Raw genomic sequence first — 57,671 nt, 5'->3', positions numbered from 1 at the left:
TGGGAGTCCTCTCCTTTTTTATAAGTTAGCCCAGCTAAAGAGTTTACATCTGCACTCCAATGACAGAATAACCTTTCAATAGGACTATTGTTATTTTCGTTATTATAATTTATAATAACGTTATCATCCTGTAAGTTTACCTGTTCCATGTAAGCACGTCAATTCACAATTAATCAGTTTCCTATTCAATCGGCTACCCATATGACACAAGTCATTTACCTACTGATAAAATCAGGTTTATCCATCTGTACATAAAAGGAGTAATCATATGTCTCGAAAAGTATCGATCCAGACGCTAGCTGACCAGCTGGGGTTGTCCAAATATGCCGTGTCCCGCGCACTCAGCGGTAAAACCGGTGTCAGCGAATCTACGCGTGCACGGGTTCTGGAACTTGCCCGTGCACTCGGGTATCGCCAGAATATACCCGGCTCGGCGAGCCATACTGCCAATACCAATAAGGCTCATGCAATCGAACCTCCATTTGCCCTAATATGTATGAATCAGCTTAACCGGGGTGAGCCGCACTATTGGCAGCGTGTGCTGTCAGGCATCATCTCTGGCTGTAACGAGCAAGGCTGGCATCACGTCATTGTGTCACCTTCACTGGACTTGCCGGGCAAGGAGATTTCACCTGAAAAAGCCATCGCACCTCATCTCGATTGGACACGCTGTGCCGGAATTATCGTTATGGGCGCTTTTCCCCATACCGTGCTGCAAACGCTGGTACAGACAGGCCACCCCATGATTTTGGTCGATCATCAGGAGCCTTTGCTGAACTGTGATACGATCAGTCATGATAATCTGGAAGCTGGCATTACTGCGGCCAGATATCTCCTGTCGAAGCAATGCAGACGCATCGGTCTGATTACCGATGACGGACGTGCCGCAAGTTTTGCACAGCGTAAGATTGGAATCGAGCTGGCTTTGAATCATTTTCATACCGAGGTAAGGGAAGAAGTGGGCTTTCAAGCTTGGAATGTAGCCTATGAAAACGGAGAATGGGTGAACAAGCTCGCTGACACCATCGAGCGACTTCCTGCTGAAGAACGCCCCGATGCGTGGATTGGGGCGAATGACGATATTGCCTTACAGTGGATGCACAAACTTCAGCAAATGGGGTTATCCGCGCCTAAGAATTGCCTGGTCATCGGAATTGACAATGTGTACACCGCTGCCACCTCATCTCCTCCGCTGACTACGGTACATTTGTGCAAAGAGGAACTTGGGCAACGAGCCGTCGAGGCTTTGAAGCGTCGAATCGAACGCCCAGGTACACCGAAAGAGACGGTCATGTTATCCACCACATTGATTCCAAGAGATTCGGCTTAATGGTCTATCTACGTCAAAAAAAGAGCCTCGCATTCTTAATGTGCAAGGCTCTTTTTTTTATAATACATAATTGAAGATGTTTATTGATCCCAAGGCATACTTGAATCACTCGCAAGTTTTACTTTCCAGTCCACATCCCCGAAATCACGATGCACTACGGTTCGTTTTAACGTCAATTTCGTCCCCTTGTCCTTGTTAAAACCTTGAACAATGAACTTCACATCATCGACAACATACTCTTCATTCAGATTGGCTGGTCTTCTACTCCCCATGACTTCAACCGGATATTCTTTTCCGGTCGAGTCCGTTGCAATCCAATGATCGCCATAGAACTCGTTTTTGAACAATGCAGTTCCTTCCAGAACAAGAGAAGCCTGACCCCCAGATCCACCTTGTGTTGGGTCATTCGATGACTGCCCTCTTTGATAATTAAACCGGTAAAATTCCAACTGATCCCCAAGGTGTTTAAATGAGGCAAACGTATAGAACTTAGATTCCTTACTAGCCTTATCCAGATCAACGTCCATCGTCTGTCCCTCTTTCACAGGTATCGTGTAACCGTCCAGGACAAATCGAATATTGTCTGCATTCAGTGTCACCAAAGACGGGTCCCACGTCTCCGATATCTTAAGTGGGCCTCCTGAACTCACTTGACTTAAATCTCGATAACGGAATTTGGCCTGTCGCGCATTGGGTCTGCCCCCGTTGAAAATACGATACTCCCCCGTGTCCTTCACTTCAATATGATACAGAATATCCATGTCCCTTGCCCAACCTTCTCCTGCTTTAGCGCGAAGCTCGTCGTTCAGATTCACTTCCAGATCAAGCCGGGTTCCGTTTGGCGTCTGCACCAATTGCGTCATAGCCAGTTCCAGCCCTTCCGGTGTTGTATAGGACGCATTCATCGGGGTTTCTTTGGACATTACTTTGGCTTGGGTCATATCCAGTTTGAACTCGAAGCTCCAGTCTACGGAGACCTTTTTATCCGTATAGGTTTTGGTATTCACATCATAGCCATAGCCATCTCCTACATCTAAATGCCCGAAATCTCCACGAACCGTGATTTCATCAGGGATGTCTCGATCTAACTGAAACAACAGCTTATTCAAAGAACCATTCCCTTGCCTTGTATCACGCGCAAGCTCAGCAACATTATTCCCCTTTTCATCTGTAATGTGGATATCCTCTACTTTCGAGCCCAGCAGATACATTCCTGTGCCATCAGGTGCCGTTTGCTGCAACATAAGTATAAGTTGGGAACCGTCTACAAGCACATCTTCAATCTTGAGTTTGTACCCCTGATCATCGATATCAATGTTCGGGTTCACGACAAGCCCAAGCGGTTGAAGCCGTTTGTAGTCGTCTGACAAGTTGGCATATCTCAGAACTTTCGGGACGGGAATGTTGGGCAAAGGAGGAATATTTACGGCGTTTACAGGCGGCTGAACTGGCTTTTCCGTTGTTTGATCCCAAGCAGCCCAAGCCCCTCCTGCAATCAGTACCGCAACCGCTGCAGCGATTCCCGTTCGATAAATCCATGTCCTCTTATGCGACTTTTTGGTTTCCCATGGTACCTGCACGTCAGGTTCCTCCATAGACACATGATCCAGCTTCTGCATCACTTGTAATGTAAAATCTGCATCCGGCCCCTCGCGAAACAGCTCCTCTTCCCACTTGCGATCCTGCTTCTTGTCCTGCTCACTTGAAATAGGCTTCATAGGTCGATAAACCTCCTTTACGTTCCATCTGCTTTCTCAGCATTTTCTTCCCTCGATAGAGTGCATTACGCACTTGTGCGTCACTCATATCTGTAATTGTGGCGATCTCTTCATAGGTCAACTCATTGGTGTATTTCAAGAGCAGTACAAGCTTGTACGTTTCCGGCAACTGTTCAAGCTGAAGATGGATTTCCCGCTTCATCTCCTTGTGTAGCAAGCTTTTCTCTGGTGTGTCTTCACTGACGGATTCGATCTCCTGATCGGCGGTCATCATCGGTTTCTTTTTCCGCATATGATCCCTCATGATGTTCACTGCTATGGCATACACCCAAGCCGAGAAACTGCTGCCTTCTCTACGGGTCGGCATATATCGATAGATCCGAATAAATGTGTCCTGTGCGAGATCCTGCGCATCCGGGTGACTTGCGCCCATTCCGCGTATGATGCCGTAGACTTTATTTTTATATCGATCCACGAGCACGCTGAACAGCTGTTTATCCCCATCTATAATGCGCTGAATCAGTTCCTCCTCTGGTATCGGATGTGTCATGTAATCCCCCTTCTCTACAGCGTCCATGCATGGTTCTGTACTATATAGACGGAAGCCCTCCCTGAAACTTCTCACTTTATCGTCAAAAAAAAAAATCCACCCTCTCCGGCCATCGCCGAACGGGGTGAACTCAAATCTACGAATGATATCGTGAAGTACGCCGATTTTTCCTATTCTCCACCGTTCTTCTCAGCCACAAAATCCGCAAGCTGGGCATAGATTGCCACAATGTCATCCATCGACATGCGTACAAGTCCACTGGATGAAGGCGCAACGAACTCCTGAATCTCTTTCACAACCGGGTCATCCTGGAATCCCCATTCAACTTTGGAGCGTTTGCTGTACTGGGTGTATACACCTTTGCCGACAAAACAAGCGATATCCGGCCGGTATGTTTCCAGCTTTTTCCGCAAAATCTCGCGCCCTTCCGCATACTCTTCCTTCGTAATATCCTCAATGCCTTTCGTTGGACGGGCTACGATATTGGTGAAACCATATCCCAGCTTCAATAGTTCACCATCCTCTGTTGCATCATATAAACGCGGGGTTAACCCGGAACGCTCCAGAATGCGCCAGAAACGATTGCCTTTGTACGCATAATGATGGCCAGTCTCTCCCGAGGTAATGCTGGGATTGAATCCAATAAACAAAATCGATAAGCCAGTATCCAGATGATCCGGGATCATAGGGTGGCACCTCCTGAACTTTTTTGACCAAATGCCCTTACAGGTGTGTATAAAATGATATAATGATCGAAGTGTTTTCCGTAAAGAACTGAAATTTTCATGAAAAAGGAAGCTGAACCAATGATTGCAGACATCATGTTAGAAGTCGTCCTGCCCGTCTTTCTCCTGATTGCTGTCGGGTCCTGGATGCAAAAGGTGTTCAAGCTGGACTTGTACACCCTCGCCAAAATCAATTTCTATTGTATTACCCCCGCAGCCGTCTTTATGAGCATGTATCACTCAAATATGTCCGGTGAGCTGCTTGGCACGGTTACGCTTTTTTACGCGATCTATGTACTCATTCTCTATATTATAGGCTCTGTGGTATCCCGCTCGTTCCGTATGAACAAAGGCATGAAAGCCGCCTTCAACAATAGTATCATGCTGGATAACGCAGGCAACTATGGTCTACCGATTAACGCACTGGTATTCCGGGGTGACCCGCTCGCCTCTTCTATTCAGGCACTAGTCATGTCCTTGCAGTCTTTGCTCACCTTCACATACGGTGTTCTCTCCATCCAAGGTGCGAAACTCAAAGGAAACTACCGCGCAGTCATCATTGGATTTCTGAAAATGCCTGTACCGTATGCGCTCTTGCTAGGGATTTTGTTTCAGGCGTGGAAGCTGCCTTTGCCTACATTTCTGTCCATGCCACTCACCTATGCACAGCAAAGCATGGTTGCCGTTGCACTACTGACACTCGGGGCACAAATCGTGAAATACCCGATTCGCTTATATCGTCTTGATGTGTATATTAGCACATTTATACGTCTGCTGATTGGTCCGGCAATCGGCATCAGCATTGTGCTGCTGCTCGGACTGGAAGGCATAGCGGCTCAGGCACTCATTATCGCATCGGGCATGCCTACCGGCGTCAACTCTTCCATTCTTGCCGAGGAATATGACAACGAACCTGATTTTGCAGCCCAGACGGTGCTGATCTCCACTCTACTTAACATTATTACGATTACGGCACTGATTTCATATGCCAAAACATTCTAATAATTAACCTAAGCTCACATCCCTAATTAAACGTATATCACAAAGAAGTCCAAGCGCAGCGATGAGTCGTTGCACTTGGACTTCTTCTATGATACGCCAATTCAGTTATCACCTGATACTATCCCAATGGTCTGTCGGCCTTCTTATGAGAAGACTTACGAAAGACTATGATTCAACCGTGGTTCGGTCTGGAAACTTGCCGCCTTCTCTGAACAAACATCTTACCAGCCACTGAGCTGCCTTATTGAAAAAAAAGCTGGGACTGATTCCATCCACTTGCACAGGCTCTAGTTCCTTCACACTTTCCTTGATCTTGTTCATCTCAATGAGTCCCATCTTCCGCTCATTCGGTCCGAATCGATAAATAACCTTTTCATCGTCCTCCGTCTGTTTCACCAGCAAAATCAATGACGCCATACAGGTTACCCCCTCGTTACGTAGTGAGATTCCAATGCTATTCAATTACTATTCTATCCTCTTATAATTATTACCTAGAATAGAGAGATAAGATATAGGGCTTTGGTTTATCAGAATGATTCAATAATCCCATCTTTCTTACAAAAAAAGAGGCCCTTAGGCCTCCATTTTCATCATACCAAGCAACTAGTTTGATTCCAGACTACTAAAAAATCGCTCAACAAAAACATCACCATATATTTTCTTCATATGTGCCGTGTTAAAAATATATTGTTCCATACCGTCAAGCTTGCGCAGACTGCGTATCAGTACTTTCCGATCATCATCAGATAGATCAAGGTCATCATCAATCTTCATTAAAGCATTTTTCACACGTAGGGATACCTTTTCCATATACAGATGGTTTTTGGACTTCGGCGGAATACATTGCGTCAGGTCACAGCCTACAAAACGAACACCGTCAAGAATGCAGTTTTCTAAATTGACGATTAGCTTCTGTTTACCATTTCCCTCAAACGTAATATCCACTAACTTGCCAGCAAAAGAACAATTGACGATATTTGCAACTTGCAAAACTCGATCATTGAATCTACATTTAACAAAGGTACAGTCGATAAACGTAGCATTCTCCAATGTCATGCCTCTCAGATCACAGGAGGTAAATTCACAATTGGTGAACACGGCTTCGCCCTTGCCAATGCCAACAGAGCGCAAGTCGGACCGAATAAATGTACATTGATCCACTGTGCTACCTTCAAAAAATCTCGCATTCGTAAGATCACAGGTATCAAATACAAGCTGATGCAGAGTGCAATTCCAGAATATAGGCGAACCAACATTCGAGTTTGTTACGGTCGTTCCGCTTATCGTTTCGTTTTCATACCTTAAAATATCAGAAAAACATTCGTTGTCTACCGTCATACCAGACTCAAGTCTTCTCATCCCGATCACCCTATCATTTCATCCAGAGTTTAACCCGTCACTTTTAGAAAAAAAACGTCTTGACCAAAAAATTCCTGTTTTTAACTCGTTATTATACCATAAAGCAATTTATATATTGAGATAAGCACTGTTGTCTGGGAACGAAAAAAAGTCGCTGAAATAGCGACTTTAATGAAAATATACACTAAACACAACAAAAATAATGTCGAATTAATGTTGTTATATGAAGTTATTTGTATTTTTTTATCACATTATGTCTTGGATCAATGAGCCATGTAAACCGTTCCTTATTCATATATACTTCCCGAGCATTCACAATAGATGGGATCACATCCTCCCCCTTATAGAATACTCTTCCCCCGACTTTCTGAATCGGCACATGGTAAGAGATGCGCAAAGCTCTCATCAGCACCGGTTCAAGTAACATGGCATAATAACTAATCTGGTGCTTCTCTGCATAATGAACGATCGCAGATAATAAATCAGTAACATATCGCCCCCGAAAGGTAGATAAAATAGCCAGTTTATCGATCTCTGCAATATGCCCCATCTCTGCCTGAATCAATGGATGCTCCAGAAAGGGACCGATTTCGTTCATGGAACTATCTTCGGCGTAAGGTTTGATTTCAATCGAACCTACATAATGGCCTTCCTCCGTAACCACCACATATCTTTCCAGAAACACCTCTGAGAACTCGAACTCAAATCCTTTTTCATTCCATACCGTTGTCCATATCCCATTGAACATGGCAAACTCCAATTCATTTTCTACCCGTTTAAACATGGTCTTCGCTTCCTTTCTGAGTCCTTTTATTGGAAAACTCACCATTACTATCGGAGCATGTAAAGTTGCTATTTATACAAAAACACCAACACCAGGCTTCACCAAACAAAGAAAGAAAGCGAAGTACAAACGGTACATACCGATAAAACTGTACAACGCAAAAAAGGAATGGAACTGGATGGAAAATCATCCAATTACATTCCTTTTCAAGTTCGTTCATGAACCACGACCTACAAACGAGGATCTACGCGTTCCGATTCCAGCGATAATGTGGCGAGCACACATTCATGAATTCGTTCTACGGACTCTCCTCGCACAAAACGTTCGATCCCTTCCATGCCCAAAGCACTTTCAAGTAGAGCATGTCGCTCCTTTTTGGACGTTTTACGTTTGCCAAGACGGGACACATGCTCAGGAGCCAAATAATCCATGCCGTAGATGAGATGCAAATAGGCACGTCCTCTAACTTTGAGCGCAGGCTGCATCATTTTGTTACCATTCCAGCTGCGGAATGTCTCCGGTTTGATGACGATCCCCTCATGTCCCTCAGCCGTCATTTCCTCCCACCAGCGAATGACCTCTTCCTCATCCGTTTCATCCGCAATAATCCGGTATTCCGTCTCCATCATCAGCGACGACAACTGAGCCAGCTCACGGTTTTGTAGCATATGCCACTCATGTGTACGCTCCCAGAAGGTTCCCGTACTGTGAGCCAGCGTATGAAACGGTGCAATGCGAATGTCAGCAATATCCTGCACATCCCAGCAATAATATTGAAACACATCCCGGAATGTCTGCGCATTCGCCAGTTTAACCTCTGTTTCCTGTAACCAGTTCGCAACTTGGCGGCCCGCGCTCATAGCCTCGCGAATTTTGTCCATCACAACGCTACGATCCATCAGCGCTGCCTCAGCGACATGCGCATATTGAGAGGAAATAAGCTCCCGCGCTTTCAGGTTCCAAGGTAAAATCTCTGCATCCAGCAATACAAATTCGGTGGAATACCGTTCAAAATAACCACTTACGGTCAAGTCTGCATGTAATCTGGTGAGCATCTTCTGTTCTGTCTCGGGATCAAAAAAGGATCGGCCTGTACGTGTCACGATGCTCCCCAACATCGGTCTGTGTACTCGCTGCGATGCAGCCTGTTCGTCGCGGAACAGAAGCAGTATCGCTCGGCTACCCATATGTTTTTTCTCTGCTACCATACGGGTCACGCCCTGAGAACGGTAATAACGAAATGCATCTCGCGGATGCTCCATAAAACCTTCTACCGAACATTCCCCCGGCGGCGGACTCATCGTTGGCGGGATATAGACGAGTTCCTCCAGTGGCACCGTAAAATGGGAAAAGGTATCCAGTGCCGTCTGCGCCACTTCTCCCTGCACAGCGACATTCAGCCGCGAACCCGTCTGAACGGTAAAACCGTCCTTGAACTTGCGGATGTTGGGCGGTGCAAACCGTTGCTGATTCCAGCGTTTCAACGGACTGTCTGGATCTTGGGCATAGTCTTGCTTCGCCGGTACACTAACACTCTCCCGTTCCGGCATTCTCCACGCCGTGAGCATACCGCCAAATACAACACCCTGATCGATATTCACTGTATCATTCACAATCGTAGGGTATGGCCTTGGATCATGTCCCCAGACAATGCATTCACCGGACGTATGATCCACGTACCAGTCTTTACGTACGGGCCGCCCCTTATCATCCGTTCCTTCCACATCGCCATATCGACAGTAATCCTGAATGCGTTTGGACTGTTTGCCGATAAAATGGTCCCGTATCCCGGCATGGGCGACAACCACTTGTCTTACCCCATTCCGCGTAAACACCAAATGAGCAGGTGCATTCAGCAGAAAATGCTTCAACGAATCCCGTACCCTTTTCGCCTCTTCACTGCCTTGCTTCTGTTCAAGCTGGAGCAATTCAGCTTCCACCCGTTCATCCCCATGACTTAAGGTGACATCACGGCCGTCCAGATAACGTGCAATTTTCCATCCATGGTTACTGTCAACCATATAAGCAAGACCAGCGGCACAGTGTTGTTGCCAGAAAAGCAAACATTTTAACGATTCCGGCCCGCGGCTGCTTACATCCCCGACAGAAACGAGCTTCCGCCCTTCGGGATGGCGCATCAGGCCATCTTCCTGTTCAGCGACGTATCCCAGACGTTGAACAACTTCTATCATTTCATCATAACAACCGTGGATATCGCCAATGATATCCATCCCCGTTCCCATGTCTAACATCAACGGATTCGTTGTGCGTACAAAGGTCACAGGATATGGATGCTTCAGCACATAACTGGCATCAAATCCTTCATCACGGATCGCACGTAGTGTACGCTTGAATTGCTGTGCCTGTTGTTTTACGCGTTGACGGCCACGCGGATGTTTACGCTGATCATCACGTTCAAGTAATACATGCTCCGGTACATCTAGTACTACAGCGATAACAGGGACATGGGATTTGCGTGCCAGCTCGATTAACCGTCCGCGATCCTCGGGATACAGATGAGTCGCATCCACCCAGGTCAGCTTGTTCAGACGACAACGTGTGGCGAGTATGGCTTCCATTGCTTCAAATGCTTTGGTGGATACTTGCTGGTAATCTGCATACAGCACATCCGCTTCACTACGAGGCCGTTGCCTCCATTCCACATACTCGTCGTCGCCTACCAACATGCGGAACTGATCGGACGAGACGACCTCGGTAGCGCGGATCACATCCTTTTCCACAAGTTCTGCAAGCAGTGTACTCTTTCCGCTGTTCGATGGACCAATCAGCACTACGATGCCTGCATGCGGCAGTTGGATCTCTCGCTGTCTATCCTGCGTATGGCTTGCGATTTGTCGCTGCATTCCATCTGTTCCGTAGTGCGAACGATTGTGATCACCCGCACCTGTCTGCCTTTCGTTTCTCATACATGCTCCTCCTTTCCCCGTGTGAACATCGCCAGTTGTGTCGGCTGTCCGTAGCCTTCCTTTTCCTCACCAATACCCCTGATCTCGTAAGCATAATTGCCTTTCTCTGCCCACTCCGCACATCGGCCATTGAATTCCTCCCGTGTCCATTCGAAGCGGTGATCATGGTGACGGAACTGTTCTTGCTCCATCGCATACACTTCGTTATATTCCTTATTCGGAGTAGTAACCAGTAGCACTTGCGGCCGATACTCCTTCAGAATCGTTTCCATAATGCCATTCAGACGATATGCCTCAATATGCTCAATCACTTCACACAAGATCATGACATCCTGATGCTGTAATTGCTCGTCAAAATAAAACAGAGAACCAAGCGTCGGTTCCGGCATAGCTTGAACCCCTGCCCGATCCTGCATCTTGGCGAAACGTTCCATCGCCCGCAAACGTGATTGACCCGATGGCTCAACAGCAAGGATTGATTCCACTCCCGGAATATAAGCGAGACGTGCAGACAGCTTCCCCTCACCTGCCCCCATGTCCACAATACGGCGTTTTTCAGGCAAAGAATCCACAATGTCCGTGATCGCGCGGTAACGTAGATCATTTAATCGTACAGGTATTTCGGACGAGTCATCAGCTCGATCTGCACTTGTGGCCTGAACTGTGTCTGCATTCGGATTCTTATCCTCATGCCTGGATATTGCCGACTCCGATTTTAATGTTTTTTTCAGATCACCTTCTGCTTCCTCAGCTTGTTGTTCTAATCGTGAAGGCCCATCATCCAACGCGCCATGCAGACGTTCATACGTCCGAATCAGTTCGGCAAGATGAAGCGTACGCCTAACGATAAGTCCCTTAAGCGGATGGGTATCTAACCAACCCTCACCGTAACGGTTGATTTTATCAATCTCATCCTCACTGATGAAATAATGCTTGTAGTTATCCAGCACCGGAATGAGCAGAAATAGCTGACGTAAAGCCTGTTGTATCGTTTGTTTACCTCGCAGGGTGATGTGACGAACTGTACTTCGATTTTTCAGGTCAAACGAATACGCCGACTCTCCCCGTTCCACAGTAATGTCATATCCCAAACAGGAGAACAACTCCTCCACCACACGGTCAGGCAGATCAGAGGCAACCGGGCCAAACTTCAGCTCCAGTTCAAAGGCATGATCCACCCATCGCACATAGTCTTCCTTCGGTTTGCCATTCAGAGCTGTGCCCAGCGCATTCCGTATGTAAGAGCAGAATAAACTGCTGGTCACAAACTCACGGTCATTGATGTATTGTGTGATATCATATCCATCCGGTGTGCCTCTAACGAGATCGACCGGATCAGGCTCGGCATGAATCAACACCTCCGTCTCTTGCTCACTCGCTTTGGTGTAGACCATCCGAACACGCACACCTTTATCTGTCCGGTCATACACATTATTCGGATTTTTGGCGAGCAGGTGGGATACAACCCCTGCGTTCACTCCACATGCTTTTACAATCAAATGCATACCTTCTCCTCCTTTCGTTGATCTTCAACCCATTTTGTGAGTTCTAATTCCATCCATTCATTTATGCCCAAACTTCTTGTACAGCTGATTGAAATATCCGATTTAAGACCTCAATCTCCACAGTCGCTTGTCCTTGAATCTCGGTAGCCAGTTGCTCTACATGTGCAATTTGAGCCGTAATATACGCTTGAATGGCCGGAAGCTGCGGCTCCATATCCAGTTCGTCTCCGGCTTTTTTCCGGCGTAACAGATCATGAATTTCCGTATACAGAGGTGTGCCCGCTGGAACCAAGGTCTCAACGAGTTTGTCAAAAGCCATCGGCGGCATGGTTTCATAACGTTCAATCCAGCCACAGGCCAGCAAAGGGCGCAACACATAAAAGTATTTTTTGATCTTCACCTGCTCGCCCTGCAAGTAATCACGGAAGTTTCCCTTAGCCATGTTCAGGTAATGGTACAAGCATGATTTCGGTGAAAACGTTAGCGGCGACAGACTCCGAATCTGCCCTGCTACGCTATATTGCTCATCGTATTGAATCGGGGACTGTAACCACTCCAGCAGCGGCGGGTTGGACTTGCGGAACAGCTTCAACGCTTTGCGTATATCCCATCCGTTAATATCCAACTGGTCGCTGATCGGACGTTCAATCACATCCCGTTGCTCTTCAATCGACAGATACCACTCTAACGGTCTGACATAAATAAAACGCACATCGTAGTCACTGTCTTGGGAAGGAAACCCCCACGCCCTGCTGCCTGACTCACAGGCATAAATAATGCGAACTTGCTCCTCCTGCTCAATCTGTGCAAGCTGCTTCGCGATGATGTCTCTCATTGTTTGTTCCACCTCACTCATATCTGTCCCCCTCCTCCTTCTCTTCCTTCATTTAAAATTGACTTTTCCGTACACGCTCGGCAATCGTCTCATACCCTGTTGCTGTCTCTGCAATATATGTCAGTACGGCTTCGCTCCAGCCATAGATGTAAAAAGTCTGACCATCCCGCGGCGGAACCATAGCCTGCCGGTAAGGGGTAATATCTACAATGAATGCCTGCAGCCCCGGATTCATGGCGCGTCGGTATCGTTCTAACTCGGCATACATTGGACTCCCCTCATTCTGTTGCTCATCCGTAATCATAATGATGCGATCCACCGTCTCTTGAGACTCTCTTAGCTCTCGTACAGGTCTTCCTGTATCGGTTCCGCCTTGTGCACGAATTCGATATGCCTGCGCCAGAATACCCTCGTCCAGCTTCGGGCGGGCATCTTCGACCTGTTGATCGAACAACCAGAACAAGGAGTTGCCCTGAGTTTGTTTGTATAGCGCCAGTGCGAGCACGGAACCGATACGTAAGTAGTCTCCCTGCATGGAGCCTGAGCGATCGAGGAAAATAGCCGTTCTTCCCGGCAACCGTGGCAGATTGTGCACGGATAGCTCCACGGCCTGTTGCAACGCTTCCCGGAGTTCTGACCGCTCAACCATCTCATAAGCTTTGACGAAGCGAAAAGGTAATATCCGCGATTGACGCAATGCCTCGGCATCCGTCAGACGACGTGTGACGTAAGCGATATTTTTCTTTTTGGCAAAAACTCCGGCACGATCCATCGTATTTAAATGACGCAGGAGCGCAAACATCGGCATCTGGAGCATCAAAGCTTCCCAAATCGGACGCGTCGGCTGAAGGATCGAGGTCACGACCGAATAAGGTAGTTTCCCTTTTTCAATCTGATGAAGCTGACTGGCAGGGTTACGTGTCGTTTTCAGTTTCTCCAGTGCCTGAAGTTGCGGAAGGTCCACCAGACTGGTCTCATGCCCCCGCAAATAACGGAATAAGGCTTGTTGCTTCTCATCCTTCGGCTTGGGATGTGCAGTGACGATCATATCTCCCAGACTGTACCCACGCCCACGTCCATTGTATTTTATGGCCCAGTATTCGCTGATTTCGTTCAGAAACCGATTGACTTGACGCTTCACTGCACGCCCTCCCTCTCCCCGCCCGCTTCCTCTGAGGATGGTCAGAAAATCGGCCAGATCCGCTGGCGTCTTCACGACATGAGCAAACACTTTTGCGAACTGCTCCGGATTAATCTTGGACAATACGGCGAGCCCATACAAAGGCTGAAGCCGCATGAAACCTTCATTTCGAGCATATACCAAAGCCTTCGCCATGAAGTTTGCATCCAGTTCCGCCATCTCCTGATGGCTGCTCCACGCTTCTTGCATCAGCTGTTGTTCATCCGCATAAAACGTATTGTTAAGCGTATTCGTCGTCAACATCTGTACATATTGTTCCTCGACCAATCGCTCATAAGTTGCATATCCATCATGATTATGTACTACAGATTGAGGTGTATTAAATAATGATTTGGCTCTACTCATCGCACATAACCTCCCTACGCGTAAAATGCTGTGCTTCATCTATGTGGAACATCTAAAGTTGTTGTTTAACGTTTCTTCGTTTCTAATAAAAGGTTTCCGAGGAAAAAGGGGGAAGGTTTTACCTGCTCTACCGCTGAGCTACACCGCCATAACCGGCGGCGATTGGATTCGAACCAACGACCTGGTCGATTAACAGTCGAAGTAACCCTCCCAGGCGCCTCGGAAACAGATCAGCCGAGCTAATTCACTGCCCCGCTTCACATCCTTATTATGCATGGAAACCATCAACCACGAACATGGTGAAAGTATGGCGACTTGGCGTGAATTAGAGTGAGTTGCAGTAACTTGGCGTGAAGTGAATTGCAGTAAGTTGAATTCAAATGACATGAATTTAAGCGAGGTCTAGCAACTTTGCCATGAAAACAGGCGTTTATCTTGATACAATGAAAAATACATAGTCCAATCGGGAGTGAGACACATGGCTAAAGAAAGCTTTGATAAAGAAATTCAGTTCCTGCGTATGCTGTCTCTGACCAGCGGCGCATATAACCGTCAGCAGTATGCCAAACGGCTTGGCATCTCTGTACATACCTTTGATAAAACACAGCGCAAGCTGCGAGATATTCGTCAGAGCTTGACCAATCAACGCACAGACAGTGAGTTGGGCTCAGAGATGACCGACCTTGTTCGTTTCCAGTACGGCGAGTCTGCCGAGCCTCTGCTACTATTTCTTTTCCGTGCCAAATCCATGAAAGAAACCGAAGTGGAGCGCTTGTCCGTCATTTTACATACCCTTCAAGACTCCGCGCTGACCGCGATGGAATTACTGGATGCCTGCTGTGCCGATTTGCCGGAAGAACTGGCCTTGCCGGATGAGAAAACGATCCGTTCGGATCTCAAGTATCTGGAGGAAGTCGGTGTTATTCGTAAAGAGCCGGGCGGACGTCCTTATCGTTATTCGTTACAGCAGGATGTACTGACACGGCTTACCCCGGAAGAACAGCTGGAGTTATACGACTTCGTTGATATGATGGCGAACACACAGGTTCCATCGGTGCAAGGATATCTATTGCGGGATAGTATGAAAAAAGTAATTAAAGCCAGTTATCCGCAAGAAGAAGCGACGGAGCCATATATTTATAAGTATCATTATTACTCACGCATTCTGGACGAAGCCCATCTGTACACCCTGCTTGGAGCGATCCGTCAGCGAAGACGTGTGCAGTTTCAGTATTTTTCACCGAAGAAACCATCCAGCTATAGCTCGCAAAATACGAATCCAAAGTTTGAACGCGAGGCTGGCGGAAGCTCCAATCGGATCATCCCGATTGAAGTCGTTTATGATCACCAGTATGGGCGCTGGTATGTCATCGGTTATCAGAGTCGGCGGAGATTCGTGAAGTTTCGGATGGAGGGCATCACCCAGCTGGAGGAGCTTCAGCCTATTGAAGAAGAGCATATGCTTGCATTGAAAAAAGAATGGGCTGACATCAGACGGTACAGCTGGCTTGTCGATACAGGCCGCACCGTGACGGTGCAAGCACGCTTTTTCCACCCGGGAGATGGTCAGCGTAACTTTATTCTGGATCGCGTCCGGCTGCAAGGACAATGGGGAATCATTACACCCGAAACGGATCATAGCTTTTTGTATGAAATTCAAGTAAACGGTACAACAGAGATTAAACCTTGGCTACGCAGTTTTGGCTCAAGCTGTGAGATTCTGGCTCCGCGTAAGCTGCGTGAGGAAATGATTGAGGAATGGAAGGAGATTGCGGCGTATTATGAACCTGTTCGAGAAGATGTTCAACTACCAGATCATGACGAGACTGAATGAAACCGGACTGTTCACCTGGACTTCGCAGGAGCGAGCCTGGCTCCGTATGATGATGGAGCATCCGGCTGCACAAGAAGCCTTAACCCCCGCAACCTTGACCAAACTAAACAACATGCTGGACGGGGAAAAGCACTTGAATCTGCAAGATTACCTGACGGAAAAAGCCAAAAGTGAAGAAAGCAGTGTCTCTCATCCCCTGCTGAGGCCGTTACGGCAGATGATCCTAAACGGCGAAGGGTTTCAAATGACAGGTCGTATCCGTAGCGGACGCACAAGCCAGGAGCAGTTCGGGTTCCCGTATAAGCTGGAATATTCCATGGTCAAAAAGGAATGGTATGTGCTCTGGTATGCCCCGCACTTTGCCAGATTAATGTCTACCAAGCTGCATAGCATCACCAAGCTTGAGGCCAGATCCATTAAACCGGAGGCCGCATCACGATACAAAGCTAGCATCGCCCTGATCACGGAAAAACGTAAAACGTCGATCACCATCGAGGTATTGCCTGAGTTCAATGCGGAGTTGTCCCGAATACTGTATGCCTTCTCCTGCTTTGAGAGAGAGGTTACATATAACGAAGCGAGTCATATATACCGGATTCTGCTGACGGTTCCGCGAAACGAGGTCGATTACGTGTTGTCCAAGATGCGTTTTCTCGGTAAACGTGTTCGCATCATCGATCATTCGGCTCTGCAGGAGCGTATGTCCGAGACTGCTGCCAAGGTGCTGGCACGATATGCGGAATCCGAGTCCATACAGCCGGGTGGTGAAACGGCTGCGCAAGGGGATTAGCACAAACCAGCGCTTTAAGAGCTATCACTTAGCAAACTCCTCGATCTCATCTTCTCTGTTGGATGCACGATACACAGTAAAAAAGGACAAAATGATGCAGGCGTGCATCTGACCTGACCGCTACTCCATCGGCCTAGAACAGATCAATCGCCTCAACTTCGTCCTTGTAGATGAACGTAATTTTGAGAGATACATCCCTATACATTCCAGGTCTACGAACTACTGCTACTGGCTGCGTTCCGTCTTTTGTTAATCGCGTGCACGCCCATGACCACAGCAACCAATTCATAAGTGTCCAAGTATTCGGATTGATTATCCAGCACAAACGCCCCTGAACTAAACCAACCGCCGGTACGACGGAAGCTTACTACAACACGGCCCGATCCATCAGTCACATCATATTCCTGCGAAAATGCCGGAGCAGATACATCATATATGCCACGTGAGCCCGCATCGTACTCATACTTTTTGCTAAAAAAGCTGAATCTCGCTCTTAGTACCCCCAGATGTGTGCCATCTGCTGCGGTCACGTCCCAGCGATTCGTCAACATGCGGAATTTGCCGCTACAGACCAGGCCATTTTCATCCGATACATCGAGTGATGATCCAAATACACTTTTCAAATCCAGGTGCCCTGCCCGTTCCTGGTCGGCATTCAAAATTTCGGTATATCCGGCGTTGAAAAAGTTATCTCTGAAGTACAATTGCATATCCCTCTCCCCTTCCCGATGTTGTAATGTCTAATGATGCTCATCATGCTATTCCATCTTTAATTACCCTATTCGCGGTTATTATACATATATTTACGTATTCAAACTGGAATAGGGTGCATATATCCGTTCATTTCTGCCAAAAGAAAAAACGAGCAGCTCTGCCACCCGTTGTATCCATTCTGTATTCTTTTGCTAAAGCAGGGATCAGACTTCCACTTTTTTGGTGTTCATATAAATAATACCCCATACGAGAAGCGCGGCAAGTGCCATTTCAAACACCGTGGTCCCCCACCGTCCATCCGCCCATATAACACCGTTGGCTGAAAATGAGATGCCCGTGCTTTCTTCGGTGAACTGAAACAGATCATTCGGACTGAACTTTCCTGAAAAAATAACATTTTCCAACCAGCTAAGCAGGTTAATCAGAACAATGAACGTGACAATCCCGATCCATGGGCCTGTTTTCCAGCGGAACGTTCCCGCTACACTAATGGAGAAAAAGATCATGATCGTCATAAACAGAACAATCCAACCTGCAAAAAACAAAGTACTCCATATCTCAGCTACACTTATGTTGACACCAATATAAGCAGACAGATCAAGCCCCAGTTTCATCGTAATGTAGAGGTAGGCGTGGAGGAAGCCTATCAGCAGCAAGCCCAGTCCGCAAATTGTACCAAAAATGATAGGTGATAACACATGAGACAGACCCGTGACCGGGATCAGACGACGATTGTAGGAGCGGATATTGGCAGCGTAGGTTTTTATCGTCTTCACATAGATGGCTACTCCTGCCCCGACGTATGCCATGATACCAAGCACATTTGCAGTGACACCTGACGACACAAATATCATTAGTCCCAGTTGAACAATAATGAGGATGACTAGCCCTGCCAGCAAGGTGTTCCAGCTTCTTCTAAAATCATACTTCAACAATGTCATCATTCTGCATAGACCTCCTTGAACATCTCATCCACACTTTTTCCATGCTTCAGCCTGATTGTCTCGACTTCCTCATGCAAAACTACCTTGCCTTCCCGAATAAAGACCACTTCATCGAAAATGCGTTCAATATCATTCACCAGATGTGTGGAAATGATCAGGCTGCTGTCTTCATCGTAAAATTTAACGATCGCGTCCAGAATCTTACCTCTGGCTACCGGGTCAACGCCGCCGATCGGCTCATCCAGCAAATAGAGCCGCGCCTTACGAGACAATGCCAGTGTTAACTGTAGTCGTTCATTCATGCCTTTGGACAAATGACTAACACGCTCATCCGCTGAAAGATTCATAAACTCCAACATCTCCCGTGCCTTTTCTTCATCAAAATCGCCATAAAAATCACGGTAGTATGCGATCGCATCACGAACCTTCATCCACTTCTCGGTTAACGGACGATCCGGCATGAATGAAACGAGTGACTTCGTCTCCAGTCCAATCGCCTTACCTGTAACCTGAATGCTACCGCTAGCGGGATGTAGCAAACCTGCGACCAGTTTCATCAGTGTACTCTTTCCACTTCCGTTGCTACCTAGGAGACCTACAATTCGTCCTGGAGCAACATTCAGGGAGACATTGTGTAACGCCTGTTTACGCCCATATGTCTTGTTGACCTGGTTAATTTCAAGAATGTTACTCATGTGTCTTCTCCCCTTTCCCCTGACTACCTTCTGCCAAAGCGTCCGTCACGATGGACACAATATCCTGTTCTTCGATTCCAAGCTCTTGCATTCCGGTCAGGAAACGATCCAGCAATTCGCCGGCCATTTCTTTCTTGATCATCATGATCTTCCTCTCCTCACTTGTCACATATCTGCCCAAACCCCGCTTCGTTTCAACCACTTCTTCACGCTCCAGCTCCTGGAACGTACGCTGTACTGTATTTGGATTAATCTGCAGTTCGGCAGCCAGTTCACGAACCGAAGGAATTTTATCTCCTGCCTTGAGGGCGCCGGTTACAATCTGTCGTTTGATATATTGCATGATCTGCAGATAGATCGGTAAATTGTTATCAAATTCGATAGGCACGATGTTCTCGCTCCTTTCTGTATCGGTGTGTTAGTTACATAGTACACTAGTGGATTGGTATTGTAAAGCCTATTTTCAGTTGTTATTTGAACACACAAAAAAACAGGTCTCAAAGACCTGCCGTTCTAAGCCATATGTATTATTTCCTCCCGTTCAAAACGTAAATCCTGCCGCCTTTACCATGCTGCCAATGATTCATCATCATAAGATACAGTTCGTCGATTGGCAAAGTGATACTGCTTTGCGCAATACTGATGGTTGCATCCACCATATGGCTATTCGCCGCCATCAGCTTGCGCTTCATTCCGTTATGACGCTCCATAAATGCTTTCTCATCCTGCAGTTTAACCCCAATCATTTTTTGTCCCATCAGCTCATACATAAACATATGTTCAATTTCCCTCCAGGCCACTGCCCCGCCTGAGGTATAAGAGGAAGAATCGACAAACCCCTGTTCATTAATGACAAAGGAAGGTTCTTTTCGGATCATCTTTACCAGGCTATAGAAGAAACACGTGCCAAAAAAGAGGACAGACAACAGACCAAGAACACTGGATATGATGGAAGTACCTGCACCTGAAGATCGGTCAAACATCAGAAAGAATCCGGCACTCACAAAAAGCGCTGCCCCTGCCGTAATCAAAGCCATTCGTTTCCTGCTCGGATATTCCACATGCTGTTCATAAGATGTATTCAAGCATAACTTCCTCCTTCTTGTGACTAAATCATGTGCAGTTCAAAACAGGAATTGCATTGTACATTAAACCATTCGGGCTAGGCCTAAACATTTCCTGTGCGTCTATTCCTTCCTTGTAAAAAAACTTAACGTCATTCCATTCGACAAGTTGTTGTCCTGTACTTGTCTTTCCGTTAATATAAATGGAAAGCTTAGGAAATTATTCAATCTGAATACTAGTGGGAGGACAAGCGATGAACGAGCAACGTGGCATGACATCGGAAGATTTGTACCAGCTTACATGGGTTAATGATCCGGTCCCTTCTCCTCAAGGCGGACATCTGGTGTATGTTAGCCGGCAAGTAAATGAAAAACACGATGGTTATCGCTCACACCTGAGACTACTTCATCTGGATAGTCGAAAGGACAGACCTTTCACTTCTGGAGAAAATGATCATTCCCCAGCTTGGTCGCCGGATGGGGCACAGCTTGCTTTTATACGCGAAGTGCAGGGAAAATCCCAGGTATGGCTCATGGCTTCAGATGGCGGAGAAGCACAGCAGATCAGTCACCTGCAGCATGGCGTCAGTTCCTTCTTATGGGCGCCAGATGGCAGGACACTGCTTGTAAAGTCTTCGGTGGAAATGATAGATAAAAAACCGGATTCAACGTCCGCGGAAGGCTACAACACAGATCATAAGGAAAACTCACTGCCTCAAGAAATCATCGTGGACCGAATTCGCATGAAATCGGATAGTGGCGGATTATGGAATGGCAAACGCTCTCATCTCTTTGTTATCGCGCCAATCAGCGCAGAGGCTATTCCTGTTACGACGGGTCACTATGATATCGGGGACTATGCTTGGTCTCCGGATGGAAAACGCATCGCCTGGATTACTGAAATGCCTGAAAAGGGCGCGGATCATAGCGACTTTACGTTGACCAATCATGTGTATACATCCAGACCTGATGGATCAGATCTACAGCAACTAACCCCGGAAGGATATACCTTCTATCGGCTTAGTTATGCACCTGACGCGCAATCTCTGGCCCTTCTCGCCAGTGACCGCTCTTATGGCAATGCTACCTTGGCGAAGTTGTATACACTCCCGATATCGGGTGGAACACCTGAATGCCTAAGTGCAGATTGGGATGTACAGTTGAATCATAGCCTTGTTGGTGATATGCGCTCTCACCTCATCACGACAGGTCCGCTATATTCACGGGATGGCTCTTCCATTCTGTGTCTTGCTACGATACATGGCAGCGTGCGTATCGCTAGATTCGCATTAGATGGAAGTGGTGCCGATTACATTTTGCCAGATGAGTGCGAGATCTATCAGTTTGCAGAACTGGCACAGGGCCAGATCGTCGCGGCTGTTGCGAATACACAACATCCCGGTGACTTGTATCTGTATGAACAACCAGGAGACCCCGGAATCGAACCTGTCCGTCTCACGAACAGTAACCCGCAGTTAGAACAGGACATTTGGCTTAGTACGTCAGAAACCTTCTGGTTTGACTCGTCGGATGGGCTACAGCTTCAAGGGTGGATCATGAAACCTCATGGCATCGTTGAAGGTGTCAAAGTTCCGACCATTCTTGAGATTCATGGCGGCCCGCATATGATGTATGGTTATACTTTTATGCATGAGTTCCAGCTCCTTGTCGCTCAGGGCTACGCTGTGATGTATCTCAATCCGCGTGGAGGATTAGGATATGGTCAACAATTCGTGAATGCCTGTCGTGAAGATTACGGCGGAGGCGATTACCGAGACCTGATGGAGTCTGTGGACTATGCTTTGTCCCATTATGCCTTCATTGACCCATCCAGACTGGGCGTAACCGGCGGTAGCTATGGCGGGTTCATGACGAACTGGATCGTGGGACATACGAACCGCTTCAAAGCCGCTGTTACCCAGCGTTCCATCTGCAACTGGTTGTCATTCTATGGCGTCAGTGATATTGGATATTTCTTTACGGAAGATCAGATTGGCGGTAATGCATGGGAAGACACGGAAAAACTGTGGAAACATTCTCCGCTGGCTTATGTGGGCAATATGCAGACACCACTGCTTATCCTTCATGGCGAACAGGATCTCCGCTGTCCCATTGAGCAAGCCGAGCAATTGTATGTTGCACTGAAACGCCGCAAGCAAACGACCCGACTCGTTCGTTTCCCTGGAGCCAACCATGAACTATCTCGCTCCGGCAATCCACATCTGAGGGTGCGACGTTTAGAGCATATTGTCGGGTGGTTTAACGAATATCTGTAAACCTCCCATGGAAGATGAACGAAAAGATTGACCCAAAGACTATTACATGGATACCCTGCACTTTGAACGCAAAAAGCCGATATGCCTGTAATCACGAATCATTACAGGCATATCGGCTTGCTTTATTTTAAGAATTAGACAACATATGAACTTGCTTATTCTTCTCCCCAGATGACCGTAACTTCATTCAAATCCTTATCGCTTGAAGATGCGTTACCTGTAATCGTTACAGCGTACTTGCCTTCCTCACGACCTAAAATGCTGAATTCGTCAGCTTGAATATCCTCACTGTTTTGAGTCAGGTTTTTATTCTGATAATAGTTTTTGTAAGATGAGGCGAGAGTGCTCAGACTCTCCTTGGATGTATAGATCAGCACTACTTTTTTGTTTCCATCTACAACATTCTCAATCAAGCTGGTCGCTTTTGCATCCTTAGGCAATGGGAAATCTGCTGGCAAGTACTTGGATTTTACGCCTGGAGCTTGTGTGTTCGTACCTGTCGATGGAGATGTGGATTGACCGCCTCCAGTGGATGCAGACCCGCCTGATGAGCTTGAAGCACCGATGCTTACCTTATTATTTTTGGCGTCATATTTCACTTCTGTATTTAAAGCTTCAGCAATGGAGCGAGCCGGAAGGTATGTACTGCCTTGATACGTAATAGGCGCAAGTTTTTTGCCCTGATCACCTGTCGGTGTGAATTTTTGTCCGTTTACTTCAATGGCAAGTCCGTGATTCAGATAGGCTTTGATCGTTTCCAGTTGCGTACCTGCATAGACACCTGCTGATCCCGTTAACACCATCCCAAATACGCCTGCTGCAATCAACCACTTTTTGTTTTTCATATTCCTTCGCCTCCAAAGTTCAGTATAATAAAAGATGAATATTACATATTGAATTGAATCATGAGGTTATGAAAGGTATAGTGCAGATGAATTTAGTTCATATAACAATGAACTGTATCGACAATCCTTCAACTCCCACCTCATGTTAGCCATATCATAAGTACTTGATGGCAGGTTGTAAACGATATCTCGCTAAATCAGGACTTGGGTCATATAAAAATGGTTTAGAAGTTGCGAAAATACAAGATGTATTAGATAATGATGTCTTGTTTGTAGGACGTAACAACGAATCAATGAACCAAGGAGGACTTCTTTGTTATGATAGATCAATATTTGTTTGATACACCGATTGACCGAATATCTACCGCTTCCGAGAAATGGGACGGGCTTGAGGCATTATTCGGTGTAACAGATGCACTTCCTATGTGGGTAGCCGATATGGATTTTGCTGCTCCTCCATCTGTTATTGAAGCTTTACAGGCCCGGATGGGACACGGCATCTTTGGTTACACTCTGCGAACCGAGGCCTATCATGCAGCCGTCACAGACTGGATGCAACGCCGCCACAACTGGAAAATCCATGCGGACTGGATCGTATTCACGCCAGGGATCGTACCTGCGCTCAGTATAGCGGTACAACAATTTACTTCACCAGGGGATGCTGTAGTCATCCAGACACCCGTATATCCTCCGTTCTATGATGTCGTGAGAGATCAGGGACGGGAACTCATTACGAATCCACTGATCGAAGAACATGGGAAATACAGCATGGATCTGAATCATCTGGAGAGAAGTTTCCAGAATGGAAAGGTCAAAATGCTGATCCTGTGCAGTCCTCACAATCCGGTTGGACGAGTATGGAGCCGTGAGGAACTGGAGGCTCTTGCATCACTGTGTCTGAAATATAATGTGCTCATCGTATCGGATGAAATCCATGCTGATCTGGTGTATGAACGTGGAACACATACACCGCTAAGTCTGATCTCGGAAGCGATCGCAGCTCGCAGCATCATCTGCACAGCACCAAGCAAAACGTTTAATATCCCCGGATTAAGTTCATCAAACATTATCATTCCTAATGCCCCATTAAGGGAACAGTTCGCCAAAGGCGTGCGTACCATGGGTTTGTCCAGTATCAGCACACTAGGAGCCGTAGCAACCGAGGCGGCTTATAACGGTGGCGAAGGCTGGCTTGATCAGTGTCTTGCCTACATTCGGGACAATATGGAATACGTGCAGAAATTTATTGCAGAGCATCTGCCTGGTATCCGTGTACCCCTTCCTGAAGCCACCTATTTGTTATGGGTCGATTTCCGGGAATTAGGATTGACTCATGCGCAATTAAGCAAGAAACTTCTTCATGAAGCAGGACTCGCATTTAATAGCGGGGTTGTATTCGGCAAAGAATATGCCGGATTCATGCGCATCAACGTAGCCTGTCCACGTGCAACAGTTGAAGAAGCTATGCGCAGATTATTAGTTCTGGCCAATAAATAAATAAATAAATAAAGGGTGTCCCGGTCGTCATGTCATGTTTTTTTCATGGTGAACCGCTGTGACACCCTTTTTTAAAATGGCGATTTAACTTGAATTCTTTGTATCTTTAGTTTTCTTTTTTATGAGCCTGAATAAATTGCACGGATGCCTGTAGCGCCTGCTGCGCTGCTTCACTCCCCAGATCGAACTGGTAATCATGTCCCAGCTTCTCCGAAGATGATTGAAAAAATAACGTTTCTGTCGTGACACCTTGACGCTCTAACACTTCTGCAAGTTCAATCGATTGTACGGTCAAAGGATCATCATTACCAGAAGTAATAAATGATGGTGGAAAGGCGGCTGTGGCCTGAAGGACCGTTGACATTTCGTCCAGATGTGGATCATTCTCGTATGCCTTGCTTCCCGTATATGACCAGAGAAACGTTCGCATAAACGGAAAGCCTGTACTCTCGACAGTACGCAATTGATATGGCCCACAGAACAAAAGTGTACCTCTTAACTGTTCAGGCTTCACTGATGGCGTTATATTCATTTGTTTTGCCAGATTGGGATTCGTAAGCAGCGCCGCAGTCTGACTCGCAATCTGGGCACCAGCCGAATTACCAGCAAGAAACAGGTTGCTCGGATCACCTTGATATTCACTCACATGATCTCTGATATATGTTAGAGCCTGATTGGTTTGCATTACTGGCACAGGGTATGTCGTATTCGGCGCAAGTGCATAATTCATGCTGACCACCACATGACCACGTTTGCTTAACTGCACCGCATAATCGGCTATGTCTTTTTTATCACCCATAACCCAACCGCCGCCATGAACCCACAATATGACTGGCAAGGGTTTAGTTGCTGCGGAAGGATAATAAATGTCCAGCGTACTGTTGTTACGACCTCCATCTGCATAGGCCACATCGGTAACACGGGTTATCCCTTCCGAAATAAACGATGCCTTGTTGCTTTCATTTGAAGTAAACAATCCAATCCCTGTCTTTAGCAAAAGTACTGTTATTCTGGGTGTGAATTGTGAGCCTACTCCTACAACACCGATAATCAGGAGCAATAAACTGATGGGAATCCAGTAACGCTTTCGTTTCAAACCCGTTCTGCTCTCTATCTGCACCAGCCTGCACCTCGCTCCATGTTCAATGAATGGTTCTGTTATAGAGGTGTACGCACCAGAAAAAATCTAGTTTCTCCCATGCAATTTTCTTACAGGATCAGGCTCATTCATTTGGATCTGTTGTGGATTTCTTGGCTTACTGTAACGTAGATCGTAGACACCTTTTGCTCTAACGTGTGAATATGTTGGCTCGCAACCGTCCATCTCTCAGCAGAAGAAACCAGGGAATTCAGGCTACTCAGCACACGTGAAGGCTCACCTTTTTTTAGGGTTTGTTTAAAGTTACGAAGCGCATCCGAGTACCGTTCTCTGGACAAACTGACTTGTTTCTTGGCCGTTTGTATCTGCTTTTTTACAGCATTTGTGCCATTTAACATCGCTCGTAGCCGCTTCACCTCCTTATTTTTCCGCTTCCTTGCTTCAGCAAGGCTCAATTTCTTCGCACGAATATCCTCACGTGCCAATTGCACCAAGGGTTTTAGCGTGTCAGCCTGTGTACGAATGGCCGAACTCCACTCTTTGCTCTGGAGAGCCTTGGAAGCAGACAATTGTTTGTTCAGTGAGCTATAAAGTTTGAATAAAGGTTCATAACGTGCCTGTGTAAGTTCCACTGACTTCTGAAGAGCAGCCAGCTTCGCTGCATCGGTATTACTGATTGCCTTTCGAAGCTGCACCAACTCAGTAGCGTTCGTTGTATGTAGTTGCTTGATCTTTTGTTCCCACATCTCTTTTTGGGAAATCCATTTCCCGGCACTTTCGTATGTCTGTAGTAAGGAACGTTCCGTTTGCGCATCTGCCTTATTCACTACTGTATTCCAGGCTTTCTGCGCAGTAATATTCAGCTCAATCCCTTCACCGTGAACTGTTGTTGCACTACATATCATTCCAATGCCGTACGTTGCAACAAACATCACACTCAATCTTCTTAAAACCGAATGTCCAACCAGTAGCTTTAACCAAAAATGAAAAAACTGCACCCACATTGACTGCCTCTTCCACGTTTCCATTGGTTGTCGAGGCAACGTAAATTGCTCTACCAATCGTTTCTTCTCCGGTCTTAAATACATCATCCTTCTGCACCCCTTTTTCTCAAAATTAGTATGGAAGTCCGCGACACTATTCACCCTGTATATATCCAATAATTGTTCCGTACAGCGTCCAGAGTAAGACTCCCTTGCAGTTCAAGATTCAACATCAGCGATCCGTTCGGCGAACGACAAAAAAGCACCCGCAAGTCAGGCCTATGCCTGCTCTTACGGGTGCTTCCCTCTTGAGCCGTTCCATATTAGATTCAGTGATTCAACGAATCGCTTGGATCTTCACTTTTTCAAATATATTCCATATATTTCATTTGGTCAAGCTGAAGTAAAGAAAAATTTAAAGATCGATTAGAATGGCTCTCATATCCTCGGTAAGATCATCCTCTTCTAACATCATATAGACGTTCTGGCCTTTATTAAAATTAAGCTTGATCTGATAGAAGATACCCTGATCGGTGTAGTAACCTGATCTTTGCCGCTGGAGCAACTGGCTGATAATTTCTTTGTTCTTGGTGGCTACTTTCTTGTTTCCTTTTAGATTTTCATCTATGAATTGCGGGTCAGGATAGACATAAATAGCTTTACCCGGGCTGTTAATCTCTTGTTTAATAAACTGGGCAGAAGCAATTTCATCTACAGAGACCTGCAACTGATCATACAATTTGTTCTCTTTGAGCCATGCAATTAAACGGGTGTAGGTTGGTTTAATCTCGTATGTGGAGCTAAGATTAGGTTGATTCAAAATCTGCTTGGACGATAATCCATCCCGGTAATCTTGATAAATCTCAGCTGATGCATACGACTCCCAATGAGATTTTTGATCTTCATACGTTTGATCTAAAATTTCTGCTTTCAAGAGAGCCTTGAACTCACGAATGAGCTGCGGGTTACTGATGTATACAGCGCGATCACTAGTCAATCTTGACCGAATCCCAACGCTGCGAACGTCATCGTCGAGTGCATAGGTTACATAACTGACTGCTTTATAATCTTCGAAGTTTTTCATATGCTCAAACTCTTGTTGAAAACGGCTCTCTTGAACGGTATATTGCCGTGATATTGTCTTTCCATTCTTCAATTTATAGTCAACCCTGACGCTCTCTTGGTCAGGTATAATCCGGCTTTGTCCCTTCTCATTCAACGTCTGACGGGAATCTACAATTTTCTGATGAAGTGCAAGAACAGCATCAATATATCCCATGTCATTAGAGTAGAATTGTTCATCATCCAGCTTTACAATCTGATTATCTACATAGATCGTATGGTCCCCGCCAATTCGAACCTTCTCGACGTTGTCTTTCGATGGCACATTTGTCGCATAACCATTCCAGTCTGCCACAGGCACGTAAAGAATAAGTGCAGTTGCAATTCCATATACAGCAAACTGTGGTAATAAGCTACTGTTCCAGATCAGCCAGGTTTTGCGAATGATCATCTCAGCTCCAATGTACCCCGCAACGCCTCCAATGATGTAACCTGCAACGCCCCATATCCGGGAATCGCCCGGGGAAATCGCTGAGAAATAGGCGCCACTAAGCAATACAATCGTGAACATAAATCCAAAACGGAAGATTGGTTTGACAATGCGAAATGCAATGGCTTGGGTTGCCGATTCTACATGGCGCTTACGGTAAAAGAGATATGATAGAGCGATCATAAGTACGGTCATCCCAGCGTAAATACTAAGTTCGCCCCATCCAGGAATCGCATAACTGAAACTGCTGACGCGGGAAATAGGAGAAATAGTCTCGATTTTGAAACGAAAAATGTTCTCCGGATAACCAAACAAAAAACGCTTCAGATGCAGTTCAAAGACTCCCCAAAAGATTACTGGAATTAGGCAGATACCGTATACGGTCAGACCCTGTAGAATAGATTGCCCGATACACATACCTACCGCGACTGTCAACGTAAACATGAACAAAGAAACGATACTTATGGTTACTCCCCACATCCAGATTGCACTGTCGTTAAAAACATAAGCGGGTTCATTCAGAGCTACGGACACCCACTTGGTAACTCCAGCCGTAATCCAGATGGGGACCAGAATCATTACATATCCGGTCATCAGGTTCATCGTGAGCAAATGTCTACGCTTCAGCGGCAGGCTGTGATATACATCCGCTGGCCCCCCTGCTTGAATGTAACGGAACAGGAACAAAGCCATCACAACCGGCACCGTAATTGCAAGAAACCAATGAAACTCCCCGTTTACTTTAAATAGAGTACTAATCTCCTCCGTATAATCTCGATACTCTGTGCCGATAAATAGCGGAAGCGTTAATAATAACAAGAGATAAACAATACCAAGCCATCCGTGCTGCCTGAAATTTTGGTACAGGATACCGCGGTTAAAGTATAATTGGTTGAATGTCATACCCGGCACCCTCCATTTCATAGATAAAAATCTCCTCCAGTGTCAGCGGCAACACATCCAGCAGATACGGATCATGCAAACGAAATTGCGCCGTAACATCTTCACGATGACCTTTAACAATATACAAAGAGACACTTCCTCTTTTTTCCTCATGCATAATATGAACCTGTTCTTTCAATAAATCAGCATGATCCGGGTGGCGGAAGGCAACCTGAATCTTGTGTGTATCAGACTTAAGGTCATCCAGATCCTTCTGCACGATAATTTGGCCTTTGTGCATGATGGCTACATGGTCACAGAGATCTTCGATCTCCCGCAAATTGTGGGATGAGATGATAATGGTCACCTGACGCTCCGCCGCTTCCTGAAACAAGAGGTTTTTGATCTGTTGGCGCATGACAGGGTCCAGTCCATCAATCGGTTCATCCATAAGCAACACCTCAGGCATACAGCTGAGTCCCAGCCATACCGCAGCCTGACGGCGCATGCCTTTGGACATGCGATGAAGCTTGCGTTTTACATCTAATTTGAAGACAGCCCCGAGTTGGTTGAAACGTTCCTCACTCCAGCTTGGATAGATTGAGCGGTAGAATGAAGCCATATGCGTAATCGAAGATTGCGGGAAAAAGTTTGGTGAATCTGCCATGAAAATAGTGCGGCCTTTCAGGTCTAAATTTTCGTATACCTCGGCTCCGTTAATGCGCACTGTTCCACGGTCTTGACGATAAATACCGGCAATGATTTTGAGCAACGATGTTTTGCCTGCCCCGTTGGAACCGAGTAAACCATAGATCGACCCCTTATTTATGTACATTGTTACGCCATCGACAGCCTTTTCCTGTTCAAAAGCTTTAACGACTTGATTCAGCTCAATCATGGGGCACCTCCTTCTCTATACGGGCCATCGCTTCTTCGAATAAAAGAGTCATCTCCGCCTTGGATAAACCGGAAAACGAAGCTTCGGCAATCAGTTTCACCAAGGATTCTCTGATCTCGTCTTTCATAGCCTCCTTCGGATGTTCCACAGATGGTGATACGAAACTTCCTTTACCCTGCACGGAATAAATATAACCTTCTCGCTCAAGCTCACGGTATGCCTTCTGAATTGTATTCGGGTTCACGGTGAGCTGTGTTGATAATGACCGAACGGAAGGAAGCTGCTCATCGGGTTTCAGAATACCGTATACGATCATTTCTTTGACTTTATCCACCAGTTGCTCATAGATCGCCTTCCGGCTACGTACATCCAATTCGAACATCCCGCACCTCCTTTCTTAACTTAGTATGTCGCCTTGCTTGTTTTTCTGATAGTGCACTCTCGGTGCACTATCTGTACTACTATTAATAATACAGTTAATACAGTTTGTCAATCTTTAACTTTAACTCCATGCCTGAATTCGGGAATAGCAAAATGTATATAAAACCAATCCATATGGTATAGTTGACATATAAAAAGAGCACAAAAAACGATCATGTTATTTTCTAAAAGATCAGAGGGATATTTCTTTCGAATTATAGTTTAACGAGAGAGCTTTTGATCGCTTCTATAAATATCGTTCCTCCTTATTTGGCTGGTGCGAATATGCTCGAAACTGGACTTGGTACGAATAAGCTCGAAAGATTGTTTTGCACCTGCTCCTTCGTTATGATGAGTTACAATGGCTTAGTATGAGTTAGGATGAATTAAGATGAGGTATAACAAGGTATGACGAGGTATGAATAAGATCAATGAATGTGAGATAGAGAGGTAGTTATGAGTTAGAGATGTGATGAGTTAAAATGATAGAATGAGTTAGGATGAGTCAGGGTGGGTTAGTGTGAGGTGGGAAGAGCTAAGATGGGATGAGTTAGAGTCAGTGTGAGTGTGATGAGTGAGTGTGAGTAACAGTATGGTGTAAAGTTTTCATTTTGCTATTCGCTATTCGCTGTTCCGGCTTTCGGAAAGGACATGATCTGTTTGTAACTTGTCCACTTGTCGTGTACATTTGGGGATTTTGTTTATCAAAAGGTGGACACTTTTCTTAAAAGAACACACTTCACCTACCAACCTACATATAGATCAAAAATAACAATTTTGATTTTCCCATCTATATATGGTGTTACAATCATTAGTGGAGGGACATGCTCTTTTGGAGAGTACTGTCCACTCTTTGAAAGACAAAAAGAATGAATTTGTTTCCATACAGTGGACATTTATATTTACAGAAATCTCTCAACGACTACAATTAAAATCGAGGTAAATAACCATGAACACAACAAAAGGTGCATTTTCAAATAAGGCCGCTTCTTCACGCATACTGATTGTAACGGCTGTGGACGCGGAAAAAGACGCCATCCTTCGCGGCTTGGGTGATGATGCCGCAACACAGTTTGATGTTATTGCAGCGGGCGTTGGCCCTGCCTCGGCCGCTGCCGGAACTGCCGCTGCCCTAGCTTTTGCTTCAGCAGCGGCACGTGAACTGGCGCACGGCAAGGCCGCGCCAGAGGAACTTGATGCGGCGCAAGGCACAGCCGCATCTTCAGGGCCGGGGCCCGTTGCCGGGACCGGCGCCAGATCATCAGCCTATGGGCTGGTGATCAGTGCCGGCATCGGCGGCGGGTTCCCCGGCCGGGCAGACGTCGGCTCCCTCGTGGTAGCCGACGCCATGGTTGCAGCCGATCTGGGCTCACAGACGCCAGACGGCTTCCTCTCTGTGGACGAGCTCGGATTCGGCTCGTCCCGTGTGGCTGCGGACGCGGTGCTTGCCGCGCGCCTGCGCCATGAGCTGCAGCGGGCAGGGCTCGCTGTCAGCGGAGGCACTGCGGTCACCGTGTCCACGGCGACCGGAACCGCGCAGACGGCCGCGGAGCTGTTACGCCGCGTGCCGGATGCTGCCGCCGAAGGCATGGAAGGCTTCGGCGTAGCAACAGCTGCGCAGCAGTTCGGCCTGCCGGTGCTCGAACTGCGCGGCATATCTAACGCGGTCGGTCCACGCGACCGCGACGCCTGGCGCATCAAGGATGCCCTGGATGCGCTCCAGGCAGCAAGTTCTATTTTACGGGAGGTTATTACATCATGAATATTGCTTTTTCCCCTTGTCCTAACGATACTTTTATCTTTCACGCTTGGGTACACGGTCTAATTCCTGGTGCACCTGAGCTTGAAGTCCGCTATGCGGATATCGATATAACGAACGGTCTTGCTGCAAGTCCAATTGGACCAGACATTCCGGAAGTGATGAAAATCTCTTATGCAGCGCTACCTTATGTATTGGAAAACTATGCTTTATTACCTGCTGGCGGTGCTCTGGGCAGAGGCTGCGGCCCTTTGGTTTTAACAGCTGATGGAACAACTGATCCGTCATACCTGTCTGGACGACGTGTTGCCGTACCAAGCGAGCGCTCGACAGCCTATCTGTTATTCCGTCTATGGGCCGCGCAAAATGTTCCTGGCGGTGTCGGTGAAATTGTCGTCATGCCTTTTGATAAAATTATGCCTGCTGTCCGTGATGGTCAAATCGATGCCGGGCTGGTTATTCATGAAGCACGTTTTACGTACCAAAACTATAACTTGCAGCTGATGACTGACCTCGGCAACTGGTGGGAAAATGACACAGGCTTGCCGATTCCGCTTGGTGCAATTATTGCCCGCCGCGATCTGGATGCTCACGCATTGGCGGGCTGGGCACGTGCCTCTGTGGAGTACGCTTGGGCTCATCCTGAAGAATCCCAAGCATATGTTATGGAGCATGCACAAGAGATGGACCCCAACGTAGCCGCTCAACATATCGACCTGTACGTCAACGAATTCAGTGCTAACTTGGGTCAAGACGGCTATGCTGCGATTACAGCCCTGCTTGGTCGTGCCATGCAAGAAAAACTGGTTCCCGAGTTTGACTTGAACTTGCTAAAAATCTAACCTTCACGTTACGCTCTCTCTGTATTGGGAGATATATGTACAATTAAAATAACCACACATATGAATAGGGCAACGCCTCTCGCCACCTTTGTGACGTATTGGAGTTGCCCTTTATATTCGTTGGATTGGTTTTCGATTGGCTAGTTGTTGCTTGCCTGGTTATCAATATATCAGCAGTTTAATTACTTGTTTCCGTCTCCGACATAACCGTGCGAATCATCGATCGCAGTGCATCCAGCATCACTGGGAGTGGCAGAGATGGGACAGAAGGTGCCTGAACAGCCATTTCTGTCGAAGCCGGAAAATGAACAAAGCCTGCTCGCACAGACAACTGTTGCAACCGAATGTAATCGAGTATCCGGTACATCGTGTTATTACATATATACGTTCCTGCCGTATTGGAGACTGTTGCTGGTATGCCTATAGCTGACATATCATTGACCATCGCCCGGATAGGCAAGGTGGAAAATAAACCATCGGGACTTCCGGCTGCAATCGGCTCATCCACAGGGCGCTGCCCCTGATTGTCCGCATAAGATCCGGGCGGAATGTCCTTCACATTAATGGCGATGCGCTCTGGCGTAATTGCCGTTCTACCTTTTGCCAACCCGCAGGCAACAACAACATCCGGCTGAAAGGCCTGCATCTCTGCAATCAGCATGTCTGCACACTCATCAAAATTCACAGGTAGCAACACGGTTTTTAATACTGCTCCCTCGATCACATCATGCGCTAATGCTTCCATTAACGCTCCCGTCGGATTGACAGCATCACCGCCAAAAGGTTCAAACCCCGAAATCAGAAACTTCATCAACTGCTGCACTCCCTCCTGATGGACTAATCCAAATGCTACAACCTGCTTCGCCTAATTAGTAACGCTACTCTTCCGTTATACAACTGCAAGGCTTGTACAACTCCAGCGCCCCTTTTTAATCAACCCGCCAACCCTTTGTTTATTTCTGCGGATATAACAACAGATGCCATCACAATAAACTAACTGGACTACATCACTTAAAGAAAACACTCGCCATAAGCGTGGGACTTCTCACACGCCCGGCATTTCCAGCGTTCCATCCAGCTTGCGTGTATCTAAGTCACTATAAATAAGGCCTTTCCCATCACTAGCCAGCGACACTTACTCCGATCTGTAGCGCAATCCCCACTGCCGCCGAACCGTGTCCATCAGCTTCATGATCTCCAGGGATTCGTCCAGTTTCATGGTATGACTCTCTGTTCGACCTTGCAGAATGCAACGTCCCGCCTCTTCTGCTTCAAATGCGTACCCGAGACAAGTCCGATCATCCACAAACTTCTCTGGCTCGTCCTGTCCGTTCACATGTAAATAAGCTTCTTTGCCTGCGAGGAAAAAAGGCAGACGAATTCGGCCCTCCGTACCATAAATGACGGCCTCATTGTTCAGATTCAAACGAATGGCACCGCTTAGTGACGCCGAACGCCCCTCGGAATAAGACAACAATATAGAGAATTGCTCGTCCACACCCGTTTCCCCAATGTGTGCTGTGCTCCATACATGTTGAGGTTGTTCACCGAAGATCATCGACGCGAAAGAGATCGGGTAAACTCCGGCATCCAGTAGCGCACCACCGCCCAGATCGGGATTAAGCAGCCGCCCCTCCGGCTCCCAGCCGATGCGGAATCCAAAGTCTGCCTGCACCATCCGTACTTCACCAATACGACCTTCCGCAATCCATGCCCGTGCCTGTACAATCGGCGGCAGGAAGCGTGTCCACATGCCCTCCATCAGGAAAAGTTTCCGTTCTCGCGCCGTTTCCACGAGCGGCTCCAGTTGACGTGAGTTCATCGTAAACGGTTTCTCACAAAGTACCGCTTTGCCCGCTTCGAGGCAGGCCATCACATTTTCCTTATGTACCGGATGCGGCGTTGCCACATAGATGATATCCACCTCAGGGTCTCGCAGCAATTCATCATATGAAGCGTAAGCGCGTTCAAAACCGTATTCGGTTGCAAATTTCTCCGCACTACCTGCAGTTCGTGAACCAACCGCTGCTTTCACCGCATTTCCCGCATGTGCCAAATCCTTGGCAAACTGGGATGCAATCCATCCCGTGCCCATAATGCCCCATCGTACCTTATCCTGTCCCGCTGTCTGTGTCATACGTACATCCTCCCTACTACCAATTTGCGTATTACAAGGTTCATGATTCAGACCAGCCAACATGGTATCTCTCTTATTTTACCAAAAAGAAACGTTTTCGTCAGAAAAGCTTGCTTCCCTTTATCACATTTCAATTCCGCAACAGATTTGCTAAGATAACTTGGAGACACATAATGAGCACATGTACCCTGTTGAAGAACACAATGATCCCAATGAAAGGAAGGTACGCTATGATCTCTGAGCCAAATCAAGGCCATAACCGCATACCTTCAGATGACGAACTGACTGTACGCCCTAGCGGCAATTTAAATCATATAAATACACGTGCAACGGCTCGCAATGAACTTCACCAGTTCCTGGATCATGCCTTGGTTGAACTTCGCCGGGCAGAGCATGTTAACACACAGCAACGTTTCCGGTGGCAGACGGACGAACTCCCGAATCATACCTTCATCTATATACATCGCTTCACGGGAACACAGATTGTGGATGCAGAGCCATCCCGTGTTGTTCGCAAAGCGGCCTGTTTGTACCCACCCGGAACCCGTTTGGAACTTGTGTCGGATGTCGATCAAGATGCCGAGCTGTATATTCTTGAATTTGACCTGTTTCGAGTGACGGAGAAAACAGAAGCGAAGCGCATCTATGAACGTGAACTTCATTCACCTGTTGCCGGATGGATTCGAGGTCCCTTTTACGGCATTCAACGGATCGCTACCCAACTGATCGAACTTACACATCCCGATAACGAAACAGCATCCCGTGAAATCAAAGCACAATTACTATTAGCCGAGCTACTCTATCTACTCTGGCCTGAAGAACATGCAAGCCCTACGGATGAATCGGAGCAGGATGATCCGGAGTCCTGGTTAAAATCCACATTGCAATATATACAGCAACATTATATGCATGAGATTAAGCTGGATACCTTAGCCGAACTGGCCGGCATGCATCCGTCGTATTATTCTCAACTGTTCAAAAGCCGAATGCACAAAAATCCGATCGAATACATTACTCATTTGCGTATGAACCGGGCGAAGGAAATGTTACTGACCTCCGATCTGCGTATTCGTGATGTCGCCCGTGAGGTCGGTTACCGTGACGAGTTTTATTTCAGCAGACGGTTTCGTAACTATGCCGGTTATGCTCCAACGGCTTATGCCAAGCAAGTTCATCGCAACATAGTGTCACTCTCTTATCCCTATACCGATCATCTGATGACACTTGGCATCACACCCTGTGCAGCACAGATTCAAGGCCATCTGCCACATCTGCCCCGTTCGCTTACCATGCCTTTTCATGCCTATGAACCGTGGGAACAAGGACGGCAGGCATTTCTCGATGCGAATCCCGACCTGATTCTGACCAAAGATAACGCTACGGCTAAAGCGATGGAACATATTGGTGATGTTGCACCCATCATAACCATTCCATGGAACCAGACCGACATGTTCGGCCATTTGGAACAGATCGCTTCGATTGTAGACCGGACTCAGGCGGCCAAAGAATGGCTGGACAAGCATGAGCGCAAAGCAGAGCGTGCGCGCAAGAAGATCAAAGAAAAGGCTGGCAGCCTCACTGTAGCTGTAGGTACATTAACTTCCAAAGGGCCGCGGATGTACAGCCACCGTAACTTCGGTCATGTGTTTTACCGAACGCTACAACTCAATGCACCTCAGCGTATTCAGACGGAACTGAACGGCAAGGCTCCCGGGATCGGCTTCAACTGGATGCCTTTCACACCGGGAGAATGGGACGGTCTGGAAGCCGATGTGCTTGTACTTGCGACAGACAACCTGCATCACCCGGCAACATTATTGCAAAAATTAAAGAATGATCCGCTATGGAACAGCCATCCCGCCGTTCGCAGCGGCCGTGTGCATCTTGTAGATTGGAACGCTTGGGTTGTGTACGCTCCATATTCCATTAACATCCAGCTTGAGGAAGCGCTCTCGATGTTGACGAACAGGCCCGCACTTTTGTAATCTAAAAAATGTCCATTTCCCAAATCTTAATTTATGCCATGTACGGGCCTGGATTAAGATTTTATAATATTCACTAATTGATAATGATAATCAATAACAACGAAAGATGTTATTTGTTATAAAGGAGTGACCCGTATCCAACATCCGGGACTGCCTCATCGCCCGTCCATGACTCAACGATCTGCAGTCACCGTTGGGCTGATGTTTCTGTCTGCCATCGCGATCCTGCTGATCAGCATGTTTGTTGCCATCTCATTAGGAGCCAAAGGCTTAACACTGGAAACCGTGTGGACAGCCATTTTCCAGTACAACCCGGCTCTGACACCGCATCAGATCATTCATGAATTGAGACTGCCACGCGTGCTTGCTGCCGCTGTGATTGGAGCAGCTTTTGCTGTAGCCGGAGCCTTGATGCAAGGCATTACCCGTAATCCACTGGCCGACACCGGCATCCTTGGCATTAACGCTGGAGCAACGTTTGTCGTCGCATTAAGCTTTGCGTTCTGGCCGGGATTATCTTATGGATGGATTATGCTTTTATCGTTTATAGGAGCCGTGCTCGGTACATTGCTCATCTTTCTGCTGGGCATGGCTGCCCCAGGGGGCTTGAGCTCCATTAGGCTCACGGTGGCTGGTGCAGTGATTGCCGCAATGCTCGGTTCTCTGAGCACAGGAGTAGCCATTTATTTTGATCTGAGCCAGGATCTGGCCTTCTGGTATGCGGGAGGTTTTGGAGGTATTGAATGGCGCCATCTGAAACTGATTCTTCCGGTGTTGCTGCTCACACTACTATTAACCATGCCGATCGCACGTCGTGTTTCGCTGATGTCTCTGGGGGAAGAGGTCGCCATTAATCTCGGGATGAACCTGCGCTGGACTCGCTTTCTTGCTCTTGCCGCTGTCGTTGTGCTCGCAGGGGTGTCCGTCTCCGCTGTAGGTTCGATTGGATTTGTAGGGTTGGTTATCCCTCATATCTCCCGTAAACTGGTTGGCGTAGACTATAGGCTCATCATTCCGATGTCTTCCCTGCTCGGGGCGATTCTACTTGTGCTCGCTGATCTCGGGGCACGCATCGTGAATCCGCCTCAGGAACTGGCGGTAGGTATTATGGTCGCTTTTGTCGGTGTACCGTTCTTCCTCTATCTAGCCCGTAAAGAAAGGAGGGCTTTGTAGTGAAGAAACAGGGAATGAAACTCCTCTTCAGATCCCCTTTAGAGAAGTTTAATCAGACCTCTCGGGGCAAAAGAGCCGTACTTATCAGCTCTGTTCTGCTGTGTCTCGCAACATTGGTGATTCTCATCAGTCTGAATACAGGCACAGTTCGCGTATCCCCACTGGCCGTGGTGCAGACCTTGCTGGGACAAGGGAGCGAACAGGATCAGATCATCCTGTTTGACTACCGATTGCCCCGCATTCTGGTTACCGTTCTTGCCGGAGCTGGATTGGGTATTGCAGGTGCTGCGCTGCAAGGCATTACACGTAATGCACTTGCCGATCCGGGGATTCTGGGCTTGCATGCCGGGGCGGCTTTTGGGCTAATGATTTTTGTCAGCCTGTCGTTCAGCATGGATACCTCAGTAGCACTGTTGATCCCACTCTTTGCTTTTGCCGGCAGTGTAGCTGCAGCGCTGATTATTATGCTACTGTCCTATGATCGAAACAGCGGCGTATCACCAATTAAACTGATTCTGGTCGGCATTGCTGTTGCTGCTGGATTTCATGCGCTTACGCTCTATCTGTCGCTACGTCTCGACGAGGACACGTATTCCTTCGCTGCACGCTGGCTTGCAGGCAGTGTATGGGGTCGAGACTGGATTCATGTCCAGGCTTTGTTACCTTGGACCGTAATCTGCATCGCCTATATCTGGAGCCGTTCCAAAACGTTGGACGCCTTCCATCTAGGCGATGCCGCTGCGACCAGCATCGGCACACCTGTGCGCTCGCGGCGCATCCTGCTTCTGCTCTGTGCCGTTGCCTTATCTGCGGTCAGCGTATCTGTCGCTGGAGGTATTGGCTTCATTGGACTCGCCGCCCCGCATCTGGCCCGCAGACTGGTCGGGCCACTGCACCGGCACTTGATTCCCGCCGCAGGACTGATCGGCATGGTGATTCTGGTAACGGCCGATACGGTCGGCCGGACAATATTTGCACCAAATGCCATACCAGCGGGTGTTGTTGTAGCCGCGATTGGCGCGCCCTATTTTTTATACCTGCTGGTACGAACGAAATAAAGCTATCCAAAATATGAATTTCATCCATGAGATGTTTAAGGAGAACGCGAATTATGTTTATGTTGAAGAAAAATCTTATGCTTATGCTTATGCTAACGATCAGTTTGGTGCTGGTACTTGCAGCCTGCGGAACGGCCAAAACGTCCACATCGGGCGCGAACGATTCAAACACCAATGCTAACACAAACACCTCCGCAGACGATTCAAATAGCACTGCTGCTTCAGGTGCACCACGTATCGCTTCCATGTCCATCCACCTGACCAATGATTTGCTGTCCCTCGGGATCACGCCTGTCGGTTCTGTCATCGGCGGGGAAGCGAAAGGTTTCCTGTCCCATGTGGCTGATCGCCTGAAAGATACAACGCCACTTGGCCCGGTCAAGGACCCTGATATGGAAGCACTGCTTGCACTTAAACCGGATGTCATCTATCTGGATGAGGAATTCTCCGGTGACGATGTGGCCAAATTCGAAAAAATTGCACCTGTACATGTGTTCAATCTGGACAACGGCACATGGCGGGATCACCTGAAAGAGATTGGCAAACTGGTAAATCGCGAGAAAGAAGCGGAGCAGTATATTCAGGACTATGAGACAGAAACAAAAGAAGTCCAATCACTGATTCATGATCAGATCGGTGACGGCACTGTCATGGCTATTCGTGTCACAGCCAAGGAATTACGCGTATTCAGCACACGCCGTCCTATGGGCCCTATTTTGTACGATGATCTCGGACTGACTCCAGCCAAAGGCATCAAAGACATGGATACCTCCAAGCCATATCAGGTCGTATCCCGTGAAGTGTTGCCAGACTATGATGCCGATGCGATCTTTGTCGTGGTTAACTCAGATGATGAAGCCCAAACGATGTTCAAAGAGCTGCAAAGCAATCCAATCTGGCAAGGGCTGAAAGCGGTCAAAGCAGGCCACGTGTACCCGATCGGGGCACAGCCTTGGCTTGATTACTCTTCCATCGGGAACAAAATGGCTATGGATGAAGCAAAAGAGATGTTTTCCAAAAAATAAACCAAGCTTCGCCTATTCATAAAAACAACAAAAAACCTCGCTTCAGTAACGGAAGTGCGATTGCGAGAGCACAGGGCATATGATTCATGCTCCGAGCTTAATGAATACAGGGATCAGACTTCGTAATAGTCTTACTCCCTGTACCTCGCACGCTTCCTTACCCAGCTGAGGTTTTTTCTTTTAGATACAACATACCGATTGTACTCGATCATACTGTGCATACAACGATCTCAATATCCATCTCCGCAAACGTATTCTGAATAATTACGCTGACCTTCTCCCACTTCAATCTGTCCAACCCGCAACCGATTCGAGGCATAGCCAGCCCAGTAATTCCCTGTTCTAAGCAGACATCCCGCATAGACTCAACCGCCTGGGTTAATGATGCATACGTAGGTTTATTCGAAAATTTGGCTTTGGTCACAAGATTCAGCGTCCTTCCAACCGGATAACATCGCCCAATCTCCAGCGGCTCCAGCTTCGCTTGCTCCTGAAGAGTCCGTAGATCAAACCGCTCTCTGAATTGCACCGCGATTCCTTTACCCATTCTCGCATCGGCGGATATGCAGTGTGCCAGCGCATAGTGATGCTCTAGTTCAAACAAATCCTGCTGTCGTTCATGAAATTGCATGTTAGTTCCCCTTTCTATGACATGACGTCCGTGCTTTCTCCTACTTCACCTGCTCACACTCATGCTAGCAGACGCTTGAAGGTCTCCAACGTTCGCTGTCCTGCACTCCGGTCATATATGGCAAATACGATGTGATCAAAGTAGTCCCTGTATCCTTCTTCATCCAAAACCTCGGCAATATACGATGCCACCTGTGCCGGTTCATTCCGGAACACACCACAGCCAAAGGCCCCAAGTACGATAGTTCTATGACCTTGTACAGCGGCAACCTCCAATATATATCGAATGCGTTGCTTCATGACCGACTTGATCTCTGCATCTGTTGCTTCCTTCCGCTCTTTGACTACACCTGTATTTACCGCTGGAGCGGTGATAAAGGCCGTTGTGTAATATTGATCCAGCAATCGGTCGTAGTCGTCACGGATCACGGGAACATCTGGAGAATAGATCATATGGTCTGAATAGAGGCACGTACGTTGCTTGCGATTGTACTCATACATCTCTGTCATCTGGGCAATACATGGATATAGCCCTGTTGCCCGTGCCAAGCTTTCCTCCTGAGCCTGACTTCCACCAAGGAAACCACCACCCGGATTTTTGGCCGATGCAAAATTCAGACAAACTACATCCGTTCTGCCTTCCTCTAAGGTTAGACGCGCTGCTGCTGCCAGCGTCGTTTCACCGGTTACTTCCATCCGGGCCGGGTTTCCTCCTTTGCGCAATTTCTCCCCTAGTTGAGAAAGCTCCGAGGGCCTATAGAGAACTGAATTTTGAATGGCTTGCTCCATGTCTTTCTTGATATGAACAGCACGATCATAACCGTTTACATACACGCCTTCCTCCAGAATCTCCAGCGTCTGATGTGCTATACGTGAGCGTCCGGAACGAGAGCTAACGCCAGTCTTATCTGTTGATGCGTTAGAATTACGAGACCCGGTGGTCGTATTATTTGAATTACTGATGTTGCTGTGTTTGTTTTGTTTATCGAAGTTACTCATGTCGATCCCTTCCTATCTCTTCTCTCAGACGAGTAAGAATCTCACCTAGCCAGTTCGTTCCTCGCCATGTTTTTCGGTTACGAATACGCGGATCTTCCTCCGCCAGCCCCACACCCCAGATCCGATCATCCGGGCTTGCCTCTACAAGTGTTGTGCCTTGGGTGGCGAGCAAAGCCGCCAGTAAATCCTCGTTCTGTGTAAATTTTGCCTGATTGCCTTCATAGACAATGCGCTGGCACTCGCTTTCCCATATGGTCTGGTCGAAACCTGTGACCTGGCGCCCCAGCTTTTTTTGTACCGAAGCCGAACGGGTCTTCATGATTTTATCCGCAATCTGTTGATCGCCAAAGAGCAGTGCTTTCTGATGCATCATATATTGCTCTGCACTTGTATACTGAACCCCGTCCACCGTAAAATCAGCCTTAAACCACTGGGAGAACGGCGATGCTGTCTGCCAGAAAAACGTAAACTTTTCCATACATATCACCTCTTACTTCGTTCCATTCCAAACGATTGCTTACATCCTTCGGATTGAACTATTTCTACTCATGACTAACTCCAACTACAGTACTTCTCTCTCCGGATTTAATCGGTACAGCCGGGATGGCCGATGACCCGCACTGCTTGTATATTCCCCCGTTTCAATCACCCAGTCTGCCATTTTGCGCCGAAATGCAGCTGCCAACAGTTTTCTGCCGCTAATAATCTCATACACTTTCTGCAACGCCGTTAACGTGAATTTCTCCGGCATCAGATTAAACGCGATATCCGTATATTCAATCTTGGAACGTAGCCGCTCCAGCGCGTAATGAATAATTTGGGCATGGTCGAATGCGATCCCTTGAACATCCACCAAACTCAACTTGCTGTTCCGCACTCGCCCTTCTACCTGCTCTGTGGTCTCCACAGTGGCTGACAACTGTTCTGTTTCATTGCTCAAAATAAGCTGCAATCTGCGCCCTGTTACCCGGCCGCGTTCATGAATATGACGTTTCTCTTCAATGAGTTTCTGCTCTACCCGGAACCAGCTTGCGTCGCTGGCATCATCACCCGCCTGAAGCTCCAGTTCACTGCTGTCCACCAGAGCCATATAAGAGCAACTAATGACCCGTGTGCGCGGATCGCGGCCTACATCTCCCCATGTATACAGCTGTTCCAGATAGATACCGTCCAGTCCTGTCTCCGTATGCAATTCCCGACGGGCAGCATCCTCCAGTGATTCATCCATGGAGACAAATCCCCCTGGCAGTGCCCATTGCCCCAGGTAGGGGTGACCTCCCCTGCGAATCAGCAGTAAACCAAGCTCCGGTTCCGCCAGCTTACGGTAATTTTCCTGTTCTCCGCTTCGAATCGTAAATACGAGCATATCCACAGTAACCGAGGGACGTTCGTATTCTCCGGCATCATAGGTTTTTAAAAACTCTTCCTCGCTAATGTTGACTGGATCAAACGCTTTGTCTCCATGAGACATGGTTCATACACCTCATCCTGTTATTAACAATATGTTATTAACAATTCGTTAATAACAATGTAGCATACTCGTAGGGAGCAGGTCAAATCTTCCATAAAGCCAAAAAGCCGCCACCTTTGCTCTACACTTTCATAGCAAAGGTGGCGGTTAACACACCCGTTTAATATTCCATAGAATTTATAACGCGGTGCAGTCTCAGAGACCCACCTAATCTTTCTTAAAACACGCTATCCGGAACGTAGTATATTTTCTGCCCACTGGATTTATTTCCTGGATCGGCAACAATCAGAAAGTAGACGTTCCCGTTCTTGTTTTGTACACCCTCGATTTCGTGTTTTCCGACATTCGTTATTTTTACAAGAGACTGATACACGCCTGAACTGGAAATTTTAGCAATCTGAGGTGTATCTCCTTCGGCCCCGCCGGATGTAAATATTTGAGTCTTACCGAGCAAGTCTACTCCTTGGAATGACCCATTTGGCCGAATTATTCCGCTGCCCGACTGCGTGAAACTGGAAACAGCCGCCTTAATTGCCGCAGGGCTGTCCATGCGAACCTGCTTGTTTTGATCAAGCAACCTGTTTAATGCAGCCGTATCATACACAGACCAGACTACCTTATCCGTGTTGGACTTTCCGCCTTCCCTCGTTTGAATTCTGAACACGGTGTAGTTGCTGTTGCCACCGCCATCCACTCGGTATGTCGTTCCCTGTTTCGTACCCTTTTTATTCGCATAGTTCATATAAGTAAACCGATGAAGGTCGGTATAATCTACAGTTTTGCCAGCAGCATATTGAAGTCTAGCTACTTGAAGTGACCAGACGTTATCAGATGATGAATCCGCTTTGGAGCTAAAATAAAAATAGTTCGCTCCGTTGTACGTATACATATCCAGCGTCTGGCAGTGCCCGCTGTTCGTAATCGTCATATGATCCACGTATTCGGCATTATTGCCTTTGATTAGTAGTCTGGATAGTTGACATGTCGTATTCACCCGCTGCGTTACGTATACGTATTTGTCTGCTATATAAGCCTTCTGCACCACCCGGTTAAATTTGAGTCCTTTGAGGTTATAAGCCAGTTTTGCTGAAGCATTTACGGTTTTTCCTGGAGAAGCTGCAATAGCCGGGACCACAGACATCATAAATAGCATTACTGCCAGAAAAGCGGCTACGATCGTTTTCCACTTCATTGCTGCAAGGTTGAGAGATTGTTTTTTAATCACATAGGTGCCTCCTTTTTCATTAAGTACGGAATACATCGGATATGTTAGGTGGTCTCTGAGACGATACCGCATTCAATAGATAATACCATATTTTCCAAATTACGAATCATAAATTGCACATCACGAAACTACTACTTCTCCAAGAACCTAATTTCCTTTAAAATTGAATAATTCTTTTTAGTACATTTGTGTTATATTGTTTTTAATTCATATGTACCAAAAAAAGGAGGACTTCATGAAACGAATTGCCCTACTCGATATTCTTAGGGGTTTTGCTATTATTGGCACCTTGGGAACCAACATCTGGATTTTTGCTTACCTTGGTGATCTGAACCTGGTATTCGGTAACGCGCTTGAGCCGTGGTGGAGTTCAGGAGATCGCCTGATGCAGACGATCATGCTCATCTTGGTGAATGGAAAATTTCTTGGTATGCTCACTTTGCTATTTGGAGCCGGCATGGAATTGAAACGCCAAAAAGCAGCTCGTGAAGGCTACGCATGGCCCGGTGTCTATATCTGGTCATGTGCACTTCTGCTGCTGGACGGACTATTGCACTATATTTTGGTAATGGAATATGACGTATTGATGAGTTATGCCATTACTGGCATGATTGTTTCGCTGATTATTCACCGCTCCAGGCGCTTTATGCTAACGATGATGGTGATTGCAGGAGGCATACATGTGATCGGCGTTACGGGAATTACAGCCTTGCTGGCATTTGAATCCGGTTCATCCTTCAACGGTATGGATACCCTTACACACCTGTACGCTTCTGGAACGTGGTGGGAACAAGTGCTGTTCCGGTTGCATAACTTTGGTTTTTTCCGTGCAGAATCGATAGCTATTATCCCACTGAATGTTTTTCTCTTTCTACTAGGAGCACTGCTTATGAGAACGGGAGTATTTTCTAACGACGAGTCCGGACGCCGTAAGCGCCGTAAACTGATGATGATCGGGCTTGCGGCAGGTATTCCTCTAAATCTGCTGTTGCTTGTTCCCGGTGGAATTATGGATGTTTGGGTACGCTATATCAGCGCGCCAGTACTGACCCTCGGTTATCTCGGAATTATTGCTTATGGATTGGAAAAAGGTCTTTTCCCCAAGCTGTTCGAGCGTTTCGGTGAAATTGGCAAGATGGCGCTGAGTTGTTATATCGTACAGAATATCATCGCCTCTGTGCTCTTCTATGGATGGGGACTCGGTCTGGGCGGACGCCCATCTTCTCTATTTATTTTGCTGATATGGCTTGGCATTTGTGTGTTATTAATGCTATTCTCACACCTCTGGCTACGCAAATATCCACTAGGTCCAATCGAATGGTTGTGGCGCAGGTTGTCGATCTCCCCTTCTCCCAAACCCGGAAGTACGTCTCAAGACACATCTGTATAAATGCGTTTCGCGCAAATAAGGGCATCCCGGAACTCCATCGATGATTGATCGTAATCAATGACCGATGGAGTTCGTAGGATAGCCCTTGTTTATTCCATACTGCTAAACAACCCAGCACGCCTTATCCCCCCTTTTTGCGCTGGTCTGACACACAACACTAACTATTCGCCCGATTCCACAGGCAAACACAAGGTGAACGTGGAACCTTCCCCCATTTCACTGGAAACGGTAATACTACCGTTATGGTCCTGAACAATTTTTTGGCAAAGTGCTAGCCCCAATCCCGTTCCCTCCTCTTTTGTTGTGAAAAACGGGTTGAAAATCGCGGTTAACGAACGCTCGGGAATCCCGCTCCCCGTATCCGCTATGGAGATCAACACGTTATCCCCTTCCTGTATCATATCGATATGTACCTCTCCGGGGTCTGACATCGCTTCAAAAGCATTACGAATCAGATTGATTAGAACTTGTACAATTTTATCCCGATCCATGTTCACACAAACCGACTCATCCCGCACATGAAGGGTAATCCGATGTCCTCTGGAAGCCGCATCCGATTCGGTCAAAGACATAACACGCTCCAGACAATGTGCCAGCTTCTCCGGTTTCATATGATGGGCTTGAGGTTTGGAAAATTGTAAAAATTCTCCCGTTAAATCGGTGACTCTGGTGACCTCACTCATAATAACTTCATACCACGGTGCGATATTAAAGGATTGCCCACGTGACAGTTGCAAAAATCCTCGGATGGCGGTGAGTGGATTACGGATCTCATGGGCCATCCCTGCAGCAAGCTCACCTACAGCACGCAGTCTTTCGGAACGGAACACTTCCTCTTCATTTTTAATCCATTGACTACGCTGTTGCTCGATCAGTTGATCTTCCGCAATGGTCATGAATTGTTGCAAGGTCTGTGATAACCTCGGATAACGCGATATGCTATAACTTACTTGCAATCCCTGTAGCTGATTAGACAACAAGGAAGATATCCGTTCTTCGATATAAGGTATTTGCGGCAACACAATGGCAAACCTGTCACCAGCATACCTCGATATGCCATAAGCTTCGGGGAACTGGTTCGTGATCTTTTGTCCGATACCCGTAATGACTGCACACCAGGGATCATCTGATCCTTTTTTGTAACCACTAAAATTATTAACATTCAAAAGAATCAAGAGGAAGGATCGTTCTTCCTCCAACGTCTTATGAAGCACCTGCATGTATCCTTCATAATTTAACAATCCCGTAAGCGGATCATGAAGGGTAAGAAACCGATTTTTTTCCCGAAGTTTCCGTTGTTCAGACTCACTGTTCATTAAAGTATGATATAGCCAAATAACCACTACCGCGGTCAGCAAATCAAATAATGACACCAGCAAACTGTATGGTTCTATCGGAACATATGACAACCTGATGATCGTATACTGGAGCATAAGCAGCAGCGAAATCGGCAAGGTCTGTACCATTCTCTGCTTGTCCTGAATCATTGAAATGATGAGCATATAATAGAGCAGATTACACCAGTTTAATTGACTGAAATAATGAAATGCACCAAGGATTAACCATTGAATCCATGTTAAAAATGGATAACGCCGTTCCGCCCATATGCTGATAATTAGCAGAATGCCTGTGACGATCATCAAGGTTGGATGCGATGCTTGTCCCAGTACAGTAGAGGATACCATGACAAGCAGACAACCTATTGGGAAAATTACCATCTTCATTGTGTAACTTAGCAAATAGCCTCGCCCCCTTAGACAAAAGTCACACTTTCAAACATATACACAAATATTATATCGATTATGATTAGCCGATGTTGTCGATTATTGGAAGATGTTAAAATTCGCAAGAATATATAATTTTCACAAACAACAGGACATATGAATGCATTGAAATGTAAAAATGTGCACATTAATATTTCCGTACGTATCTCGCAACGCAAAATTCATCATAAACTATTCAAAGCCAGCTCTCGAGGGATGAGGGCTGGCTTCTTTGTTGTTTTTCCATATTAGGTAACTTGTTCTGGAAGAATAAGCGGATTTCCTATTATTTCTTAGCCATATATTTTCGAATATCAAACGCTACAGCTGCAACAATAATCAACCCTTTAATAATCAGTTGCCAGTAAGGACTTACCCCGATAAAAGTAAGGCCGTAGTTAATGACGCCAAAGATCAGCACGCCTGCCATCACACCGGGTACAGTTCCGATTCCTCCAGCCGTAGACACCCCGCCAACAACACATGCAGCAATGGCATCCAGTTCGTACATATTACCGTAGTTGTTCGTTGCTCCGCCGGTACGAGCCGCTTCCAGTACTCCGCCCAGTCCATAAAGCGCCCCAGCAATCGCGTACAACGCAATCAGGTTTCGAGCGACGTGAATACCGGATACGTGAGCGGCCTGAATGTTTCCGCCGATGGCATACATATTTTTACCCAGACGGGTTTTGTTGAAAACAACCCAGCAGATCAGTGCTACTCCAATGGCGATGAGCACGATGTAGGGGATCGAATAGCCTCCACCCAGATCAATATAACCTGATCCTATTGTCGTGAAATCCGGTCTAAGCCCTCCGATGGGTTGCGACTGGTTGGGTTCTGTATCGAAGTAGATCGAGTTCAGACCATAAACAGCGACCATCGTACCCAGTGTGGCAATAAAAGGGGGGACATGTAGCTTGGCAACGATAAGGCCATTTACTAAACCAACGAGCAACCCTGCTATGATGCCGATTACGATCGGCAAGCCCACCCATAATTGCGGCAGATCCGGGAAAAAGCGATTGGCATACGTATCAATCTGTAACATCGATGCCGATACCACTGCTGTCAGACCAACTACGCGTCCAGCCGACAGATCGACGCCTCCCGTCACCAGGATGAACGCCGCACCCAGTGCGATAATCGCGCGAGTGGAAGATTGTTGTAAAATATCTCGCAGGGTGGAAAATGCGAGAAAGTTCGGATCGGCAATGGCGATACCGATAACAAGCAGGATCAGCACAATAAAAATCGCACGCTGAGCCACATATTGCTTCACTTGATGAACAAGGGTTGTATTCATTTGTGTTCCTCCTGACCAGCCATCCGCTGCTGCGCGGCCAGCCTCATAATATGCTGTTCTGTCGCCTCGGCTCCGTCCACAATACCGGTGAGGCGTCCTTCGCTCATGACCATAATGCGATCTGACATCCCTAGCAATTCAGGCATCTCGGAGCTGATCATGATAATGCTTTTGCCTTGCCGGGCCAGTTCCGTAATGATCGTATAGATTTCGAACTTGGCTCCAACATCAATTCCGCGTGTGGGCTCATCCAGCAACAGAATCTCAGGGTCAGTCAAGAGCCAGCGAGCCAGCAGTACCTTCTGCTGATTGCCTCCAGACAAGTTCCGAATGAGCGTGTTAACTGAAGGCGTTTTGGTTCTGAACTTTTGCGTCTGTTCCCGTGCCTCTTCCCGTCCCTTCTTCTCGTCCAGCAAACCCAGACGATTTCGGTAACGACCAAGGCTTGCGATAATCGTATTCTCATAAACGGATAACACGGGGAATATCCCGGTCACTCGTCGCTCTTCGGTTAATAGTGCTATGTTATGACGCTTGGCGGCAGCGGGCGAGTTAATCTTCACCTTGCGACCATGAATGGTAATCGTACCGGAAGCCAGTCCTCGCAGTCCAAATAAGGATTCCATCAGTTCCGTCCGCTGCGCACCTACCAAACCGCCAATGCCAAGTACCTCGCCTTTGCGCAGATGAAACGAAACATCCCGGAACGAATTCGGCTGATTCGACGTCAGACCCTCTGCTTGAAGAATGACTTCACCAGGGACATTAAGCCTTTCCGGGAATCGTTCACTTAAATCACGTCCAACCATACGTGTAATGATCAGGTCTGTCGTCAGATCCGCAGCATCCCAAGTGCCTACAACAACTCCATCTCGCATAATAGTCACTTCATCCGAGATCGTTAAAATTTCCTCCATCTTGTGTGAGATGTAGATGATGGACACGCCGCGGCTTCGCAACTTATTGATGATCGTAAACAATTGCTCCACTTCTTTACCCGTAAGGGATGAGGTCGGTTCATCCATCACAATCACTTTGGAGTGAAACGATACCGCTTTGGCAATTTCCATGGATTGAATTTTGGACACAGACAACGTTCCAGCAAGTGCCTTCGGATCAATATCCAGATTCAAATCCTGAAACAGTGCCAGCGTATCGGCATACATCCGTTTCTCATCCACCAGAAGCCCCTTCATCGGGAAACGTCCCAACCATATATTTTCCATCACCGGACGGTGCGGAACCGGATTCAACTCCTGATGAATCATGGATATACCCTGCTGTAATGCGGCCTTCGAATTCGGTATTTCTACATCCTTGCCTTCGATGCGCACTGTGCCTGCATCGGGACGATACATCCCAAACAAACATTTCATCAAGGTTGACTTTCCCGCCCCGTTCTCGCCCATCAACGCATGAACGGTTCCCGGCTTCACCTTCAGTGTGACTTCACTGAGCGCCTGCACGCCGGGGAATGCTTTGGAAATCCCCTTCATCTCCAGCAGATAAGGTGACTGCATCTTCTATCTTCCCCTTTCATCTGACCGGCAAAAAAAGGACGCTGCCAAGATGACATACGTCCCTCTCTGCTACTATTATTGGGCGTCGGCAATGTTGTCTTTCGTAATTTTTTTGTAAGCAATCCAGACATATTTCCCGTCTGTAATATCAAATTTGGTATTTTCTTTGGTTGGTGTCTCGCCTTTGGCAAGAACAGCCGCCAGCGCAACCGTTGCCGCTCCCTGATTTTTGGCATCATTCAGCACGGTGCCCAGCATGGTACCATCCTGCAACGCCTGAATTGCTGGAGCTGTAGCATCCACACCTACGACAGGCATCGTTTTGCCATCCTTGAAGTAACCCGCTGCTTTCAATGCTTCAATCGCACCAAGTGCCATGTCATCATTGTTCGCCAGTACCGCTTCGATTTTGTCGCCATGCGAAGCAAGGAATGCCTGCATTTTCTCTTGGCCTTTTACCCGATCCCACATCGCCGTATCTTCGGCCAGTGCTTCAACTTCAATGCCGGCATCCTGTATGGCTTGAACCGAATATTTGGTGCGTAGCTCGGCATCCTGATGACCCGGTTCACCTTTTAGCATGACATATTGCAGCTTGCCATCGCCGTTTTTATCAGCTTCCGGATGTGCTTTCCAGTAATCCACGATCAACTGACCAGAAATTGTACCGGACTCTTCCGCTTTCGCACCGACATAATACACTTTATCCCACTTGTTCATGTCCTCTGCTACAGGCTCACGGTTCAGGAATACTACCGGAATATTAGCCGCTTTCGCCTTGTCGATAATGACACCTGCTGCGGTCCGGTCTACCGGATTCACCGCCATGGCATTGTATTTCTTGGATACAAACAGGTCGACCTTCTCGTTCTGTGTCGGCTGCGCATTCTGACTGTCTACAATATCAAGGGTAGCTACGCCCTCCGCCGCTGCAGTCATTGCGTTCCTTACTCCTGTCATAAACGTATCGTCAAACTTATAGATGGCAACGCCAATTTTCGGGTTTTCCGTTTGCGTTCCGGCTTCCGCCTTCGTGCCACTGTCTGTTCCCGCGCTTCCGTTCCCACCAGCGCTGTCTCCTCCGTTGCTGCACCCTGCCGCCACAGCCATGCACACCGTAAGCAATAATGTCATCCACGTTTTCTTTTTCATTCTTCATGACCTCCCCCAAGTTCATTCGGCTTTACCGATGTCTTTATTATGAAAGGGTTTACATTGTTTTCGAATACAATATCTTCATCTGTTCTATCGAAATCCTCATCAGTTCATCTATTCTATATAAGTTGAACTAAAAGTTTTTTACACGGTCCACTCCGATGACAGAATAAACTGGAGAGTAGCGGTTATCCCCAGATTTTTTCGATTCCCTTTTTCATAGGGAAAAATCAGGTGATAAGCATATGCTTCCGATGTAGCTTTCTTTCAGAAAGCTTTTAGGCGAGCGCTTCGCTTTTCCAGTTTTTTTCTGTCCTCTCCGTTAATGTGTAAAATAAACAGTTCAACTTATATAGCAAATTCACATGAATCAGGAGAATTATATTCATTGAACAAACGGAAATAAGAGCTTTTGATTATCCATCCAGAACATATTGTCTGTGCTAACGACCTTGGTTTCCAGGATGACCCTTGTCTGAACATGCTCCCGCTTCAGTTTGGCAAGTGCCTGATTAAGCCCCAGGTAGCCAGCACTGTACCCATTCTGCACAATCAATCGTTGAAAAACGCCTTCCTGCAACTGTTCTAACTGCTGTTGCTCGCTGCCGAACCCAACAATGCTGATCTGCCTTCCATCCTTGCGACGATGCAGTTCATCTGCCGCTCCGAGCGATGCCGGCTCTTGCAGGGCAATGATTCCGGTCAGCTCATGCTGATCCAGTAGTTGCTTGACTGTTTGCCAGCACGCATCCCTGTTGTTGCATACGGATTTGGGAATGAGGTTGATGCCCGGGTATTGCTGCAACGCTTCCTCAATCCCTTGTTCCCTCAGAACCAGGCCTGCGCTTAGCGGATCCGGGCCTACTAAAGCAATAAGGCCATGGCCTTCCAGTAATTCAGCCATGGCCTGCCCGGCTTGACGTCCTGCCTCAAGATTATCCATGGAGATGACACTGGTAATGCCTTTGACGGGGAACTCATCGTTCAACACAATAACAGGTACGATACCTCCATCTGTTCTCACCGTCTCTGCCTCCCGAATGATTTCGCCAAGAACATCTTTACTTAACGGATCAACCAGCAGTGCGGTTGCCCCTTGTTTCAATGCGAGTTCAGCTGCCTGGACCTGGGCTTGTTCACGCTCACTGCGGGTATAATCCCGATTTGCCGTGGCTGGTGTTGCTACAGGTGGCGGACTTATTGCATAGTCCGCATTAGTTGAGGTGTGTGAAGCGGAGTCCACGGGATACGCTTCAACGGTGATGAGCTGTGCGCCGCGCTCTTTGGCGGCTGCCTCAGCTCCCAGGCGGATCGCTTCGGCGAGCTCCCCCGTGCCCGCAGGCGTAATCAGCGCTATGCGCTGTGGCGACGCCGGTTGATCCGCTCCTGCCATGCCGCAGGCGGCACAGATTAACAGGCAGCAGGCTGCAGCTGCCTGGCACAAGGCTTTGAATAGCCATAATCCCGGGGAACCGGGAAGAGTGGCCTGGCTTTTTTTTGCCAATACACGCCGTGTGCTCTTGTTCTGGTTATTGATCTTGCTGCTGGTTTCACCAGTGGTTTTGCTACTGATTGGGCTATCGTCCATCATTCATCCCGTCCTCCTTCTGTTCCTCCTGAACAGGAATCCGAATCCATACCGTAGTGCCTTCCTCCAGCTCACTTGCAAATTCCAGACCATATCCCTCACCATAGTAGTGCCTGATGCGATCATGCACATTGCGTACAGCGACACCGGAACCCGCTCCGCTCTTCACTACCGGACGGCCGTTGAGCAATCCCGCCATCTGTTCCTCCGACATGCCTACACCGTTATCTGTAATGCGAAATACCAGAATCTGCTCTTCACGTTGCACATGCACCTCGATACTTCCCTCGTCCATGTGATACTCGATACCGTGCACGATGGCGTTTTCAATGAGCGGCTGTAGAATGAGCTTCAGTGTCAGGCAGTCCAGCACCTGCTCATCCGCATGAATATTGAAAGTAAACTTGTGTTTGAAACGCATCTGCTGAATGGTCAGGTAATGACGGGCGTGCTCCAATTCTTCGCGGACGGTAATGATCGTTTTACCTTGGCTGAGACTGATGCGAAATAATCGGGAGAGTGACGTAATCATCGTGATTACTTCATCATTACGGCTCATGCCCACCATGCGTACAACCGAATTCAGCGTATTATACAGAAAATGCGGATTAATCTGAGCTTGCAGCGCCTCCAGCTCCAGACGGCGTTTCTGCTCCTGTTCATGAATGATCTCATCCATGAGGTTACGGATTTTGTTCACCATCAGGTTGAACCTACGCGCCAGGCGCTCGACCTCAAGCGGTCCCGTTATGGGCAGCTCCACGTTGAAATCCCCTCGTTCCACCGCCTTCATCTTTCTCTCCATCAACCGGATTGGACGTGTCAGACTCGAAGAGAGAAACAGGGATACCACAATGACAAGCACCAGCACAACAACCAGCACACGAATCAGGTATCCGTTCACTTCCTGACGTGTTGTCATGATTTCATCCAGATACGCCACACCAACAATTTTCCAACCGATATTGGCCACCGATTTGACGGTATTCAGCCTTTTCTGCCCATCCGCCTCATCTTCGTAACTCCCCGTAGCCACGAGAGCCTGCTCAATGTTTTCTTTTTTCAGTCCCATATACATGAGTTGCTGCTGTGGATGATACACAATATTGCCAGCACTCTCATCAATAATATAGACGTAACCCCGTTGCCCCAGGCTGACCCGGCTGCTCAGTTCGTCCATTTGTTTAAAATTGATATCGACCAGCAGGATCACTTGCTTCTCCTGACCTTGCTGTTTGATGGTGATGCCCTTGCTCATGGAAACGACCCATTGGTAAGGTCCAGCGTACATATTTTGAATATGAGGCAAGGAGAAACTTAGATGATTAGGTACACGTAGGGCCGATTGAAACCATCCTTGTTGAGTGACGTGAGCACTGCGCTTCAGTTCGGCAGCCGGCCTGTTCTTGAGCAACTGTCCGTCCGCGTCGAGCAGTGTAATGGAGATGATATCTTCCCGGCTGCTGAGCAATGTATCCAGCTGTTTGTCCACCTGTTCCCCTTCCCATGTACCGTCCCGTAGCATATGTTCCTCAATGGCACGATACAGATGGGACATGCTGTGCACGTAATCCTCCAGGTTATAACTGACCTGATCCACGATCTGTCTGGTCGACAGTTCTGCACTGCGCTCCGCAGCCTGGGTGAATTTGTCATGCAGTAATATCGCCATAATGGTGAGTACCAGCACAATGAAGATGGAGAAAGACCACGTAATAATGGAACGAATGCTGCTGACCTTGGACGAACGAACAACCAAGCGGAGCTTCATCACAATAGACTTAATTCGTGCGGTTAACCTGCTCCAGCTCATTGAGGGGAACCTTCAGGGGTCGTAGTCGCCTGTTTACGATACTCTTTGGGCGAGACGCCAGTATGCTTTTTAAAACAAAAGCTAAAATAATTCGGCTCGGCAAAGCCCACCTTCTCGGCTATCTCAAACGACTTCAGCTCCGTGGAGCGAAGCAGTCCCCTGGCTTCATCCATTCGAATCTGCATCAGATATTGCAGGAAGGTAAGCTGTACTTCTTTTTTGAAAATGCTGCAAAAATAACCGGAGCTGATATGTAGATGTGCGCATACCTTCTGAATGGACAGATCCGGATCGGCATAATGTTTCTTCGTAAACGTGAGCGCCTGCTCCACAATATCTTTGTATACATGCTGACGCCCGCTGGATATCCGCTGTTGTACAAGCAGACAGACTTCACTCACCTTATGCTGTGCCTCGGACAGACCCGGAAGTCGGAACAGATCCGTATACAGCTGGAATCCGGCACCGAATATATCCTCCATCTCTTCACCCGAAGCCTGTGCGGCCTTCCAAACGGTAGTTAATACTTCGATCAAATACAACTGAATATCACTGCGCCCGTGGTCCACCGTAATTTCCCGGAAAATGAGCTGTAGCCCTTGCTCCAGCTCTGCCTGCGTTCCCGCCTTCAAACAGCGGGTCAATGTCTGTTGTTTCAATTCATCAAAACGTAGCTTGCCTGCGGCCTGCCGCTCCACGTCCCCAATGTAGATCAAGGAATCCGTCCCTGGCACAAGTCGGTAATCCAGCGCCAGCAAGGCATCCTCATAGGCATGTTTCACATCGGGAAGGGTGTTCACAAGCCTGCTCGATCCAATCGTTACAGGCATACGCAAATAGTGACGGATGCTTCGTACTACATTTTCCAGTGCATGCTGTTGCGGGTTTCCCGCCTTCCCTTCTATTCCGTCCAGCGGTTCCACGTAGAGCAATACAACCGTCTCTTGGTGCATAAAGGCATAGCCTGCCTTGTGATCTGCCCACACCTCTGCCGCAATATTCAGCGCTGCAAACAGCTTCAATTCTGGATCTTCGGTCGGATGCAATGTAAGGATCGATACGCCATAACGTTTACCTCCCAGTTCCAGTCCGCACTGGCTTGCCCGACTTAATATATATGCTGATGATTTCTGGCGATGTAACAACGTTGCAATCAAATCTGCCTGTAATAAAGGCAAACTGGTGCGATAGTGTTCTCGTAGCTGCTGTACGTCTTCACGTTCCGCAATCTCTGCCTCCATCTGGGCGCGCAATCTGGTGAGCAGTTCGGTAAGATGTCCAGCCGAGAAGGGCTTCAACAAATATTCATCCACACTAAGCGATACCGCCTGCCGAGCGTAATCAAATTCATCATATCCCGTTAAAATAACGACCTTCACTAGTGGATTTCGCTCTCTTAATCTTCGTGCCAGCTCCAATCCATCCATAAACGGCATGCTGATGTCAGTAATCACGATGTCGGGTTCTATCCTCTCTGCCATCTCCAGAGCCTCACGGCCATTCTCGGCCAGACCCACAATGCGTAGATCCAGTGCCTCCCAATCCACCTCGACAACCAACCCTTCACGAACATCTTCCTCATCATCCACGAGCAGAACCCGGTACATGATATGCTTCCTCCCTTTTTCTCTAACGAACGAATATGCACGGTCTTTAACCGATATCATAAAGCGCAAGGTTTCCAACATAATATACAATAAAATTCAATTCATGTAATCGCTTTCTTTTTGGTGAGAAAATATGATCTACCGATGAATCATTTTATCCCGTCTGGCAAGGGATTTCGCTTCTATGGGCGCTCTTTTTTTTAGAAAATACATTCAAAAATTGACTTATATTGGTACGCGTGTTATGATGATATAGGTCGATACATTAGTGGACAGAACGTCTACGGTCTAACCACCGAATGAGCATTAATTATTGAATGCAGCTCATACCAATGGTCGTACAAAACTTATTATTTTTGGAGGAATCACATGCAAACAGGTACAGTAAAATGGTTCAACGCAGACAAAGGATTTGGCTTCATCGAAACTGAAGAAGGAACAGACGTATTCG

50 protein-coding genes and 1 tRNA gene (2 of these 51 cut by a window edge) are annotated in these 57,671 nt (G+C 47.3%); 14 read left to right on the top strand and 37 right to left on the bottom strand.

The window, feature by feature from the left end:
• Window position 1 carries a 1-nt sliver of a glycoside hydrolase family 125 protein gene (locus MHI38_RS22130; RefSeq protein WP_341181684.1) on the bottom strand. It extends 1,319 nt beyond the left edge of the window, so a 1-nt sliver of its 1,320-nt coding sequence is all that appears in the window; only part of the start codon is in view: it crosses the left edge, with 1 base visible at window position 1; its stop codon lies off the left edge, out of view.
• A 267-nt stretch (window positions 2-268) separates the two neighbouring features.
• Here MHI38_RS22130 and MHI38_RS22125 point away from each other — a divergent pair, with 267 nt between their 5' ends.
• Window positions 269-1,330, top strand: coding sequence for a LacI family DNA-binding transcriptional regulator (locus MHI38_RS22125; protein ID WP_341181683.1), 1,062 nt, complete (start codon window positions 269-271; stop codon window positions 1,328-1,330).
• Window positions 1,331-1,410: 80 nt separating this feature from the next.
• Here MHI38_RS22125 and MHI38_RS22120 read toward each other — a convergent pair whose 3' ends face one another.
• The 3 genes from MHI38_RS22120 to MHI38_RS22110 all read right to left on the bottom strand — a co-directional run bounded on the left by MHI38_RS22120 (window position 1,411) and on the right by MHI38_RS22110 (window position 4,284).
• On the bottom strand, window positions 1,411-3,048 hold the full coding sequence (locus tag MHI38_RS22120) for a hypothetical protein (RefSeq protein WP_341181682.1): 1,638 nt from the start codon (window positions 3,046-3,048) through the stop codon (window positions 1,411-1,413).
• The gene (locus MHI38_RS22115; RefSeq protein WP_154890736.1) at window positions 3,029-3,598 is read right to left on the bottom strand and encodes a sigma-70 family RNA polymerase sigma factor; all 570 of its coding nucleotides are present in this window, start codon (window positions 3,596-3,598) and stop codon (window positions 3,029-3,031) included. Before MHI38_RS22115 ends, MHI38_RS22120 begins: the two co-directional genes overlap by 20 nt.
• 170 nt (window positions 3,599-3,768) lie before the next feature.
• Window positions 3,769-4,284, bottom strand: coding sequence for a mismatch-specific DNA-glycosylase (locus MHI38_RS22110; protein WP_154890735.1), 516 nt, complete (start codon window positions 4,282-4,284; stop codon window positions 3,769-3,771).
• 120 nt (window positions 4,285-4,404) lie between these two features.
• Between MHI38_RS22110 and MHI38_RS22105 the strand changes: the two genes are divergently transcribed.
• Entirely contained in the window at window positions 4,405-5,325 is a 921-nt protein-coding gene (locus MHI38_RS22105; RefSeq protein WP_154890933.1) for an AEC family transporter, read from the top strand.
• Between the two features lie 165 nt (window positions 5,326-5,490).
• Here MHI38_RS22105 and MHI38_RS22100 read toward each other — a convergent pair whose 3' ends face one another.
• The 8 genes from MHI38_RS22100 to MHI38_RS22065 all read right to left on the bottom strand — a co-directional run bounded on the left by MHI38_RS22100 (window position 5,491) and on the right by MHI38_RS22065 (window position 14,533).
• Window positions 5,491-5,742, bottom strand: coding sequence for a hypothetical protein (locus tag MHI38_RS22100; protein WP_090917806.1), 252 nt, complete (start codon window positions 5,740-5,742; stop codon window positions 5,491-5,493).
• A gap of 186 nt (window positions 5,743-5,928) precedes the next feature.
• On the bottom strand, window positions 5,929-6,684 hold the full coding sequence (locus MHI38_RS22095; RefSeq protein ID WP_339836141.1) for a pentapeptide repeat-containing protein: 756 nt from the start codon (window positions 6,682-6,684) through the stop codon (window positions 5,929-5,931).
• A gap of 229 nt (window positions 6,685-6,913) precedes the next feature.
• On the bottom strand, window positions 6,914-7,468 hold the full coding sequence (locus MHI38_RS22090; RefSeq protein WP_090917803.1) for a GNAT family N-acetyltransferase: 555 nt from the start codon (window positions 7,466-7,468) through the stop codon (window positions 6,914-6,916).
• A gap of 230 nt (window positions 7,469-7,698) precedes the next feature.
• Window positions 7,699-10,332, bottom strand: a complete 2,634-nt coding sequence (locus MHI38_RS22085; protein WP_341181945.1) for a polynucleotide kinase-phosphatase — start codon at window positions 10,330-10,332, stop codon at window positions 7,699-7,701.
• A 59-nt stretch (window positions 10,333-10,391) separates the two neighbouring features.
• Window positions 10,392-11,900 (bottom strand): methyltransferase domain-containing protein, encoded by a 1,509-nt coding sequence (locus MHI38_RS22080; protein ID WP_154890733.1) that lies wholly within the window; start codon window positions 11,898-11,900, stop codon window positions 10,392-10,394.
• Window positions 11,901-11,961: 61 nt separating this feature from the next.
• A complete protein-coding gene (locus MHI38_RS22075) occupies window positions 11,962-12,756 on the bottom strand; it encodes a nucleotidyltransferase domain-containing protein (protein WP_090917797.1) in 795 nt (264 codons plus the stop codon).
• A gap of 31 nt (window positions 12,757-12,787) precedes the next feature.
• Window positions 12,788-14,281 carry a TROVE domain-containing protein gene (locus MHI38_RS22070; protein WP_154890732.1) on the bottom strand — a complete coding sequence of 498 codons (1,494 nt, stop codon included), beginning with the start codon at window positions 14,279-14,281 and terminating at the stop codon, window positions 12,788-12,790.
• A 153-nt stretch (window positions 14,282-14,434) separates the two neighbouring features.
• Window positions 14,435-14,533 (bottom strand) — tRNA-Asn (locus tag MHI38_RS22065).
• Window positions 14,534-14,759: 226 nt separating this feature from the next.
• Between MHI38_RS22065 and MHI38_RS22060 the strand changes: the two genes are divergently transcribed.
• Window positions 14,760-16,115: a helix-turn-helix transcriptional regulator gene (locus MHI38_RS22060; protein ID WP_341181681.1), complete on the top strand. Its 1,356-nt coding sequence runs from the start codon at window positions 14,760-14,762 to the stop codon at window positions 16,113-16,115.
• Window positions 16,081-16,905 carry a WYL domain-containing protein gene (locus MHI38_RS22055; protein WP_341181680.1) on the top strand — a complete coding sequence of 275 codons (825 nt, stop codon included), beginning with the start codon at window positions 16,081-16,083 and terminating at the stop codon, window positions 16,903-16,905. Before MHI38_RS22060 ends, MHI38_RS22055 begins: the two co-directional genes overlap by 35 nt.
• Before the next feature lie 212 nt (window positions 16,906-17,117).
• Here the strand turns inward: MHI38_RS22055 and MHI38_RS22050 are convergent, their stop codons facing one another.
• The 5 genes from MHI38_RS22050 to MHI38_RS22030 all read right to left on the bottom strand — a co-directional run bounded on the left by MHI38_RS22050 (window position 17,118) and on the right by MHI38_RS22030 (window position 20,343).
• Window positions 17,118-17,615: a hypothetical protein gene (locus tag MHI38_RS22050; protein ID WP_308722370.1), complete on the bottom strand. Its 498-nt coding sequence runs from the start codon at window positions 17,613-17,615 to the stop codon at window positions 17,118-17,120.
• 207 nt (window positions 17,616-17,822) lie between these two features.
• On the bottom strand, window positions 17,823-18,563 hold the full coding sequence (locus MHI38_RS22045) for a hypothetical protein (RefSeq protein WP_090917787.1): 741 nt from the start codon (window positions 18,561-18,563) through the stop codon (window positions 17,823-17,825).
• Window positions 18,560-19,258 (bottom strand): ABC transporter ATP-binding protein, encoded by a 699-nt coding sequence (locus MHI38_RS22040; RefSeq protein ID WP_341181679.1) that lies wholly within the window; start codon window positions 19,256-19,258, stop codon window positions 18,560-18,562. The genes MHI38_RS22045 and MHI38_RS22040 overlap by 4 nt, the downstream gene beginning before the upstream one ends.
• Window positions 19,251-19,646 (bottom strand): GntR family transcriptional regulator, encoded by a 396-nt coding sequence (locus tag MHI38_RS22035; RefSeq protein ID WP_090917783.1) that lies wholly within the window; start codon window positions 19,644-19,646, stop codon window positions 19,251-19,253. Before MHI38_RS22035 ends, MHI38_RS22040 begins: the two co-directional genes overlap by 8 nt.
• A gap of 139 nt (window positions 19,647-19,785) precedes the next feature.
• Window positions 19,786-20,343, bottom strand: coding sequence for an STM3941 family protein (locus MHI38_RS22030; protein WP_339836114.1), 558 nt, complete (start codon window positions 20,341-20,343; stop codon window positions 19,786-19,788).
• A 233-nt stretch (window positions 20,344-20,576) separates the two neighbouring features.
• On the opposite strand from MHI38_RS22030, the gene MHI38_RS22025 reads away from it, so the two are divergent.
• Window positions 20,577-22,598, top strand: a complete 2,022-nt coding sequence (locus MHI38_RS22025) for a S9 family peptidase (RefSeq protein ID WP_341181678.1) — start codon at window positions 20,577-20,579, stop codon at window positions 22,596-22,598.
• A gap of 155 nt (window positions 22,599-22,753) precedes the next feature.
• Here the strand turns inward: MHI38_RS22025 and MHI38_RS22020 are convergent, their stop codons facing one another.
• Window positions 22,754-23,443: a stalk domain-containing protein gene (locus MHI38_RS22020; protein ID WP_154959816.1), complete on the bottom strand. Its 690-nt coding sequence runs from the start codon at window positions 23,441-23,443 to the stop codon at window positions 22,754-22,756.
• A 318-nt stretch (window positions 23,444-23,761) separates the two neighbouring features.
• Here MHI38_RS22020 and MHI38_RS22015 point away from each other — a divergent pair, with 318 nt between their 5' ends.
• Window positions 23,762-24,940 carry a MalY/PatB family protein gene (locus tag MHI38_RS22015; protein ID WP_341181677.1) on the top strand — a complete coding sequence of 393 codons (1,179 nt, stop codon included), beginning with the start codon at window positions 23,762-23,764 and terminating at the stop codon, window positions 24,938-24,940.
• A gap of 106 nt (window positions 24,941-25,046) precedes the next feature.
• Here MHI38_RS22015 and MHI38_RS22010 read toward each other — a convergent pair whose 3' ends face one another.
• From MHI38_RS22010 to MHI38_RS21990, 5 genes are all read right to left on the bottom strand, one after another.
• Complete coding sequence (locus MHI38_RS22010; protein WP_341181676.1) at window positions 25,047-26,036, bottom strand: alpha/beta hydrolase; 990 nt, start codon at window positions 26,034-26,036, stop codon at window positions 25,047-25,049.
• A 131-nt stretch (window positions 26,037-26,167) separates the two neighbouring features.
• Window positions 26,168-27,130 (bottom strand): hypothetical protein, encoded by a 963-nt coding sequence (locus MHI38_RS22005; protein ID WP_341181675.1) that lies wholly within the window; start codon window positions 27,128-27,130, stop codon window positions 26,168-26,170.
• 307 nt (window positions 27,131-27,437) lie between these two features.
• Entirely contained in the window at window positions 27,438-29,498 is a 2,061-nt protein-coding gene (locus MHI38_RS22000) for a hypothetical protein (protein WP_341181674.1), read from the bottom strand.
• On the bottom strand, window positions 29,452-30,354 hold the full coding sequence (locus tag MHI38_RS21995) for an ABC transporter ATP-binding protein (RefSeq protein ID WP_339836094.1): 903 nt from the start codon (window positions 30,352-30,354) through the stop codon (window positions 29,452-29,454). The genes MHI38_RS22000 and MHI38_RS21995 overlap by 47 nt, the downstream gene beginning before the upstream one ends.
• Window positions 30,347-30,736, bottom strand: coding sequence for a GntR family transcriptional regulator (locus tag MHI38_RS21990; protein ID WP_090917764.1), 390 nt, complete (start codon window positions 30,734-30,736; stop codon window positions 30,347-30,349). The genes MHI38_RS21995 and MHI38_RS21990 overlap by 8 nt, the downstream gene beginning before the upstream one ends.
• Before the next feature lie 987 nt (window positions 30,737-31,723).
• Between MHI38_RS21990 and MHI38_RS21985 the strand changes: the two genes are divergently transcribed.
• Together MHI38_RS21985 and MHI38_RS21980 are read left to right on the top strand one after the other, a co-directional pair.
• The gene (locus MHI38_RS21985; RefSeq protein WP_341181673.1) at window positions 31,724-32,536 is read left to right on the top strand and encodes a futalosine hydrolase; all 813 of its coding nucleotides are present in this window, start codon (window positions 31,724-31,726) and stop codon (window positions 32,534-32,536) included.
• A complete protein-coding gene (locus tag MHI38_RS21980; RefSeq protein WP_341181672.1) occupies window positions 32,533-33,375 on the top strand; it encodes a 1,4-dihydroxy-6-naphthoate synthase in 843 nt (280 codons plus the stop codon). Before MHI38_RS21985 ends, MHI38_RS21980 begins: the two co-directional genes overlap by 4 nt.
• Before the next feature lie 178 nt (window positions 33,376-33,553).
• Here the strand turns inward: MHI38_RS21980 and MHI38_RS21975 are convergent, their stop codons facing one another.
• Complete coding sequence (locus MHI38_RS21975; protein WP_253500307.1) at window positions 33,554-34,186, bottom strand: pyroglutamyl-peptidase I; 633 nt, start codon at window positions 34,184-34,186, stop codon at window positions 33,554-33,556.
• A 324-nt stretch (window positions 34,187-34,510) separates the two neighbouring features.
• Window positions 34,511-35,512, bottom strand: coding sequence for a Gfo/Idh/MocA family protein (locus MHI38_RS21970; RefSeq protein ID WP_154890718.1), 1,002 nt, complete (start codon window positions 35,510-35,512; stop codon window positions 34,511-34,513).
• A gap of 230 nt (window positions 35,513-35,742) precedes the next feature.
• Here MHI38_RS21970 and MHI38_RS21965 point away from each other — a divergent pair, with 230 nt between their 5' ends.
• From MHI38_RS21965 to MHI38_RS21950, 4 genes are all read left to right on the top strand, one after another.
• Window positions 35,743-37,497 (top strand): helix-turn-helix domain-containing protein, encoded by a 1,755-nt coding sequence (locus MHI38_RS21965; protein ID WP_186809739.1) that lies wholly within the window; start codon window positions 35,743-35,745, stop codon window positions 37,495-37,497.
• A gap of 168 nt (window positions 37,498-37,665) precedes the next feature.
• A complete protein-coding gene (locus MHI38_RS21960; RefSeq protein ID WP_154890930.1) occupies window positions 37,666-38,670 on the top strand; it encodes a FecCD family ABC transporter permease in 1,005 nt (334 codons plus the stop codon).
• Between the two features lie 14 nt (window positions 38,671-38,684).
• Window positions 38,685-39,728, top strand: coding sequence for a FecCD family ABC transporter permease (locus MHI38_RS21955; protein ID WP_154890929.1), 1,044 nt, complete (start codon window positions 38,685-38,687; stop codon window positions 39,726-39,728).
• A gap of 62 nt (window positions 39,729-39,790) precedes the next feature.
• Window positions 39,791-40,753, top strand: a complete 963-nt coding sequence (locus MHI38_RS21950) for an iron-hydroxamate ABC transporter substrate-binding protein (RefSeq protein WP_154890928.1) — start codon at window positions 39,791-39,793, stop codon at window positions 40,751-40,753.
• 208 nt (window positions 40,754-40,961) lie between these two features.
• On the opposite strand, the gene MHI38_RS21945 is transcribed toward MHI38_RS21950, so the two are convergent.
• The 5 genes from MHI38_RS21945 to MHI38_RS21925 all read right to left on the bottom strand — a co-directional run bounded on the left by MHI38_RS21945 (window position 40,962) and on the right by MHI38_RS21925 (window position 45,045).
• Entirely contained in the window at window positions 40,962-41,384 is a 423-nt protein-coding gene (locus MHI38_RS21945; protein WP_154890716.1) for a macro domain-containing protein, read from the bottom strand.
• Window positions 41,385-41,443: 59 nt separating this feature from the next.
• Complete coding sequence (locus MHI38_RS21940; protein ID WP_154890715.1) at window positions 41,444-42,382, bottom strand: TIGR02452 family protein; 939 nt, start codon at window positions 42,380-42,382, stop codon at window positions 41,444-41,446.
• Window positions 42,375-42,860 carry an NADAR family protein gene (locus tag MHI38_RS21935; RefSeq protein WP_154959808.1) on the bottom strand — a complete coding sequence of 162 codons (486 nt, stop codon included), beginning with the start codon at window positions 42,858-42,860 and terminating at the stop codon, window positions 42,375-42,377. Before MHI38_RS21935 ends, MHI38_RS21940 begins: the two co-directional genes overlap by 8 nt.
• 84 nt (window positions 42,861-42,944) lie before the next feature.
• On the bottom strand, window positions 42,945-43,853 hold the full coding sequence (locus MHI38_RS21930) for an NUDIX hydrolase (protein WP_154890713.1): 909 nt from the start codon (window positions 43,851-43,853) through the stop codon (window positions 42,945-42,947).
• Window positions 43,854-44,070: 217 nt separating this feature from the next.
• Window positions 44,071-45,045, bottom strand: a complete 975-nt coding sequence (locus MHI38_RS21925; RefSeq protein ID WP_154890927.1) for a helveticin J family class III bacteriocin — start codon at window positions 45,043-45,045, stop codon at window positions 44,071-44,073.
• A 268-nt stretch (window positions 45,046-45,313) separates the two neighbouring features.
• Here MHI38_RS21925 and MHI38_RS21920 point away from each other — a divergent pair, with 268 nt between their 5' ends.
• Window positions 45,314-46,468, top strand: a complete 1,155-nt coding sequence (locus MHI38_RS21920; RefSeq protein ID WP_341181671.1) for a DUF418 domain-containing protein — start codon at window positions 45,314-45,316, stop codon at window positions 46,466-46,468.
• Between the two features lie 161 nt (window positions 46,469-46,629).
• On the opposite strand, the gene MHI38_RS21915 is transcribed toward MHI38_RS21920, so the two are convergent.
• The 7 genes from MHI38_RS21915 to MHI38_RS21885 form a co-directional block, all read right to left on the bottom strand.
• Window positions 46,630-48,192, bottom strand: coding sequence for an ATP-binding protein (locus tag MHI38_RS21915; RefSeq protein ID WP_260511108.1), 1,563 nt, complete (start codon window positions 48,190-48,192; stop codon window positions 46,630-46,632).
• 325 nt (window positions 48,193-48,517) lie between these two features.
• Entirely contained in the window at window positions 48,518-49,537 is a 1,020-nt protein-coding gene (mglC, locus tag MHI38_RS21910; RefSeq protein WP_154890711.1) for a galactose/methyl galactoside ABC transporter permease MglC, read from the bottom strand.
• Window positions 49,534-51,057 carry a sugar ABC transporter ATP-binding protein gene (locus tag MHI38_RS21905; RefSeq protein ID WP_221790731.1) on the bottom strand — a complete coding sequence of 508 codons (1,524 nt, stop codon included), beginning with the start codon at window positions 51,055-51,057 and terminating at the stop codon, window positions 49,534-49,536. The genes mglC and MHI38_RS21905 overlap by 4 nt, the downstream gene beginning before the upstream one ends.
• Before the next feature lie 75 nt (window positions 51,058-51,132).
• A complete protein-coding gene (locus tag MHI38_RS21900; RefSeq protein ID WP_154890709.1) occupies window positions 51,133-52,209 on the bottom strand; it encodes a galactose ABC transporter substrate-binding protein in 1,077 nt (358 codons plus the stop codon).
• Between the two features lie 388 nt (window positions 52,210-52,597).
• Window positions 52,598-53,803: a substrate-binding domain-containing protein gene (locus tag MHI38_RS21895; protein WP_154959805.1), complete on the bottom strand. Its 1,206-nt coding sequence runs from the start codon at window positions 53,801-53,803 to the stop codon at window positions 52,598-52,600.
• On the bottom strand, window positions 53,790-55,613 hold the full coding sequence (locus MHI38_RS21890) for a cache domain-containing sensor histidine kinase (RefSeq protein WP_445667218.1): 1,824 nt from the start codon (window positions 55,611-55,613) through the stop codon (window positions 53,790-53,792). Before MHI38_RS21890 ends, MHI38_RS21895 begins: the two co-directional genes overlap by 14 nt.
• A complete protein-coding gene (locus MHI38_RS21885; protein ID WP_341181670.1) occupies window positions 55,610-57,220 on the bottom strand; it encodes a response regulator in 1,611 nt (536 codons plus the stop codon). The genes MHI38_RS21890 and MHI38_RS21885 overlap by 4 nt, the downstream gene beginning before the upstream one ends.
• A gap of 369 nt (window positions 57,221-57,589) precedes the next feature.
• Between MHI38_RS21885 and MHI38_RS21880 the strand changes: the two genes are divergently transcribed.
• Window positions 57,590-57,671 carry the start of a cold-shock protein gene (locus tag MHI38_RS21880; protein ID WP_090917732.1) on the top strand. The gene runs 119 nt beyond the window's last position, so 82 of the gene's 201 nt are visible here — the first part of the coding sequence; it begins with the start codon at window positions 57,590-57,592; the stop codon falls past the right edge of the window.

The sequence above is a fragment of the Paenibacillus sp. FSL K6-1558 genome (assembly GCF_038002565.1).
Classification (GTDB): domain Bacteria; phylum Bacillota; class Bacilli; order Paenibacillales; family Paenibacillaceae; genus Paenibacillus; species Paenibacillus polysaccharolyticus.
The sequence above is the reverse complement of the archived record's forward strand: the minus strand, read 5'-3'. Positions and strand labels throughout refer to the sequence as shown.

Excerpts from the sequence above, each read along its gene's own strand:
- MHI38_RS22125 (WP_341181683.1), top strand. The coding sequence starts at position 269 with ATGTCTCGAAAAGTATCGATCCAGACGCTAGCTGACCAGCTGGGGTTG.
- MHI38_RS22120 (WP_341181682.1), bottom strand. The coding sequence starts at position 3,048 with ATGAAGCCTATTTCAAGTGAGCAGGACAAGAAGCAGGATCGCAAGTGG.
- MHI38_RS22115 (WP_154890736.1), bottom strand. The coding sequence starts at position 3,598 with ATGACACATCCGATACCAGAGGAGGAACTGATTCAGCGCATTATAGAT.
- MHI38_RS22110 (WP_154890735.1), bottom strand. The coding sequence starts at position 4,284 with ATGATCCCGGATCATCTGGATACTGGCTTATCGATTTTGTTTATTGGA.
- MHI38_RS22105 (WP_154890933.1), top strand. The coding sequence starts at position 4,405 with ATGATTGCAGACATCATGTTAGAAGTCGTCCTGCCCGTCTTTCTCCTG.
- MHI38_RS22100 (WP_090917806.1), bottom strand. The coding sequence starts at position 5,742 with ATGGCGTCATTGATTTTGCTGGTGAAACAGACGGAGGACGATGAAAAG.
- MHI38_RS22095 (WP_339836141.1), bottom strand. The coding sequence starts at position 6,684 with ATGAGAAGACTTGAGTCTGGTATGACGGTAGACAACGAATGTTTTTCT.
- MHI38_RS22090 (WP_090917803.1), bottom strand. The coding sequence starts at position 7,468 with ATGTTTAAACGGGTAGAAAATGAATTGGAGTTTGCCATGTTCAATGGG.
- MHI38_RS22085 (WP_341181945.1), bottom strand. The coding sequence starts at position 10,332 with ATGCAGCGACAAATCGCAAGCCATACGCAGGATAGACAGCGAGAGATC.
- MHI38_RS22080 (WP_154890733.1), bottom strand. The coding sequence starts at position 11,900 with ATGCATTTGATTGTAAAAGCATGTGGAGTGAACGCAGGGGTTGTATCC.
- MHI38_RS22075 (WP_090917797.1), bottom strand. The coding sequence starts at position 12,756 with ATGAGTGAGGTGGAACAAACAATGAGAGACATCATCGCGAAGCAGCTT.
- MHI38_RS22070 (WP_154890732.1), bottom strand. The coding sequence starts at position 14,281 with ATGAGTAGAGCCAAATCATTATTTAATACACCTCAATCTGTAGTACAT.
- MHI38_RS22060 (WP_341181681.1), top strand. The coding sequence starts at position 14,760 with ATGGCTAAAGAAAGCTTTGATAAAGAAATTCAGTTCCTGCGTATGCTG.
- MHI38_RS22055 (WP_341181680.1), top strand. The coding sequence starts at position 16,081 with ATGTTCAACTACCAGATCATGACGAGACTGAATGAAACCGGACTGTTC.
- MHI38_RS22050 (WP_308722370.1), bottom strand. The coding sequence starts at position 17,615 with ATGCAATTGTACTTCAGAGATAACTTTTTCAACGCCGGATATACCGAA.
- MHI38_RS22045 (WP_090917787.1), bottom strand. The coding sequence starts at position 18,563 with ATGATGACATTGTTGAAGTATGATTTTAGAAGAAGCTGGAACACCTTG.
- MHI38_RS22040 (WP_341181679.1), bottom strand. The coding sequence starts at position 19,258 with ATGAGTAACATTCTTGAAATTAACCAGGTCAACAAGACATATGGGCGT.
- MHI38_RS22025 (WP_341181678.1), top strand. The coding sequence starts at position 20,577 with ATGAACGAGCAACGTGGCATGACATCGGAAGATTTGTACCAGCTTACA.
- MHI38_RS22020 (WP_154959816.1), bottom strand. The coding sequence starts at position 23,443 with ATGAAAAACAAAAAGTGGTTGATTGCAGCAGGCGTATTTGGGATGGTG.
- MHI38_RS22015 (WP_341181677.1), top strand. The coding sequence starts at position 23,762 with ATGATAGATCAATATTTGTTTGATACACCGATTGACCGAATATCTACC.
- MHI38_RS22005 (WP_341181675.1), bottom strand. The coding sequence starts at position 27,130 with ATGATGTATTTAAGACCGGAGAAGAAACGATTGGTAGAGCAATTTACG.
- MHI38_RS22000 (WP_341181674.1), bottom strand. The coding sequence starts at position 29,498 with ATGAAATGGAGGGTGCCGGGTATGACATTCAACCAATTATACTTTAAC.
- MHI38_RS21995 (WP_339836094.1), bottom strand. The coding sequence starts at position 30,354 with ATGATTGAGCTGAATCAAGTCGTTAAAGCTTTTGAACAGGAAAAGGCT.
- MHI38_RS21990 (WP_090917764.1), bottom strand. The coding sequence starts at position 30,736 with ATGTTCGAATTGGATGTACGTAGCCGGAAGGCGATCTATGAGCAACTG.
- MHI38_RS21985 (WP_341181673.1), top strand. The coding sequence starts at position 31,724 with ATGAACACAACAAAAGGTGCATTTTCAAATAAGGCCGCTTCTTCACGC.
- MHI38_RS21980 (WP_341181672.1), top strand. The coding sequence starts at position 32,533 with ATGAATATTGCTTTTTCCCCTTGTCCTAACGATACTTTTATCTTTCAC.
- MHI38_RS21975 (WP_253500307.1), bottom strand. The coding sequence starts at position 34,186 with ATGAAGTTTCTGATTTCGGGGTTTGAACCTTTTGGCGGTGATGCTGTC.
- MHI38_RS21970 (WP_154890718.1), bottom strand. The coding sequence starts at position 35,512 with ATGACACAGACAGCGGGACAGGATAAGGTACGATGGGGCATTATGGGC.
- MHI38_RS21965 (WP_186809739.1), top strand. The coding sequence starts at position 35,743 with ATGATCTCTGAGCCAAATCAAGGCCATAACCGCATACCTTCAGATGAC.
- MHI38_RS21960 (WP_154890930.1), top strand. The coding sequence starts at position 37,666 with ATGACTCAACGATCTGCAGTCACCGTTGGGCTGATGTTTCTGTCTGCC.
- MHI38_RS21955 (WP_154890929.1), top strand. The coding sequence starts at position 38,685 with ATGAAACTCCTCTTCAGATCCCCTTTAGAGAAGTTTAATCAGACCTCT.
- MHI38_RS21945 (WP_154890716.1), bottom strand. The coding sequence starts at position 41,384 with ATGCAATTTCATGAACGACAGCAGGATTTGTTTGAACTAGAGCATCAC.
- MHI38_RS21940 (WP_154890715.1), bottom strand. The coding sequence starts at position 42,382 with ATGAGTAACTTCGATAAACAAAACAAACACAGCAACATCAGTAATTCA.
- MHI38_RS21935 (WP_154959808.1), bottom strand. The coding sequence starts at position 42,860 with ATGGAAAAGTTTACGTTTTTCTGGCAGACAGCATCGCCGTTCTCCCAG.
- MHI38_RS21930 (WP_154890713.1), bottom strand. The coding sequence starts at position 43,853 with ATGTCTCATGGAGACAAAGCGTTTGATCCAGTCAACATTAGCGAGGAA.
- MHI38_RS21925 (WP_154890927.1), bottom strand. The coding sequence starts at position 45,045 with ATGAAGTGGAAAACGATCGTAGCCGCTTTTCTGGCAGTAATGCTATTT.
- MHI38_RS21920 (WP_341181671.1), top strand. The coding sequence starts at position 45,314 with ATGAAACGAATTGCCCTACTCGATATTCTTAGGGGTTTTGCTATTATT.
- MHI38_RS21915 (WP_260511108.1), bottom strand. The coding sequence starts at position 48,192 with ATGAAGATGGTAATTTTCCCAATAGGTTGTCTGCTTGTCATGGTATCC.
- mglC (WP_154890711.1), bottom strand. The coding sequence starts at position 49,537 with ATGAATACAACCCTTGTTCATCAAGTGAAGCAATATGTGGCTCAGCGT.
- MHI38_RS21905 (WP_221790731.1), bottom strand. The coding sequence starts at position 51,057 with ATGCAGTCACCTTATCTGCTGGAGATGAAGGGGATTTCCAAAGCATTC.
- MHI38_RS21900 (WP_154890709.1), bottom strand. The coding sequence starts at position 52,209 with ATGAAAAAGAAAACGTGGATGACATTATTGCTTACGGTGTGCATGGCT.
- MHI38_RS21895 (WP_154959805.1), bottom strand. The coding sequence starts at position 53,803 with ATGATGGACGATAGCCCAATCAGTAGCAAAACCACTGGTGAAACCAGC.
- MHI38_RS21890 (WP_445667218.1), bottom strand. The coding sequence starts at position 55,613 with ATGAGCTGGAGCAGGTTAACCGCACGAATTAAGTCTATTGTGATGAAG.
- MHI38_RS21885 (WP_341181670.1), bottom strand. The coding sequence starts at position 57,220 with ATGTACCGGGTTCTGCTCGTGGATGATGAGGAAGATGTTCGTGAAGGG.